At 57.4% G+C, this 52,404-nt stretch carries 62 protein-coding genes, 5 tRNA genes and 1 other RNA gene; 11 read left to right on the top strand and 57 right to left on the bottom strand.

Going from position 1 to position 52,404, the window contains the following annotated elements; translation table 11 throughout:
* Positions 1–205: ZrgA family zinc uptake protein (locus MLD24_RS17180; protein ID WP_248168305.1), on the top strand; the 205-nt coding region annotated here is incomplete at its 5' end.
* Between the two features lie 18 nt (positions 206–223).
* Here MLD24_RS17180 and MLD24_RS17185 read toward each other — a convergent pair.
* Positions 224–727 (bottom strand): DUF3299 domain-containing protein, encoded by a 504-nt coding sequence (locus tag MLD24_RS17185; protein WP_227172499.1) that lies wholly within the window; start codon positions 725–727, stop codon positions 224–226.
* Between the two features lie 86 nt (positions 728–813).
* On the opposite strand from MLD24_RS17185, the gene MLD24_RS17190 reads away from it, so the two are divergent.
* From MLD24_RS17190 to MLD24_RS17220, 7 genes are all read left to right on the top strand, one after another.
* Entirely contained in the window at positions 814–1,512 is a 699-nt protein-coding gene (locus MLD24_RS17190) for an ABC transporter ATP-binding protein (RefSeq protein WP_227172500.1), read from the top strand.
* On the top strand, positions 1,509–2,789 hold the full coding sequence (locus MLD24_RS17195; RefSeq protein WP_248168307.1) for an ABC transporter permease: 1,281 nt from the start codon (positions 1,509–1,511) through the stop codon (positions 2,787–2,789). The genes MLD24_RS17190 and MLD24_RS17195 overlap by 4 nt, the downstream gene beginning before the upstream one ends.
* 158 nt (positions 2,790–2,947) lie before the next feature.
* Positions 2,948–3,154 (top strand): TIGR02449 family protein, encoded by a 207-nt coding sequence (locus tag MLD24_RS17200; RefSeq protein WP_227172502.1) that lies wholly within the window; start codon positions 2,948–2,950, stop codon positions 3,152–3,154.
* A complete protein-coding gene (locus MLD24_RS17205) occupies positions 3,154–3,444 on the top strand; it encodes a cell division protein ZapA (RefSeq protein ID WP_227172503.1) in 291 nt (96 codons plus the stop codon). Before MLD24_RS17200 ends, MLD24_RS17205 begins: the two co-directional genes overlap by 1 nt.
* A 65-nt stretch (positions 3,445–3,509) precedes the next feature.
* Positions 3,510–3,689, top strand: a non-coding RNA gene (gene ssrS / locus MLD24_RS17210) — 6S RNA.
* A gap of 292 nt (positions 3,690–3,981) precedes the next feature.
* Entirely contained in the window at positions 3,982–4,671 is a 690-nt protein-coding gene (locus tag MLD24_RS17215) for a PEP-CTERM sorting domain-containing protein (RefSeq protein WP_248168309.1), read from the top strand.
* Between the two features lie 138 nt (positions 4,672–4,809).
* Positions 4,810–5,436 carry a 5-formyltetrahydrofolate cyclo-ligase gene (locus tag MLD24_RS17220; protein ID WP_248168311.1) on the top strand — a complete coding sequence of 209 codons (627 nt, stop codon included), beginning with the start codon at positions 4,810–4,812 and terminating at the stop codon, positions 5,434–5,436.
* On the opposite strand, the gene MLD24_RS17225 is transcribed toward MLD24_RS17220, so the two are convergent.
* On the bottom strand, positions 5,424–5,570 hold the full coding sequence (locus tag MLD24_RS17225) for a hypothetical protein (protein ID WP_227172506.1): 147 nt from the start codon (positions 5,568–5,570) through the stop codon (positions 5,424–5,426). The genes MLD24_RS17220 and MLD24_RS17225 overlap by 13 nt on opposite strands.
* A gap of 241 nt (positions 5,571–5,811) precedes the next feature.
* On the bottom strand, positions 5,812–7,344 hold the full coding sequence (gene ilvA / locus MLD24_RS17230) for a threonine ammonia-lyase, biosynthetic (protein WP_248168313.1): 1,533 nt from the start codon (positions 7,342–7,344) through the stop codon (positions 5,812–5,814).
* Between the two features lie 179 nt (positions 7,345–7,523).
* Here ilvA and rpiA point away from each other — a divergent pair, with 179 nt between their 5' ends.
* The 3 genes from rpiA (at position 7,524) to ppa (ending at position 10,228) form a co-directional block, all read left to right on the top strand.
* Positions 7,524–8,207: a ribose-5-phosphate isomerase RpiA gene (gene rpiA, locus MLD24_RS17235; protein ID WP_248168315.1), complete on the top strand. Its 684-nt coding sequence runs from the start codon at positions 7,524–7,526 to the stop codon at positions 8,205–8,207.
* A 183-nt stretch (positions 8,208–8,390) separates the two neighbouring features.
* Complete coding sequence (locus tag MLD24_RS17240; RefSeq protein ID WP_248168317.1) at positions 8,391–9,548, top strand: acyl-CoA dehydrogenase family protein; 1,158 nt, start codon at positions 8,391–8,393, stop codon at positions 9,546–9,548.
* Positions 9,549–9,700: 152 nt separating this feature from the next.
* Entirely contained in the window at positions 9,701–10,228 is a 528-nt protein-coding gene (ppa, locus tag MLD24_RS17245) for an inorganic diphosphatase (protein WP_227172510.1), read from the top strand.
* A gap of 108 nt (positions 10,229–10,336) precedes the next feature.
* On the opposite strand, the gene rplQ is transcribed toward ppa, so the two are convergent.
* The 54 genes from rplQ to MLD24_RS17515 form a co-directional block, all read right to left on the bottom strand.
* Positions 10,337–10,735, bottom strand: a complete 399-nt coding sequence (rplQ, locus tag MLD24_RS17250) for a 50S ribosomal protein L17 (RefSeq protein WP_227172511.1) — start codon at positions 10,733–10,735, stop codon at positions 10,337–10,339.
* Between the two features lie 37 nt (positions 10,736–10,772).
* The gene (locus MLD24_RS17255; protein ID WP_227172512.1) at positions 10,773–11,777 is read right to left on the bottom strand and encodes a DNA-directed RNA polymerase subunit alpha; all 1,005 of its coding nucleotides are present in this window, start codon (positions 11,775–11,777) and stop codon (positions 10,773–10,775) included.
* A 35-nt stretch (positions 11,778–11,812) separates the two neighbouring features.
* A complete protein-coding gene (gene rpsD / locus MLD24_RS17260; protein WP_248168320.1) occupies positions 11,813–12,433 on the bottom strand; it encodes a 30S ribosomal protein S4 in 621 nt (206 codons plus the stop codon).
* 18 nt (positions 12,434–12,451) lie between these two features.
* On the bottom strand, positions 12,452–12,841 hold the full coding sequence (gene rpsK, locus MLD24_RS17265; protein ID WP_007153992.1) for a 30S ribosomal protein S11: 390 nt from the start codon (positions 12,839–12,841) through the stop codon (positions 12,452–12,454).
* A 13-nt stretch (positions 12,842–12,854) separates the two neighbouring features.
* Entirely contained in the window at positions 12,855–13,211 is a 357-nt protein-coding gene (rpsM, locus tag MLD24_RS17270; protein WP_227172514.1) for a 30S ribosomal protein S13, read from the bottom strand.
* A 139-nt stretch (positions 13,212–13,350) separates the two neighbouring features.
* Positions 13,351–13,464, bottom strand: a complete 114-nt coding sequence (gene rpmJ / locus MLD24_RS17275; protein WP_004580765.1) for a 50S ribosomal protein L36 — start codon at positions 13,462–13,464, stop codon at positions 13,351–13,353.
* Between the two features lie 29 nt (positions 13,465–13,493).
* Entirely contained in the window at positions 13,494–14,816 is a 1,323-nt protein-coding gene (secY, locus tag MLD24_RS17280; RefSeq protein WP_227172515.1) for a preprotein translocase subunit SecY, read from the bottom strand.
* Between the two features lie 17 nt (positions 14,817–14,833).
* On the bottom strand, positions 14,834–15,268 hold the full coding sequence (rplO, locus tag MLD24_RS17285; RefSeq protein ID WP_227172516.1) for a 50S ribosomal protein L15: 435 nt from the start codon (positions 15,266–15,268) through the stop codon (positions 14,834–14,836).
* A gap of 1 nt (position 15,269) precedes the next feature.
* Positions 15,270–15,458, bottom strand: coding sequence for a 50S ribosomal protein L30 (gene rpmD, locus MLD24_RS17290; RefSeq protein ID WP_227172517.1), 189 nt, complete (start codon positions 15,456–15,458; stop codon positions 15,270–15,272).
* A 4-nt stretch (positions 15,459–15,462) separates the two neighbouring features.
* Positions 15,463–15,963: a 30S ribosomal protein S5 gene (rpsE, locus tag MLD24_RS17295; protein ID WP_227172518.1), complete on the bottom strand. Its 501-nt coding sequence runs from the start codon at positions 15,961–15,963 to the stop codon at positions 15,463–15,465.
* A gap of 12 nt (positions 15,964–15,975) precedes the next feature.
* Positions 15,976–16,323: a 50S ribosomal protein L18 gene (gene rplR, locus MLD24_RS17300; RefSeq protein ID WP_227172519.1), complete on the bottom strand. Its 348-nt coding sequence runs from the start codon at positions 16,321–16,323 to the stop codon at positions 15,976–15,978.
* 9 nt (positions 16,324–16,332) lie between these two features.
* A complete protein-coding gene (rplF, locus tag MLD24_RS17305) occupies positions 16,333–16,866 on the bottom strand; it encodes a 50S ribosomal protein L6 (RefSeq protein WP_227172520.1) in 534 nt (177 codons plus the stop codon).
* Positions 16,867–16,878: 12 nt separating this feature from the next.
* Positions 16,879–17,271, bottom strand: coding sequence for a 30S ribosomal protein S8 (rpsH, locus tag MLD24_RS17310; RefSeq protein WP_227172521.1), 393 nt, complete (start codon positions 17,269–17,271; stop codon positions 16,879–16,881).
* A gap of 90 nt (positions 17,272–17,361) precedes the next feature.
* A complete protein-coding gene (gene rpsN, locus MLD24_RS17315; RefSeq protein ID WP_227172522.1) occupies positions 17,362–17,667 on the bottom strand; it encodes a 30S ribosomal protein S14 in 306 nt (101 codons plus the stop codon).
* A 12-nt stretch (positions 17,668–17,679) separates the two neighbouring features.
* On the bottom strand, positions 17,680–18,219 hold the full coding sequence (rplE, locus tag MLD24_RS17320; RefSeq protein ID WP_227172523.1) for a 50S ribosomal protein L5: 540 nt from the start codon (positions 18,217–18,219) through the stop codon (positions 17,680–17,682).
* 15 nt (positions 18,220–18,234) lie between these two features.
* A complete protein-coding gene (gene rplX / locus MLD24_RS17325; RefSeq protein WP_227172524.1) occupies positions 18,235–18,555 on the bottom strand; it encodes a 50S ribosomal protein L24 in 321 nt (106 codons plus the stop codon).
* A 16-nt stretch (positions 18,556–18,571) separates the two neighbouring features.
* Positions 18,572–18,940, bottom strand: coding sequence for a 50S ribosomal protein L14 (gene rplN / locus MLD24_RS17330; protein ID WP_091814959.1), 369 nt, complete (start codon positions 18,938–18,940; stop codon positions 18,572–18,574).
* A gap of 58 nt (positions 18,941–18,998) precedes the next feature.
* A complete protein-coding gene (gene rpsQ, locus MLD24_RS17335) occupies positions 18,999–19,265 on the bottom strand; it encodes a 30S ribosomal protein S17 (RefSeq protein WP_227172525.1) in 267 nt (88 codons plus the stop codon).
* Between the two features lies 1 nt (position 19,266).
* Positions 19,267–19,458 (bottom strand): 50S ribosomal protein L29, encoded by a 192-nt coding sequence (gene rpmC / locus MLD24_RS17340; protein ID WP_227172526.1) that lies wholly within the window; start codon positions 19,456–19,458, stop codon positions 19,267–19,269.
* Positions 19,458–19,871 carry a 50S ribosomal protein L16 gene (gene rplP / locus MLD24_RS17345; protein ID WP_131481880.1) on the bottom strand — a complete coding sequence of 138 codons (414 nt, stop codon included), beginning with the start codon at positions 19,869–19,871 and terminating at the stop codon, positions 19,458–19,460. Before rplP ends, rpmC begins: the two co-directional genes overlap by 1 nt.
* A gap of 12 nt (positions 19,872–19,883) precedes the next feature.
* The gene (gene rpsC / locus MLD24_RS17350; RefSeq protein WP_227172527.1) at positions 19,884–20,567 is read right to left on the bottom strand and encodes a 30S ribosomal protein S3; all 684 of its coding nucleotides are present in this window, start codon (positions 20,565–20,567) and stop codon (positions 19,884–19,886) included.
* Between the two features lie 11 nt (positions 20,568–20,578).
* A complete protein-coding gene (rplV, locus tag MLD24_RS17355; RefSeq protein ID WP_227172528.1) occupies positions 20,579–20,911 on the bottom strand; it encodes a 50S ribosomal protein L22 in 333 nt (110 codons plus the stop codon).
* Positions 20,912–20,928: 17 nt separating this feature from the next.
* The gene (gene rpsS, locus MLD24_RS17360) at positions 20,929–21,204 is read right to left on the bottom strand and encodes a 30S ribosomal protein S19 (RefSeq protein ID WP_106763876.1); all 276 of its coding nucleotides are present in this window, start codon (positions 21,202–21,204) and stop codon (positions 20,929–20,931) included.
* A 23-nt stretch (positions 21,205–21,227) separates the two neighbouring features.
* Positions 21,228–22,055 carry a 50S ribosomal protein L2 gene (gene rplB, locus MLD24_RS17365; protein ID WP_227172529.1) on the bottom strand — a complete coding sequence of 276 codons (828 nt, stop codon included), beginning with the start codon at positions 22,053–22,055 and terminating at the stop codon, positions 21,228–21,230.
* Between the two features lie 17 nt (positions 22,056–22,072).
* Positions 22,073–22,366 carry a 50S ribosomal protein L23 gene (rplW, locus tag MLD24_RS17370; protein WP_227172530.1) on the bottom strand — a complete coding sequence of 98 codons (294 nt, stop codon included), beginning with the start codon at positions 22,364–22,366 and terminating at the stop codon, positions 22,073–22,075.
* Positions 22,363–22,968: a 50S ribosomal protein L4 gene (rplD, locus tag MLD24_RS17375; protein WP_227172531.1), complete on the bottom strand. Its 606-nt coding sequence runs from the start codon at positions 22,966–22,968 to the stop codon at positions 22,363–22,365. The genes rplW and rplD overlap by 4 nt, the downstream gene beginning before the upstream one ends.
* 11 nt (positions 22,969–22,979) lie before the next feature.
* Positions 22,980–23,618 (bottom strand): 50S ribosomal protein L3, encoded by a 639-nt coding sequence (rplC, locus tag MLD24_RS17380; protein ID WP_227172532.1) that lies wholly within the window; start codon positions 23,616–23,618, stop codon positions 22,980–22,982.
* Positions 23,619–23,694: 76 nt separating this feature from the next.
* A complete protein-coding gene (rpsJ, locus tag MLD24_RS17385) occupies positions 23,695–24,006 on the bottom strand; it encodes a 30S ribosomal protein S10 (RefSeq protein ID WP_004580743.1) in 312 nt (103 codons plus the stop codon).
* Positions 24,007–24,199: 193 nt separating this feature from the next.
* Positions 24,200–25,396: an elongation factor Tu gene (gene tuf / locus MLD24_RS17390; protein ID WP_227172533.1), complete on the bottom strand. Its 1,197-nt coding sequence runs from the start codon at positions 25,394–25,396 to the stop codon at positions 24,200–24,202.
* Positions 25,397–25,430: 34 nt separating this feature from the next.
* A complete protein-coding gene (fusA, locus tag MLD24_RS17395) occupies positions 25,431–27,533 on the bottom strand; it encodes an elongation factor G (protein WP_248168321.1) in 2,103 nt (700 codons plus the stop codon).
* An 18-nt stretch (positions 27,534–27,551) separates the two neighbouring features.
* Positions 27,552–28,022, bottom strand: coding sequence for a 30S ribosomal protein S7 (gene rpsG, locus MLD24_RS17400; protein ID WP_227172535.1), 471 nt, complete (start codon positions 28,020–28,022; stop codon positions 27,552–27,554).
* Between the two features lie 128 nt (positions 28,023–28,150).
* Positions 28,151–28,525 (bottom strand): 30S ribosomal protein S12, encoded by a 375-nt coding sequence (gene rpsL / locus MLD24_RS17405; protein ID WP_008174844.1) that lies wholly within the window; start codon positions 28,523–28,525, stop codon positions 28,151–28,153.
* Positions 28,526–28,675: 150 nt separating this feature from the next.
* A complete protein-coding gene (gene rpoC, locus MLD24_RS17410) occupies positions 28,676–32,884 on the bottom strand; it encodes a DNA-directed RNA polymerase subunit beta' (RefSeq protein WP_248168323.1) in 4,209 nt (1,402 codons plus the stop codon).
* A gap of 75 nt (positions 32,885–32,959) precedes the next feature.
* Positions 32,960–37,036 carry a DNA-directed RNA polymerase subunit beta gene (gene rpoB, locus MLD24_RS17415; protein WP_227172537.1) on the bottom strand — a complete coding sequence of 1,359 codons (4,077 nt, stop codon included), beginning with the start codon at positions 37,034–37,036 and terminating at the stop codon, positions 32,960–32,962.
* A 247-nt stretch (positions 37,037–37,283) separates the two neighbouring features.
* Positions 37,284–37,661: a 50S ribosomal protein L7/L12 gene (gene rplL, locus MLD24_RS17420; protein WP_227172538.1), complete on the bottom strand. Its 378-nt coding sequence runs from the start codon at positions 37,659–37,661 to the stop codon at positions 37,284–37,286.
* Between the two features lie 40 nt (positions 37,662–37,701).
* The gene (gene rplJ / locus MLD24_RS17425; protein WP_227172539.1) at positions 37,702–38,232 is read right to left on the bottom strand and encodes a 50S ribosomal protein L10; all 531 of its coding nucleotides are present in this window, start codon (positions 38,230–38,232) and stop codon (positions 37,702–37,704) included.
* A gap of 217 nt (positions 38,233–38,449) precedes the next feature.
* A complete protein-coding gene (rplA, locus tag MLD24_RS17430; RefSeq protein WP_227172540.1) occupies positions 38,450–39,148 on the bottom strand; it encodes a 50S ribosomal protein L1 in 699 nt (232 codons plus the stop codon).
* Position 39,149: 1 nt separating this feature from the next.
* Positions 39,150–39,581 (bottom strand): 50S ribosomal protein L11, encoded by a 432-nt coding sequence (gene rplK / locus MLD24_RS17435; protein WP_227172541.1) that lies wholly within the window; start codon positions 39,579–39,581, stop codon positions 39,150–39,152.
* Between the two features lie 118 nt (positions 39,582–39,699).
* On the bottom strand, positions 39,700–40,233 hold the full coding sequence (nusG, locus tag MLD24_RS17440; RefSeq protein ID WP_248168325.1) for a transcription termination/antitermination protein NusG: 534 nt from the start codon (positions 40,231–40,233) through the stop codon (positions 39,700–39,702).
* Between the two features lie 12 nt (positions 40,234–40,245).
* Positions 40,246–40,614, bottom strand: coding sequence for a preprotein translocase subunit SecE (gene secE, locus MLD24_RS17445; protein ID WP_227172543.1), 369 nt, complete (start codon positions 40,612–40,614; stop codon positions 40,246–40,248).
* A gap of 33 nt (positions 40,615–40,647) precedes the next feature.
* Positions 40,648–40,723, bottom strand: a tRNA-Trp gene (locus MLD24_RS17450).
* Positions 40,724–40,787: 64 nt separating this feature from the next.
* Complete coding sequence (gene tuf, locus MLD24_RS17455; RefSeq protein WP_227172533.1) at positions 40,788–41,984, bottom strand: elongation factor Tu; 1,197 nt, start codon at positions 41,982–41,984, stop codon at positions 40,788–40,790.
* 51 nt (positions 41,985–42,035) lie between these two features.
* Positions 42,036–42,111 (bottom strand) — tRNA-Thr (locus MLD24_RS17460).
* Between the two features lie 18 nt (positions 42,112–42,129).
* Positions 42,130–42,204, bottom strand: a tRNA-Gly gene (locus tag MLD24_RS17465).
* Between the two features lie 10 nt (positions 42,205–42,214).
* Positions 42,215–42,299 (bottom strand) — tRNA-Tyr (locus MLD24_RS17470).
* A gap of 42 nt (positions 42,300–42,341) precedes the next feature.
* Positions 42,342–42,417: transfer RNA gene (locus tag MLD24_RS17475), tRNA-Thr, on the bottom strand.
* A 31-nt stretch (positions 42,418–42,448) separates the two neighbouring features.
* Complete coding sequence (locus MLD24_RS17480) at positions 42,449–43,264, bottom strand: SPOR domain-containing protein (protein WP_248168328.1); 816 nt, start codon at positions 43,262–43,264, stop codon at positions 42,449–42,451.
* Between the two features lie 2 nt (positions 43,265–43,266).
* On the bottom strand, positions 43,267–43,998 hold the full coding sequence (locus tag MLD24_RS17485; protein ID WP_248168330.1) for a type III pantothenate kinase: 732 nt from the start codon (positions 43,996–43,998) through the stop codon (positions 43,267–43,269).
* Positions 43,995–44,969, bottom strand: coding sequence for a biotin--[acetyl-CoA-carboxylase] ligase (locus MLD24_RS17490; protein WP_248168332.1), 975 nt, complete (start codon positions 44,967–44,969; stop codon positions 43,995–43,997). The genes MLD24_RS17485 and MLD24_RS17490 overlap by 4 nt, the downstream gene beginning before the upstream one ends.
* Positions 44,970–45,083: 114 nt before the next feature.
* Positions 45,084–47,495, bottom strand: coding sequence for a DUF6160 family protein (locus MLD24_RS17495; RefSeq protein ID WP_248168334.1), 2,412 nt, complete (start codon positions 47,493–47,495; stop codon positions 45,084–45,086).
* A gap of 12 nt (positions 47,496–47,507) precedes the next feature.
* Positions 47,508–48,068 carry a DUF6160 family protein gene (locus tag MLD24_RS17500; protein WP_248168335.1) on the bottom strand — a complete coding sequence of 187 codons (561 nt, stop codon included), beginning with the start codon at positions 48,066–48,068 and terminating at the stop codon, positions 47,508–47,510.
* A complete protein-coding gene (locus MLD24_RS17505; protein ID WP_227172549.1) occupies positions 48,065–49,135 on the bottom strand; it encodes a hypothetical protein in 1,071 nt (356 codons plus the stop codon). Before MLD24_RS17505 ends, MLD24_RS17500 begins: the two co-directional genes overlap by 4 nt.
* Positions 49,136–49,144: 9 nt before the next feature.
* The gene (locus MLD24_RS17510) at positions 49,145–50,347 is read right to left on the bottom strand and encodes a DUF6160 family protein (protein ID WP_248168337.1); all 1,203 of its coding nucleotides are present in this window, start codon (positions 50,345–50,347) and stop codon (positions 49,145–49,147) included.
* A 418-nt stretch (positions 50,348–50,765) separates the two neighbouring features.
* On the bottom strand, positions 50,766–51,938 hold the full coding sequence (locus MLD24_RS17515) for a DUF6160 family protein (protein ID WP_248168339.1): 1,173 nt from the start codon (positions 51,936–51,938) through the stop codon (positions 50,766–50,768).
* Between the last annotated feature and the right edge of the window lie 466 nt (positions 51,939–52,404).

The raw sequence follows: 52,404 nt of genomic DNA on the forward strand, positions 1-52,404 counted from the left end.
CGACGAAGAGCCTGGCAGCGTCCATCGCGATGTCGAGGTCAGTCAGCAGATTGTGTGCGAGGGGCAGGTGGCCGACGTGCGACTGGAATCCACACTGTTCCAACGCTTCCCCAACCTGGAAAGCCTGCGGGTCGAGTGGGTCACCGACCAGGCCCAGGGCAGCCACCGCCTGAGCCTGGATCAGCCGGGCTTCGAGCTGCCCTGAGCAGCGCCGATACCGGTGTCAGTAAAGCTCCACCGACTCGGCCTGGATGGTGTAGGAGGCGGCGGCCACGTCGTTCTCCACCCGCTCAGTACGCAGGGTGCCCTCAACCCACACCGGCTCGTACAACACTTCAAGCTGGATGCCCTGAGGGTATTTGACGTGGATAATCTGGTTCGGCGGCGGTGGCGGCACATGGATACAGGCGCCAAAATACGGCACCAGGAAGAATTCCAGTATGCGCATGTCGCCGGTGGTTTTCAGCGGTACCACAAACCCCGGAATACGGCCTTCGACGCCATTCATCGCCGGTACTACCCGTCCGGTCATGATTTCGTCAGGCAGGCTGGCAGGACCATCGCCTTCGTGCTCCACTTCCGGCAGGTTGTTCAGCAGTGCCAGATCGCTCTCCGGCATCAGTTCCAGCCAGTCGATTTCCCGTGCCGATTCATCGGCCGAGGCCGGAACCAGCCACAGCAACTGAATCAGGCACAGGGCGGCAATGCCAAGCCGTTTTGCCAACATGCAATATGCTCCCAATAAAGTGATGCTCCGATGCTACACCAACTCCACAACACCAGCACAGTGACTCCCGACCAAGCGACGCCGACATGACTTTTTCCCAGACAGACCTTGAGGAGACTCCCGCCCTGCGAACCCGGGACCTCCGTTTCCGCTGGAGCCCTGCCGATCCCTGGCTGGCCTTTCCGGACTTGACCCTGGCGCCCGGCACCAACCTGTTCCTGAAAGGCCCCAGTGGCAGCGGCAAGAGTACCCTGCTGAGCCTGGTGTGCGGGCTCGCCGCGCCGCAACAGGGCCGAATCGAGGTGATGGGCCAGGACCTCGGCCAGCTGTCACGGGGCGAACGGGATGCCCTGCGAGCCAATCACCTAGGGGTGATTTTTCAGCAGTTCAACCTGGTGCCCTATCTCTCGGTAACCGCCAACACCCTGCTGCCCTGCCGGCTCTCCGCAGGCCGTCGCGACCGCACCGAACCCGCGCCGGACGCGGAGGCAAAGCGGCTGCTGAGTGCCCTGGCGGTGCCGTCACGGCTGTGGTCCAAACCCGTCACTCAACTCAGCGTCGGCCAGCAGCAGCGGGTGGCGGCGGCACGGGCACTGATCGGAGCGCCCCGGCTGATCCTGGCGGACGAACCCACCTCGGCACTGGACCGGGAGAACAGAGACCGCTTTCTGGAGTTGCTGCTGACCCTGGCCGGGGAGCGCCGGACCTCGGTACTGTTCGTCAGCCACGATGACACCCTGGCCCGCCACTTTGACCACCTGATCACCCTGGGAGATCCCGCATGAGCCCGCGTCTGCCATTGTCGCTCGCCCTGGCACTGGCCAGCATCTGGCATCGCCGGGGCATACTCAGTCTGGTGACCCTGACACTGACCCTCAGCATCATGCTGTTGCTGGGCATTCAGTACCTGCGCACAGAGGTGCGCCAGTCTTTCACCAGCACCATCGCCGGCACCGACCTGATCGTCGGCGCCCGCAGCGGCCAGCTCAACCTGCTGCTGTACTCGGTGTTCCACATCGGTGATGCCACCAACAACATCCGCTGGTCCAGCTACCAGCAACTCCGGGACGACCCGCGCATCGACTGGCTGGTGCCACTGTCCCTCGGCGACAGCTACCGCGGCTTCCGGGTGGTGGGGACCGATCAGGGCATGCCCGAACACTTCCGCTATGGCGACGACCAGTCACTGGCGCTGGCCCAGGGACGCTGGTTTGACGATCTGTTCGACGTGGTGCTGGGGGCCGAGGTGGCGCGCCGCTTCCAGCACCGGCTGGAAGATGAACTGGTACTGGCCCATGGCGGTGGCAGCACCAGCTTCCTTCGCCATGACCAGACCCCCTTCACCGTCAGCGGCATCCTGGCGCCCACCGGCACGCCGGTGGATCGGGCGGTCTACATCAGCCTGGCCGGACTGGAGGCCATTCATATCGGCTGGGAATCCGGCGTGCCATTGCCTGGGCGCACCGTCAGCGCCGATGTGGCGCGGCAACGGGATCTGTCACCTAAGGCCATTACCGCCGCCCTGGTTGGTATTGAGCGCAAAGTGCTGACTTTTCAGGTACAGCGCCAGATCAACCAGTTCCAGGGGGAACCGCTGACGGCCATTCTGCCCGGCGTGGCCCTGAGCGAACTGTGGCGACTGATGGGCCAGTTCGAGCGCACCCTGCTGGGCATCACCGGTTTTGTGGTGATCACCAGCCTGATCGGGCTGACCGCGGTGCTGCTGACCCTGCAGGTGCATCGCCGCCAGGAGATCGCCATCCTGCGGGCAACCGGCGCGTCACCGCTGCTGATTGCCCGCCTGTACCTGATCGAATGCGGCCTGCTGGCAATGCTGTCCTGTGTGCTTGCGGTGGCTCTGGGCGCCGGTCTGTTGGCCATGCTGGGGCCGTGGCTGCTGGAGCATTACGGCCTGCAGATCCGCCTGCGCGCCCTGGACCGCATGGAATGGCTGATTCTCGCCAGTGTGCCGCTGGCGGCCATGGCGGTGGCACTGATTCCCGCCCTGCGGGGCTGGTGGCAGGGACGCAGGCCACAGTTTGGGACCGCGTCGACGGAATAACATCCCTGTAAATTGACCGGGTTAGAGTCCATACTTATAGTTACTGGGCCCCTGTCAGGTGGCGGGAACAGCCCCACGCTGCCCCGGCCCGGCTGGCCGGGGTTCTCGCACCACCGATCTTTTCAACCCGACCTTTCAACCGGTACCTTGGACACGCCATGGAACAGTCCGAATTGCAGGCATTAGCGGACAAGCTCGACAGGCTGATCGAACGCTGTAACAAACTGGAGCAGGACAACGCCGCAATGCGGGCGCAACAGGAAGACTGGCAGCGGGAACGTGCCCAGCTGATCCAGAAGAACGACCTTGCCAAGAACAAGGTGGAAGCCATGATCGGCCGTCTCAGGGCCCTGGAGCAGCACTGATGTCAGATACCGCCACCACGGTTGAAGTCAAAATTCTCGACAAGGAGTACCTGGTCGCCTGCCCCGAGGAGCAGCGTCAGGCACTGATGGAAGCCGCCGGCCACCTGGATCGCAAGATGCGGGAAATCCGCAGCAGTGGCAAGGTCTTCGGCACCGAGCGCATTGCCGTCATGGCCGCCCTCAACATCACCCACGAGCTGCTGCACCATGACAGCCTGTCCGACGCCTCCAGTCGTATCCTCGAGGCCATGAGCGACAAGCTGGACGAGGCCCTGTCTCCCGCTGAGTAGTTGATTCAGCGGCACCGTTAAAATCCGGTTTGCAATCGCCCCCGGTGATCACTCTATAATAGGCCAACTTCCTGGGTTGTTCGCTGGTCGGATACGTCCTCGAGCCGATGCGCACTACCCAGGCGGCCACTTCAGGGCATTGTGAGCATGTCCCCTGCGGGGGAAAGCCTAATATGTCACAGCGGCCGCCGACCTTGAACCTTGGGTTCAAGGGCCACATCCGATAACGGCAACCCGGGAAGCTTTTCTCCCCTCATCTCGCAGTAACCCTCCTCAACCGCACTCGCCAGCAGCGCCGGCCACCTGGGCCATAGGCAGACAGCCCATCAACTGTTTCCAGTGGATTACAGCGCTCACCCCGAGCTGTCGACATGCTTTACAGATAACGCAGCCTGGCCACCGCCACTTAAACACAACGCAATGATTTAATTGACGTATAGCCATGTAGGTTCGCTTCTTGCCTATTGCACACTGCAATCAATAATGACCAGCCACCCTGACCGGCTGCGATCAAACGACTACATGGAGTGCATCCCAATGACAGTGAAACAGTCCCTGCTCGGCTTCGCCGTTCTCGCCGCCAGTTCCACCGCCCTGGCTGTGCCGGTTACCACCAACTACACCGCCGGCACCGCTTACACCACCACCGGTCTGTCCAGCTTTTCCACCGGTGCTAACGACATGGAAGGCCTGAGCATTACCGCCCAGTTCAGTAATGGCACCACCGATACCGCCGCCCTCAACGGCAGCGGCAGCGCCAACGGCGCGGGCTGGTCGGTCTCTTTCAGCGGCGCCACCACCTTCAACCAACCGTGGACCGTCAACGCCAGCAACACCTCTGGCTCACTGATCGAACAGCTGATTTTCAGCGGCTCCAGCGGCGATACCGTTTTTGACGTACTCGGCGGTGGCGAGTACACCCCGGGCTCAGCCAATGGCCGTGCCATCGACAACGCCAGCTACAGCGGCAGCACCGTCAGCGACGTAGTTGCCACCTACACCAACCAGGTGTCACTGAACGGCACCTTCTTTGGTGACCTGTACGAAACCCTGATCCTCAGCTTCAACCAGGGCCTGGCCAGTAACGACAGCTTCTCCTTCGTGACTGACACCGACAACTCCGCCATCGAAGGCGACATCCGCGTCGACGTTCCGGAGCCCGGCACCCTGGCCCTGCTGGGTCTCGGTCTGGTAGGCCTGACCGCCGCTCGCAAGCGCTCAGCCTGAATCCCCGGCCGGCCACTCACCGTGGCCGGCTTTTTGTTTCTCATCCCACTGGACGCCCAACCTTCCTCATTCGTATCCTGAGCACCCCTGCCGGTCCCGCGCCGAGCCTCCTCCAGCCACAGGATATGCCACCACGTTATGCGTCTTCCGCTTGCTGCCCCGTTTGAACCACACCCGGAACAGTCATCACGTCACCAGATTCGCAAGGCCCTGCGCCGGCGACGCCGCTCCCTGTCCCGGCACCAGCAGCGACAGGCCGCTAGCGCCCTCGCCCAACGCCTGATGGCCAGTCCGGCGCTGTACCGGGCCAGGCACATCGGCATCTACCTCGCCAATGACGGTGAGATCGACCCCGCCCCCTACGTGACCGCCGCCCGGCAAAGGGGGGTTCAGTTCTACCTGCCGGTGCTACACCGCTTTCGCGATGGCCACATGGAATTTGTCCCGTACAACGAAACCACGCCGCTACAGCCGAACCGTTTTGGCATCCCGGAACCGGTGTTTAACGGTGGCCACGGGCGCCCGACCTGGGCGCTGGACGCGGTACTGATGCCGCTGGTGGGGTTCGATCTGGAAGGTGGACGTCTGGGGATGGGAGGAGGTTTCTACGACCGGACGTTTGAGTTTGTCCGCCAGACGCCAAGGCTGGCGCCCAAGTTGATTGGCCTGGCCCATGAGATACAACGGGTGGTGCGGCTGCCGATTGAGCCCTGGGACATCCCGCTTGATGGCATTGTCACGGATCAGTGCCGCTACCGGGTCTGAGCCTCGCTGGCGGGCTCCCCGGCGTCAGGCCGTTTTCCCTGCTCGGAGGCCTGCAGGGAGGCGAAACCGGTAATGGCGAGCCCGATGGCGAAGATCAGGACAATGGTCCGGATCATATCTGGCTTGCGATGCATGAGGTGTGCTCTCCGTTCGCGCAGTAGCTTGCGCCAACCACGTCCGGGACCACGCTGCCCCGGACGTCTGATGTGTCGTCACCGCTTGCAACCAGAGTTGAATGAGCCGAAACAGCCCTTGGATAAAGCGTGAAAATCAAGCGGTAAAACGAACTTTGCAGAATCTACCGGAAGATTATCACGCATCTGACAACTTACAATTTATTACGAATTAACATTTATTAATGTACTACCGGTTAGCTCAGGAGGAGCCGTTACCGGCGCCCAGAAACAGCCGATAGGCCTCATTATCGGTCATGTCCTGAAAGCGGAAGCCGACCTTGTCGAGCATGGCCTGAAACGCCTCGGTATCGCCCTCATCCACCTGCGCCCCCATGAGCACACGGCTGTACGCGGCGCCATGATTGCGGTAGTGGAACATGGAGATGTTCCAGCGGGTGCCCAGTGACATCAGGAACTTCAGCAGCGCCCCCGGACGCTCAGGAAACTCGAACTGGTAGACACGCTCGTTGCTGACACTGGGAGCATGGCCGCCAACCATGTGGCGGATGTGCTGCTTGGCCAGATCGGAATCGGTCAGGTCCACCACACCGTAGCCGTTCTCCCGCAGCTCCTGCACCAGCTCATCCCGGCCCAGGCCGCCTTGCTGGATCTGGATGCCGACAAAAATACAGGCCTCGTCGGCATTGGCGTAGCGGTAGTTGAACTCGGTGATGCTGCGCTTGTGCAACGCCTTGATAAAACTCTTGAAAGCTCCCGGGCGTTCGGGAATGGTGACCGCCAGGATGGCCTCCCGCTTTTCACCAATCTCCGTGCGCTCAGACACATAGCGCAAGCGATCAAAGTTCATGTTGGCGCCACTGAGGACCCCCGCCAGGTTTTCACCCTCAATCTGCTCCCGCTCGATGTACTTCTTGATACCGGCCACCGCCAGCGCCCCAGCAGGCTCGGTGATGGAACGGGTATCGTCAAAGACGTCCTTGATGGCGGCACAGATTTCGTCGGTGGAGACGGTGATGACCTCATCCACGGTGTCCTTGCAGATCTCCCAGGGGTGCTTGCCGATGCGCTTGACCGCCACCCCATCGGCGAAGATTCCCACCTCATCCAGAGTCACCCGCTCGCCGGCCGCCAACGCCGCCTGAAGGCAGTTGGAATCCTCCGGCTCGACACCGATCACCCGGATTTCCGGGCGCAGGTACTTGATGTAGGCAGCCATCCCGGCAACCAGACCGCCACCCCCGACCGGGATGAACACCGCATGCAGGGGCTGGGAGAACTGCCACATCAGCTCCATCGCCACGGTCCCCTGGCCGGCAATCACGTCGGGATCATCAAACGGCGGAATGTAAGTCAGCCCCTGCTTCTCCACCAGTTCCGCAGCGTGGGCCGCGGCTTCATCGTAGGCGTCGCCACGCAGCACCACTTTGGCGCCGTGATTGCGTACCGACCGCACCTTGATCTCCGGCGTGGTCTGGGGCATCACGATCACCGCCTTGATGCCCAACTGCTTGGCCGCCAGCGCGACACCCTGGGCGTGGTTGCCCGCTGACGCGCAGATCACGCCCTTGGCTTTCTGCTCTTCGGAGAGTTGGGCAATGCGGTTATAGGCCCCCCGAATCTTGAAAGAGAATACCGGCTGCAGATCTTCACGCTTGAGAATAATCCGGTTTTCGAAACGACGGGACAGGTTGCGGGCTTCGGTCAGGGGCGTTTCGATCGCCACGTCATAGACGCGGGCATCCAGGATTTTTTTGATGTAGCGTTGCGGCATAATCTCTGATTCCGTAAATAAGGCCAAAACCGGCGCTGTCGACGGACGGCGGCAAGCGACTGTTTCGCGCAAGGAAAAACCCACAGTGTAGAAAGTTTCCCGGGGCCACGTCTATAACCCCTCCAGGCTGGCGGCTATAATAGCGGCAATTTTCGCCACCGACGTACCCGGAGCCCAGCATGAACCAGGACCAACTGAAGCAGGCCGTGGCCAAGGCCGCCCTCGACTACATCGCCCCTCGCCTCGACAGCGACAGCATCATCGGGGTCGGCACCGGCAGTACCGCCAACTTCTTCATCGACCTGCTGGCCGACCTCCGCACCGAATTTGACGGCGCCGTCGCCAGCTCCGAGTCCACCGCAGAGCGCCTCCGCGGCCATGGCATTCCGGTGTACGACCTCAACAGTGCCGGCACTCTGGAGTTCTATGTCGATGGAGCCGATGAAACCAATGAACGGCTGGAACTGATCAAAGGCGGCGGCGCGGCCCTGACCCGTGAGAAGATTGTTGCCGCGGTCGCCAAGACCTTTATCTGCATTGCCGATGACAGCAAGAAAGTCGACATTCTGGGGGCGTTTCCGCTGCCGGTCGAAGTCATCCCCATGGCCCGCAGCCATGTCGGCCGAGAAATCGTCAAATTGGGCGGTGACCCGGTCTACCGTGAGGGCGTCACCACCGACAACGGCAACATCATCATCGATGTCCACAACCTGGACATCAGCCGCCCGATCCATGTGGAAGAGCAGCTCAACCAGATCGTGGGCGTGGTGACCAACGGGCTGTTTGCCCGACGCCCCGCTGACCTGCTGCTGCTCGGCACCGCTGACGGTGTCCAGAGCATCGCCCGCCCCAGCGCACACTGAAGCCAGCCCCTTCCACCCACCTTCTCACTCGTGAAAGCCCCCCATCAAGGGGCTTTCAGGTATTCAGAATCCCCACCCGGCTTCCAGGTCTGCCCCAGAGAGCCAAACGGCACCAACGGACAATACCAAGCGCTTGCTTGGTACCTCGTTATCGGTGACACTGCCAAAAACACCAACAATTCGATGGCCGGGGAGATCACCGTGACCGAGTACTTCAACGAGACCCACCAGCAGGTCCGTCAGACCGTGCGCAAGTTCATCAGCAGCCATGTCCTGCCCCACATTCAGGACTGGGAAGAAGCCGGGGAGTTTCCCCGTGAGCTATACCGACTGGCAGGCGATGCCGGTTTGCTGGGGATCGGCTTCCCGGAGAACCTGGGCGGTACCGGCGAAGGCGATGTGTTCCTGAAGGTGGCCGTCTCCGAGGAACTGATGCGCTCCACATCGGGTGGCCTGGTGGCTAGCCTGGGGTCGCTCGATATTGGTCTACCGCCAGTGGCCAAGTGGGCCAGACCCGAGGTCCGCGACCAGATCGTGCCCCCGGTGCTTCGCGGCGAGAAGATCGCCGCCCTCGCCATCACCGAGCCTGGCGGCGGCTCCGATGTCGCCAGTCTGCGCACCCGGGCCGTCCGGGATGGCGATCACTATGTGGTGAATGGCAGCAAGACTTTCATTACCAGCGGTCACCGGGCCGATCACTATACCGTTGCGGTTCGAACCGGTGGCGAGGGCCATGGCGGCATCAGCCTACTGCTGATCGACCGGGACACCCCGGGCTTCAGCACCGGCGGCAAATTGAAGAAGATGGGTTGGTGGGCCAGCGACACCGCGGAACTGTTCTTTGAAGACTGCCGGGTACCGGCAGACCGATTGATTGGGGCGGAGAACGCCGGCTTCATCGCCATCATGAGCAATTTCCTGCAGGAACGGCTGATGCTGACCATCATGGCCTACATGACCGCACAGATCGCCCTGGAGGAGAGCCTGCAGTACAGCCAGCAACGCCAGGCGTTCGGCCGCTCCATTGATCGCTTCCAGGTCAACCGTCACAAGCTGGTGGACATGGCGACCCAGATCGACGTCGCCCGCGAATACGCCTACCGCTGTGCCGCTCTGATGCAGGCGGGCAAGAACCCGATCAAGGAAGTGGCAATGGCCAAGAACTTCGCCGTTCAGGTGTGCGAGTCGGTCACCCGGGAGGCCGTACAGCTGCACGGCGGCATGGGATACATGCGTGAGTCGGTGGTCGAGCGGCTGTATCGGGACGCCAAGATCCTGTCCATCGGCGGCGGCACCGATGAGATCATGAAAGAACTGATCGCCAAACAGATGAAGCTCTGACCGTTTCGCGGACCGACTTTGCCTTTGAAGGGCTTCGCCGGATGATGGCAAGCCCGAACCTACCATGGTTGAGTTTCGGACAGCGGCGGATCGACGTATAATTGCGGCCACTTTTCAGCCCCGTTTAACCGACCCCTGAGAAAGGACCGATTATGAACTTCGATCACATTCCCGCCGGCAAAAACCCGCCCGAAGACATCTACGTGGCTATTGAGATTCCAGCCAACAGCTCGCCAGTCAAATACGAGCTGGACAAGGACATGGGCGCACTGATGGTGGATCGCTTCATGGCCACTCCGATGTTCTACCCGGCCAACTACGGTTTCATCCCTCACACCCTGGCCGACGATGGCGACCCGCTGGACGTTTTGGTGGTGACCCCATACCCGGTACAGGCCGGTTCGGTGATTCGCTGTCGCCCGGTTGGCGTGCTGAACATGGAAGATGAAGCTGGCGGCGACGCCAAGCTGGTTGCCGTGCCACACGACAAGCTGACCACGGCCTACAGCAACATCAAGGACATCGAAGACCTGCCGCAACTGCTGCGCGACCAGATCCAGCACTTCTTCGAGAACTACAAGACCCTCGAAGCTGGCAAGTGGGTCAAAGTCCAGGGCTGGGCGAATGCCGAAGAAGCCCGCAAGGCCGTGGAAGCGTCCGTAGCCGCTTACAAGGGCTGATCCCAAGGGGATGGCGTCACGGAGTCATGGCTTGCCAGGCTCCGTGATTCAGACACAAAAAAACCGGCACCCGAAGGCGCCGGTTTTTTTATGGCCCGAAGGCGAGGATTAATCCTCGTCTTCGTCCACTTCTTCCGCTTCGATATCCAGAGGACGACCGACCAGCTCAACATAAGCCATAGGCGCGTTGTCACCGGCACGGAAACCACACTTCAGAATACGAAGGTAGCCACCCGGACGCTCGGAGTAACGCGGTCCCAGCTCTTCGAACAGCTTCGCTACCGCTGCGTCGTTGCGCAGACGGGAGAAAGCCAGACGACGGTTGGCAACCGAGTCGGTTTTGGACAGTGTGATCAACGGCTCTGCTACCCGACGAAGCTCTTTCGCTTTCGGGAGCGTCGTTTTGATCAGCTCGTGCTCAACCAGCGACGCTGCCATGTTACGAAACATGGCTTTGCGATGCGCACTGGTCCTGTTGAACTTACGACCACTCTTACGATGACGCATTGCTCTGATTCCTTAACTTAAACTACCAATTCGGCGATTAACCGCCCAGAACCCGGTCGTCGCCACGAAGGCTCGCCGGCGGCCAGTTATCAAGACGCATACCCAAGGACAGACCACGCGAGGCCAGTACGTCCTTGATCTCGGTAAGCGACTTCTTACCCAGGTTAGGCGTCTTCAGCAGCTCCACTTCGGTGCGCTGAATCAGATCGCCGATGTAGTAAATGTTTTCTGCCTTCAAGCAGTTGGCTGAACGCACGGTCAGCTCCAGATCATCCACCGGACGCAGCAGAATCGGATCAATTTCTTCCTCTTCCTCTACGCGCTCCGGCTCTTTCTCGTGATCGAAGTCGACAAACACTGCCAGCTGTTGCTGGAGAATGGTCGCGGCCCGACGAATCGCTTCTTCCGGGTCGATGGTACCATTGGTCTCCAGATCAATAACCAGCTTGTCCAGGTCCGTACGCTGCTCAACACGGGCACTTTCAACCGCGTAGGCAACACGACGTACCGGACTGTACGTTGCGTCCAGCTGCAGGCGTCCAATCGCGCGGGTCTCGTCTTCGTCCAGACCACGCTGGTCAGCGGCCTCGTATCCGCGACCACGAACAATCTTGAGACGCATGTTCATGTCACCGTTGTCGCTCAGGTGACAGATCACGTGCTCAGGATTCGCAATCTCGACGTTGTGATCCAGCTTGATATCGCCGGCCGTGACAGGACCCGGACCTTTCTTGCTGAGGGTCAGCTCAGCTTCGTCCCGATCGGCCATCTTGACGGCCACACCCTTGAGATTCAGAAGAATCTCAATGACATCCTCCTGGACACCCTCGATCGCGCTGTACTCATGCAGCACACCGTCAATCTGCGCCTCAGTGATGGCACAGCCCGGCATGGACGACAAGAGTATCCGACGCAGTGCACTGCCGAGGGTATGACCAAAGCCACGCTCAAGCGGCTCCAGAGTTACCTTGGCACGAGTGCTGCTCGATTCCTTTACGTCGATGGTACGAGGTGTCAATAACTCATGTACTGAACGCTGCATAGACGCCCCTATCTGCTCTCGTTGCTAACTGGGCTTTACTTCGAGTAAAGCTCGACGATGAGGTTCTCGTTGATGTCGGCCGGCAGTTCAATGCGCTCAGGCACTGACTTATAAACGCCTGACATCTTGCTGGCGTCGACCTCTACCCAGCTCACAGGAGCGCGACCGGCAGCGATATCCAGAGCGCCTTTGATGCGCAGCTGGTTCTTTGCCTTCTCACGGATGCTCACAACGTCGCCCGGCTTGACCTGGTAGGAAGGAATGTTCACTACCTTGTCGTTCACCAGAATCGCTTTGTGAGAAACGAGCTGACGGGATTCAGCACGGGTCGAACCAAAACCCATGCGGTAAACTACGTTGTCCAGACGACCTTCCAGAAGCTGCAGCAGGTTTTCACCTGTTGCACCCTTCAGGCGGGCAGCCTCGGCGTAATAGTTGCGGAACTGCTTTTCCAGAACGCCGTAGATACGACGAACCTTCTGCTTTTCACGCAGCTGGACACCGTACTCGGACAGGCGGCCACGACGAGCGCCGTGCATGCCTGGCGGAGTTTCGATGTTACACTTTGAATCGAGTGCGCGAGCACCGCTCTTCAGAAAAAGATCTGTCCCTTCGCGACGAGACAGTTTACATTTTGGACCTATGTAACGTGCCATATCTCACTGTCTCCTGTCTTAGACGCGGCGCTTCTTGGGCGGACGACAGCCGTTGTGCGGAATCGGCGTCACATCTGTGATGTTGGTGATCTTGTAGCCGCACGCGTTCAGCGCACGAACTGCAGATTCCCGTCCGGGCCCAGGACCCTTAACCTCTACATCCAGGTTTTTAAGGCCGTATTCAGCAGCCGCGTTACCGGCTCTTTCAGCTGCTACCTGCGCAGCAAAAGGTGTACTCTTACGTGACCCGCGGAACCCGGAACCACCGGAGGTAGCCCAGGACAGGACGTTGCCCTGACGATCAGAAATGGTCACGATGGTGTTGTTGAAGGACGCGTGGATGTGCGCGACGCCATCAACAACCGTCTTTTTCACCTTTTTACGGGTACGTGTACCTGGCTTTGCCATGTTTGCCTACCTGTTACTTGCGAATAGGTTTGCGAGGACCTTTACGGGTGCGAGCGTTGGTCTTCGTGCGCTGGCCACGGACAGGCAGTCCATGACGGTGACGCAGACCACGGAAGCAGCCGAGATCCTTCAAACGCTTAATGTTCATCTGAACTTCACGACGCAGATCGCCTTCGACAGTCAGCTTGCCCACTTCGGTACGAAGTGCTTCAACCTGATCGTCGGAGAGGTCTTTAACCTTGGCGTCCGGCTGTACGCCGGCTGCATCGCAAAGCTTCTGAGCTGCTGTCCGACCAACCCCAAAAATGTAGGTCAGTGAGATAACAGCATGTTTGTTGTCGGGTATATTGACACCGGCTATACGTGCCATTCAGATTACTCCGCATTCAAAGCTTTGCTGTGTGAATTTTCCGCCACAAAAAGGGCGCGAAATAATAGCGCCTGACCAGAAAAAGATCAAGCGCTACTATCCCGTACCCCGGCAATGTCAGAATCCGATTCCTGAGGAATCAGCCCTGGCGCTGCTTGTGACGAGGCTCCGTGCAGATGACTCGAACTGAGCCATTGCGACGAATTACTTTGCAGTTACGGCAAATTTTCTTTACCGAAGCGCGTACTTTCATTGTCCACTCCAGTTTTCAAGGGGAACGGCTTAGCCGTTCCGACCATAGCCCTTGAGATTGGACTTCTTCATCAGCGATTCATACTGATGGGACATCAGGTGAGACTGCACCTGCGCCATGAAATCCATCACCACGACTACAACAATCAACAGCGACGTACCACCCAGATAGAAAGGCACGTTCCCGGCTACCATCAGGAACTGAGGGAACAGGGACACCGCTGCGATATAGATCGCACCGAACAGAGTCAGTCGAGTCAAGACACCGTCGATGTACTTGGCGGTCTGATCACCAGGACGAATCCCGGGGATAAACGCGCCGGACCGCTTGAGGTTGTCGGCCACTTCCTTGGGGTTATACATCAACGCCGTGTAGAAGTAGCAGAAGAATACCACAGCTACCGCGAACAGGATGATATACAACGGCTGACTCGGGGCCAGTGCCTGGGACAGACTGCCCAGCCACTCCATACCTTCGCCCTGCCCAAACCACTGACCCAGCGACGCCGGAAACAGCAGAATGGAGGAAGCGAAGATCGGCGGAATAACGCCGGCCATGTTGACTTTCAACGGCAAGTGGCTGGATTGCTGGGCAAACACCCGGCGCCCCTGCTGCCGCTTGGCATAGTTGATCGTCAATCGACGCTGACCACGCTCCATGAACACCACGAAGCCAACCACAACCACCGCGAGGAGGCCAATTGCCAGCACCACCAGCAGGTTCATCTCGCCGCTGCGGGCCTGCTCCAGGGTCTGACCGATCGCGCCCGGCAAGCCGGCCACGATACCCGCGAAGATCAGCAACGAAATACCGTTACCGATACCGCGCTCAGTGATCTGCTCACCCAGCCACATCATGAAGACAGCGCCACATACAAACGACACCACCGCCACAAAGTGGAAGTTGAAGCTGTCACTGAAGGTGACTCCCTGGGAAGCCAGTCCTACAGAAATGCCAAGACCCTGGACCAGGGCCAGGATCACGGTTCCGTAACGAGTGTACTGACTGATCTTGCGTCGTCCCGCCTCGCCTTCTTTCTTCAGCTGCTCAAGCTGCGGACTGACCGCAGTCATGAGCTGCATGATGATCGAGGCCGAGATGTAGGGCATGATCCCCAACGCGAAGATACTCATCCGCTCAAGCGCACCACCGGAAAACATGTTGAACAGACTCAGGATTGTGCCCTGATTCTGATCAAACAGTGCCGCCAGCCGATCGGGATTGATACCCGGCACCGGGATGTGGGCACCGATCCGGTACACCAACAGTGCCAGCAGTACAAACCAGAGCCGCGAACGCAGCTCTGCCAGTCCTTTTCCCGCGCCAGCAGGCAATGATGCTGTCTTGGCCATTTAGTCCTCGACTCGTCTTAGTCCTCGACTTTTCCGCCCGCGGCTGTAATCGCCTCACGAGCGCCTTTGGTAACCTTCAAGCCCTTGACGGTCACCGCACGGCTCAACTCGCCGGACAGGATAACCTTGGCAGAACGGATCTCCTCACGGATGATGTCCGCTTTTTTCAGGGCTTCCAGATCAACCACGTCGCCTTCCACCTTTGCCAGCTCATTCAGGCGGATTTCCGCCACGTAACGCTGCTGACGGGAAGTAAAGCCGTACTTGGGCAGACGGCGAGCCAGCGGCTGCTGACCACCCTCAAATCCCGGTGCGACGGAGCCGCCAGAACGGGACTTCAGACCTTTGTGACCACGACCACCGGTTTTACCGAGACCGCTACCGATACCGCGACCGACGCGCTTGGCGCTCGGGCGTGAACCGGGTTCCGGACTAAGTTCGTTCAAACGCATCTTAGTTCTCCTCCACCCGTACCAGGTAGTTCACCTTGTTGATCATGCCGCGAACGGAAGGAGTATCCTCCACTTCCACGGTATGACCGATTTTGCGAAGACCCAGGCCCTTCACACACAGTTTGTGGTTGGGCTGACAGCTGATCGGGCTGCGGGTCAGTGTAACCTTGATCTTTTTAGCATTCGCCATGACTTCAACCCAGAATGTCTTCCACGGTCTTGCCGCGCTTAGCTGCGATATCTTCAGGCGACTTCATTGCCTGGAGACCCTTGATAGTGGAACGGACCACGTTGACCGGATTGGTCGAGCCGTAACACTTGGACAGTACGTTCTGAACACCGGCCACTTCCAGTACCGCACGCATCGCACCACCGGCGATGATTCCAGTACCTTCGGACGCAGGCTGCATGTACACCTTGGAACCGCCGTGAACGGCTTTAACCGGGTACTGCAAGGTGGTGCCGTCGAGAGCAACGTCCACCATGTTCTTACGCGCGGCTTCCATAGCCTTCTGGATCGCAACCGGCACTTCACGTGCCTTGCCACGACCAAAGCCTACACGGCCTTTGCCATCACCCACTACGGTCAGTGCGGTGAAAGCGAAAATACGGCCACCTTTTACGACTTTGGCGACCCGGTTTACCTGAACCAGCTTTTCCTGGAGCTCAGGCGCTTTCTGATCGTTAACGCTCATCTTCTCCACCTCTTAGAATTGCAAGCCAGCTTCACGGGCCGCGTCGGCGAGTGCCTGAACACGGCCGTGATAACGGTAACCGGAACGGTCAAAGGCGACCTTTTCAACACCAGCCGCCTTGGCACGTTCAGCGATCAGCTGACCGACCTTCTTGGCGGCTTCCACGTTACCGGTTGCACCCTGGCGCAACTCTTTGTCCAACGTGGAGGCAGAAGCCAGCACTTTGCTGCCATCGGCAGTGGTGACCTGGGCGTACATGTGCCGGGGCGTACGGTGTACGCTCAGACGGTTACTACCCAGTTCACGAATCTTCATGCGCACCTTACGTGCGCGACGCAGTCTTTCGTTATTCGCGCTCATAGTCCCGCCTTATTTCTTCTTGGCTTCTTTGCGTCTGACCTGCTCATCCGCATAACGAACACCTTTACCTTTATAAGGCTCGGGCGGACGGTAAGCGCGGATTTCCGCAGCGACTTGGCCAACCTGTTGCTTGTCGATCCCGCGGATAACAACTTCCGTCTGGGAAGGCGTTTCAGCGGTGATCCCCTCGGGCAGCTCGTGCTCGACCGGGTGAGAGAAACCCAGTGTCAGATTGAGCTTCTTACCCTGCGCCTGGGCACGGTATCCAACGCCCACAAGCTGGAGTTTACGCTCGAAGCCCGCAGACACACCGGTGACCATGTTGTTGACCAGCGCACGGGTGGTACCTGCGAGAGCGCGGGACTGCTTGGCGCCATCACGAGCGGCGAAGCGCAGAACGTTTTCTTCCTGCGTAACTTCGACGGCCTGATGTACGGTGAGTTGAAGCGCTCCTTTAGAGCCCTTCACATTGATTTCCTGTCCGTTCAGCTTAACCTCAACACCGGAAGGCAGAACGACAGGATTATTGGCAACCCTGGACATCGTTATCTCCCTTTAGAATACGGTGCAGATGACTTCGCCACCCACGCCGGCGGAACGCGCGGCACGGTCAGTCATTACGCCCTTGGACGTAGAGACAATGGCGACACCCAAACCACCGGCTACTTTCGGCAGTTCCCCAGCGCCACGGTACTGGCGCAGACTCGGGCGGCTGGCCCGCTGAATGTCTTCGATAACGGGCTTGCCGCCGAAGTATTTCAGGGTAATGGTCAGCTCAGGCTTGGCGTCGGCTGAAACGGAAAAGTCTTCAACGTAACCTTCGTCCTTCAGGACCTGGGCTACGGAGACCTTGATTTTGGAAGACGGCATGGCCACGTCGGCCTTCTGTGCCATCTGTGCATTACGAATACGAGTGATCATATCCGCAAGCGTGTCTTGCATACTCATCGGTATGAGGCTCCTGATCTTTTTAGTTGTGCAGCGGCTTGCCGCACCGCTTACCAACGGGCACCTTCTCCTTGCGGGAAGGCGCCAATCTTACCAGCTAGACTTGGTCAGACCCGGTACGTCGCCACGCATGCCGGCTTCACGCAGTTTAATGCGGGACAGCTGGAACTTGCGCAGGACGCCGTGGGGACGGCCAGTTACCTGACAACGATTACGGAGACGTACCGGGTTCGCATTACGAGGCAGCTTCTGCAGCTTCATCTGCGCATCCCAACGGTCTTCGTCGCTGGAGTTCGGGTTCTTGATGATCGCCTTGAGCTCTGCACGCTTCGCTGCGAATTTCGCAACGGTTTTTTCGCGCTTGAGCTCTCGGTTCTTCATGGAAACCTTTGCCATAACACGGATTCCTTATTTCTTGAACGGAAAGCCGAACGCTTTCAGCAGTTCACGACCTTCGTCATCGGTACCGGCTGAGGTGGTGATGGTGATATCCAGACCACGGATCTTGTCGACTTTGTCGTACTCGATCTCGGGGAAGATAATCTGCTCACGCACACCCATGCTGTAGTTGCCGCGACCGTCGAAAGACTTCGGGTTCAGACCACGGAAGTCACGAACGCGAGGAATCGCGATGTGAACCAGACGGTCGAAGAAGTCCCACATACGCTCGCCGCGCAGGGTTACCTTGCAGCCAATCGGCCAGCCTTCACGGATTTTGAAACCCGCAACAGACTTGCGAGCCTTGGTAACAACAACTTTCTGACCAGCCAGACGCTCCAGATCCGCGACGGCATTCTCGATCAGCTTCTTGTCACCTACAGCTTCGCCGACACCCATGTTCAGGGTGATCTTCTCGATACGCGGCACCTGCATCACGTTCTTGTAGCCGAACTCTTTCTGCAGGGCAGGTACCACTTCCTTACTGTACTGCTCTTTCATGTTAAGCATCGTAACCACCACCGCTTACTGGTTATCGACAGCTTCATTCGTGGACTTGAAGATCCGCACTTTTGCGCCGTCTTCCTTAACCTGGAAGCCTACGCGATCGGCTTTGCCGGTCTGCGGATTAAAAATAGCCACGTTGGAAGCCTGGATAGGTGCTTCTTTCTCGACGATGCCACCGGGGGTGCCGAGCATGGGGTTCGGCTTGGTGTGCTTCTTGATCATATTGATCCCAGAAACCACCAGACGGCCGTCGTCCTGAACTTTCAGGACTTTACCACGTTTGCCCTTGTCTTTTCCCGTGGTGACGATTACTTCGTCATCTCGTTTGATCTTTTTCATAACCGGCCTCTAGTCCTTACAGTACTTCGGGTGCCAGTGAAATAATTTTCATGAACTTTTCATTACGCAGTTCACGGGTAACCGGTCCGAAGATACGGGTACCGATGGGCGCGTCCTGATTGTTCAGAAGTACAGCCGCGTTTCCGTCAAAACGGATCAGCGAACCGTCGGGACGACGTACACCTTTACGGGTACGTACTACGACAGCGTTCAGGACCTGGCCTTTCTTCACTTTACCGCGGGGGATGGCTTCCTTAACGGTTACCTTGATGATATCCCCAACGCTGGCATAACGCCGATGTGAACCGCCCAGGACTTTGATGCACTGAACTTGACGTGCACCGCTGTTGTCCGCGACTTCAAGCATTGTTTGAGTCTGAATCATGGTTGTTCTCCAGCAGAAACCACTTTGCCGTTACGACAAGACTCACCGTCCGGGCGAGTTACACCTTGGATGCTTGCACAGTGACTTCTACCAGGGCCCAGCTCTTGTTCTTCGAGAGCGGACGAGTCTCCTGGATGGTTACGATGTCACCGATGTTGCATTGATTAGTTTCGTCGTGCGCTTGCACTTTGGTTGAACGCTTAACGTACTTGCCGTACAGCGGGTGCTTGACCCGACGCTCAACCATTACAACGATGGACTTGTCCATCTTGTTGCTCACGACCTTGCCGCTCAGGGTTCTGGCAGTTTTGGTAGCTTCGGTCATGTCACTGTCCCGCCTTTTCGTTCAACACTGTTTTAACGCGAGCGATGTCACGCTTAACCTTGGCGAGGAGATGAGACTGATTAAGCTGACCTGTCGCCTTGCGCATGCGCAGGTTGAACTGCTCTTTCAGCAGGTCGATCAGCTCGTTGTTCAGCTCCTCGACTGATTTTTCACGCAGCTCTGTTGCTTTCATCACATCACCGTCCTCGTTACAAAGGTGGTTGACACGGGCAGCTTCGCGGCGGCCAGAGTAAAGGCCTCACGCGCGACGTCCTCGGCAACACCTTCCATCTCGTACAGCATCTTGCCGGGCTGAATTTCAGCCACCCAGTACTCGACGGAACCCTTACCTTTACCCATACGTACTTCCAGCGGCTTGCCGGTGATCGGCTTGTCCGGGAAAACCCGGATCCAGATCTTACCGCCCCGCTTAATCCGACGAGTCATGGTCCGACGTGCCGCCTCAATCTGGCGAGCAGTTATACGGCCACGGCTGGTCGCTTTCAATCCGTACTCACCGAAGCTCACCTTGTTACCGCGCTGAGCGAGACCGGTGTTACGGCCTTTCATTACCTTGCGAAATTTGGTGCGTTTTGGCTGCAGCATACGAGTGCCCCTTTACTTAGAACCTTTCTTGCGAGAGGCATTCTTGTCAGCACGGACCTGCTCCATACCACCAAGAATCTCGCCCTTGAAGATCCATACCTTAACGCCGATAACGCCGTAGGTGGTATGCGCTTCGTAGGTTGCGTAATCAATGTCTGCACGCAGTGTGTGCAGCGGAACGCGACCTTCGCGATACCACTCGGAACGAGCGATTTCAGCACCCCCAAGACGGCCACCGACCTGAATCTTGATACCTTTTGCGCCTTGGCGCATTGCGTTCTGAACCGCACGCTTCATGGCGCGACGGAACATCACACGACGCTCCAGCTGACCAGCTACGTTCTGGGCAACCAGGCGGGCATCCAGATCCGGCTTACGGACCTCTTCGATGTTGATGTGCACGGGCACACCCATCATATCGCTGACTTCGCGACGCAGACGGTCAACATCTTCACCCTTCTTACCGATAACAATACCGGGACGGGCAGTATGGATCGTGATGCGGGCGTTCTGAGCCGGGCGCTCGATCACAATCTTGCTGACAGACGCCTTTACCAGACGCTTGTCGAGGAATTCGCGAACCTCAATGTCGTTCAGGAGGTTCTTTGCGTATTCCTGCTTTTCGGCATACCAGACTGAGTTGTGCTCTTTGATCACACCCAGGCGAATGCCGGTTGGATTTACTTTATGACCCATCTGAGCATCTCCTACTTGTCGGCGACCTTGACGGTGATATGGCAGGTGCGCTTGAAAATCCGGTCAGCGCGCCCCTTGGCTCGAGCTTTGATGCGCTTGAGCGTCGGACCTTCATCCACCATGATGGTGGAGACCCGCAGATCATCTACGTCCAGACCTTCGTTGTGCTCAGCGTTGGCAATCGCGGACTCAAGAGCTTTCTTGATAACCACGGCTGCTTTCTTCGGGCTGAAAGTCAGAATGTTCAGGGCGTCCTCAACAGCCTTGCCGCGTACCTGGTCAGCAACAAGACGAGCTTTCTGAGCAGAGAGGCGAGCGCCCTTGTACTTAGCCGCTACTTCCATTTCTATTCCCCTCACAATCAGCGTTTAGCTTTCTTGTCGGCTGCATGGCCGCGGTAGGTCCGCGTTGCCGCGAACTCACCCAGCTTATGACCGACCATGTCTTCGGTGACATAGACAGGCACGTGTTGCTTGCCGTTATGGACTGCAATGGTCAGGCCTACCATCTCCGGAAAGACTGTGGACCGGCGGGACCAGGTTTTGATCGGCCGCTTGTCGTTGCTTTCCAGAGCTGCCTCAACCTTCTTCAACAGATGCAGGTCTATAAAAGGACCTTTCTTCAAAGAACGTGGCACAGCATTTACCTCTATGTAGTCGTTTACTTGGCCGAACGACGACGTACGATCATCTTGTCAGTACGCTTGTTCTTACGAGTTTTATGCCCTTTGGTCGGAACACCCCAAGGAGTAACAGGGTGACGTCCACCAGAGGTACGCCCTTCACCACCACCATGCGGGTGGTCAACTGGGTTCATAGCAACACCACGTACTGTTGGCCGCTTGCCACGCCAACGTGATGCACCCGCTTTACCAAGCTGCTTGAGACTGTGTTCGCTGTTGGACACTTCACCCAACGTTGCACGACACTCAACAAGCACCTTACGCATTTCACCTGAACGCAGGCGGATGGTGGCGTATGCCCCCTCCCGAGCTACCAGCTGTACGGATGCGCCCGCAGAACGAGCCAGCTGGGCACCTTTGCCAGGCTTGAGTTCGACGCAGTGGATCACGGAACCGACCGGAATGTTCCGGATCGGCAGCGTGGAGCCCACCTTGATCGGCGCGTCGACGCCGGAGCGCACCTGATCGCCAGCTTTAACACCTTTGGGAGCGATGATGTAACGACGCTCGCCATCGGCGTACTTCAGCAGGGCGATGTGCGCGGAGCGGTTCGGATCGTATTCCAGGCGCTCAATAGTCGCCGGAATGCCATCTTTGGCCCGCTTGAAATCGATAACACGGTAGTGCTGCTTGTGACCACCACCAACGTGACGGGTTGTGATGCGACCATTATGGTTACGACCACCCGATTTGCTTTGCGATTCTACCAACGGTGCGTAAGGGCGCCCTTTGTACAGGTCCGGATTAGAGATCTTTACAACGTGGCGGCGGCCGGCAGATGTTGGCTTGGTTTTGACGATCGGCATATTACGACCCCTTTACCTTATTCCACATCCATAAAATCGATGTCCTGACCTTCCGCAAGCTTCACATAAGCCTTGCGAAGATCATTACGCTTGCCGAACCCACGGATAGTACGCTTGAGCTTACCCTTACGGTTCAGAACCTGAACACCTTCTACGGTAACGTTGAACAGCTGCTCAACGGCTTTCTTGATCTCAGGCTTGGTGGCATCAGGGGCAACACGAAATACCACCTGACCACGCTCAGCTGCCATGGAGGCCTTCTCTGATACGTGCGGCCCAAGCAGGACCTTATAAATACGTTCCTGATTCATCCCAGCATCTCCTCGATCTTCTTCAGAGCCGGAACGGTAACCACAACCTTCTCGAAGGCTACCAGGCTGACCGGGTCCAGGCCGGCAACGTCACGCACGTCAACGTGCGGAATGTTGCGGGAAGCCAGATGAAGGTTCTGTTCAACGGTCTCGGCCAGGATCAGGGCACTATCAACACCCAGGTCCTTGAGCTTTGCATTGAAGGCCTTGGTCTTGGGGGACTCGACGACAACGTCGTCGACCACAACCAGACGCTCCTGACGAACCAGCTCAGAGAAAATAGAGCGCAGGGCCGCACGGTACATCTTGCGGTTAACCTTCTGCTCGAAGTTCTGAGGCTTGGCAGCGAAGGTGGTGCCACCGGAGCGCCACAGCGGGCTACGGATGGTACCAGCACGGGCACGACCGGTGCCCTTCTGGCGCCACGGCTTCTTACCGCCACCGGACACTTCAGAGCGGGTCTTCTGGGCACGGGTGCCCTGACGACCGGCCGCCATGAATGCGGTAACGACCTGGTGAACCAGCGCTTCGTTAAAATCTTTGGCGAACGCGGAATCGGAAACCGAGATTCCCTTACCGCTACCTGTAATAGTCAATTCCATCGCACCGCTCCTCAGGCTTTAACTGCAGGCTTGATGACAACATCGCCACCGGTAGCGCCTGGAACAGCACCACGGATCAGCAGCAAGTTGCGCTCGGCATCGACACGGACAACCTGAAGGTTCTGCACAGTAACCTGAGCATTACCCATCTGACCGGCCATCTTCTTGCCCTTGAATACCTTGCCCGGGGTCTGGTTCTGACCAATGGAACCCGGTGCACGGTGAGACAGAGAGTTACCGTGAGTGGCATCCTGCATGGAGAAGTTCCAGCGCTTAACGCCGCCCTGGAAGCCTTTACCCTTGGAACGACCGATGGCGTCAACAACCTGGCCATCTTCAAACTGGGCAGCAGTAATCTCACCACCGGCAGCCAGGTCTTCGCCTTCACCGTCAGCCAGACGGAATTCCCACACGCCACGGCCGGCTTCAACGCCCGCCTTGGCAAAGTGGCCCGCTTCGGCCTTGGTCACACGAGAGGAACGACGCGCACCGACGGTTACCTGAACCGCACGATAGCCATCGCTTTCCAGAGTTTTGAGTTGGGTAATGCGGTTGGGCTCAACCTCAATTACCGTTACGGGCACAGACTGCCCGTCTTCCGTAAAAATACGGGTCATACCGGCCTTGCGACCGACAACACCAATTGCCATGTTTCACCTCTTAAGTGTACGGGGCTCTCACCCTCTATGGCCGTACGACAGTTACACAGACTAATACCGGGCGGTATTAGCCGAGGCTGATCTGAACGTCTACACCTGCTGCCAGGTCCAGTTTCATCAGAGCATCCACTGTCTTCTCCGTCGGCTCAACAATGTCGAGCAGACGCTTGTGGGTACGAATCTCGTACTGATCACGCGCGTCTTTGTTGACGTGCGGGGAGATCAGGACGGTGTACTTTTCCTTCCGCGTCGGCAGAGGAATAGGGCCACGCACTTGAGCGCCGGTCCGCTTGGCGGTATCGACAATCTCCTGCGTGGACTGGTCGATCAGGCGGTAATCAAACGCCTTCAACCGGATTCTGATTTTTTGGCTTTGCATGATGCACCAAACTCCACTCGTAGCAGCTACTTTTAGCCGACCTTCAAAAAAAGGAGCCGCATTGTATGCATATTACCCAGCCATGTCAAGCAAGGAGAATTTCCCCCTGGTCAACTGCCGGGATACGGAATCTCGGGATAGAAAAAGGGGGCTGCATCAGCAGCCCCCTTCCCGAAATCATTCGAGTATCAAATTACTCGACGATTTTGGCAACAACGCCGGCACCAACGGTACGGCCGCCTTCACGGATGGCGAAGCGCAGACCTTCTTCCATCGCGATCGGAGCGATCAGAGTAACGTCCATCTTGACGTTATCACCCGGCATTACCATTTCAACGCCTTCCGGCAGCTCACAGGAACCGGTCACGTCAGTGGTCCGAAAGTAGAACTGCGGACGGTAGCCCTTGAAGAACGGAGTGTGACGACCACCCTCGTCCTTGCTCAGAACGTACACTTCGCACTCGAACTTGGTGTGCGGGTTGATGGAACCCGGCACCGCCAGAACCTGACCACGCTCAACGTCGTCACGCTTGGTACCACGCAGCAGAACACCAACGTTCTCACCGGCACGGCCTTCGTCCAGCAGCTTGCGGAACATCTCAACACCAGTACAGGTGGTCTTGGTGGTCTCGCGGATACCCACGATTTCCACTTCGTCACCAACCTTGATGATGCCACGCTCAACACGACCGGTTACCACAGTACCACGACCGGAGATGGAGAAGACGTCCTCGATCGGCATCAGGAACGGCTGATCGATCGCACGCTCCGGCTCAGGAATGTAGTCATCCAGAGCTTCTACCAGCTTCTTAACAGCGGTAGTACCCATCTCGTTGTCGTCTTTGCCTTCCAGCGCCATCAGCGCGGAACCGGTGATGATCGGAGTGTCGTCACCCGGGAAGTCGTACTGGCTCAGCAGATCACGAACTTCCATCTCAACCAGTTCCAGCAGCTCTTCGTCGTCGACCATGTCGGCCTTGTTCAGGAACACGACGATGTACGGAACACCAACCTGACGGGACAGCAGGATGTGCTCACGAGTCTGCGGCATGGGGCCGTCAGCTGCGGAGCAAACCAGGATCGCACCGTCCATCTGGGCAGCACCGGTGATCATGTTCTTCACATAGTCGGCGTGGCCCGGGCAGTCAACGTGTGCGTAGTGACGGATCGGAGAATCGTACTCAACGTGAGAAGTCGCGATGGTGATACCACGCGCCTTTTCTTCCGGAGCGTTATCGATCTGGTCGAACGCACTGGCAGTACCGGTACCCCAAACTTCGTGACACACACGAGTCAGAGCAGCTGTCAGAGTGGTTTTACCATGGTCAACGTGACCGATAGTGCCGACGTTGACGTGTGGTTTACTACGTTCAAATTTTTCTTTAGACACGGTTACACCTCTTCCTGTTTCTTAAGTCCGGGTATCAACCCTTTTTAATGATTGCGTCGGCAATGTTCGAAGGCGCCTCCGAGTAACCGGAGAACTCCATGGAGTAAGACGCCCGACCCTGCGTTGCGGAACGCAGATCGGTGGCGTAACCGAACATCTCCGCCAGCGGAACCTCAGCCCGGATAAGCTTACCGGAGGGGTTCTCATCCATACCCTGAATCACGCCACGACGACGGTTCAGGTCACCAACGACGTCACCCATATAATCTTCCGGGGTAACGACCTCGACTTTCATGATCGGCTCAAGCAGTGCCGGGCTGGCTTCCAGAGCACCCTGCTTCATGGCCATGGAACCTGCGATCTTGAACGCCATTTCGTTGGAGTCCACATCGTGGTAGGAGCCATCGTACAGAGTGGCCTTGATACCAAGCAGCGGATAGCCGGCCAGACAGCCGTTCTGCATCTGCTCCTCGATACCCTGCTGGACCGCCGGGATGTATTCCTTCGGAACCACACCACCAACGATCTCATTCACGAAGATGAAGTTCTCGGTATCGTCATCCAGCGGCAGCGGCTCAAGCTTGACCTTGACGTGACCGTACTGACCACGACCACCGGACTGACGAACAAACTTACCTTCAACGTCGGCCGGCTTGCGGATGCACTCACGATAGGCCACCTGCGGCTTACCAATATTGGCCTCAACCTTGAACTCACGACGCATACGGTCGACGATAATGTCCAGGTGAAGCTCACCCATACCGGAGATGATGGTCTGACCGGATTCTTCGTCAGTGCGAACACGGAAAGACGGATCTTCCTGAGCCAGCTTGCCAAGCGCAATACCCATCTTCTCCTGATCGGCCTTGGACTTCGGCTCAACTGCCACAGAGATAACCGGCTCGGGAAACTCCATACGCTCAAGAATAATCTTGGCATTTTCGTCGCACAGCGTATCACCGGTGGTGACATTCTTAAGTCCAATTGCGGCAGCGATATCGCCAGCAAGAACTTCTTTGATCTCCTCTCGATCGTTGGCGTGCATTTGCACCATACGACCGATACGCTCTTTTTTACCCTTCACAGAGTTAAAGACCGCGTTACCGGACTCCATCTTGCCGGAGTAAACCCGGAAGAACGTCAGAGTACCCACAAATGGGTCAGTAGCAATTTTGAAGGCCAGAGCTGCAAATGGAGCGTCATCATCAACAGGACGAGTCTCTTCCGTACCGTCCTCATCAACCTCACCGCGAATCGCCTTAACCTCATCAGGAGCCGGCAGAAACTCAACAACTGCATCCAGAACCGCCTGAACGCCCTTGTTCTTGAACGCCGAACCACAGGTTGCCAGAACGATTTCATTGGCCAGGGTACGCTGACGCAGAGCCTGTTTGACCTCGTCGTTGGTGAGCTCACCGCCTTCGAGGTACTTTTCCATCAGCTCTTCGCTGGCTTCGGCTGCTGCCTCAACCATTTGCTCACGGTAGGAGTCGCACTCATCCTGCATTTCGGCAGGAATGTCCTTCTCCTCGTAAGTCATACCGGCGTCATCTTCATTCCAGTAGATGGCCTTCATGCGGATCAGATCCACAACGCCCTGGAACTCGTCTTCGGCACCGATCGGCAACTGAATGGGTACTGGCGTCGCACCCAGACGGTTCTTGATCTGGTCAACAACGCGCAGGAAGTTGGCCCCGGCACGGTCCATCTTGTTGACAAAAACCATCCGCGGGACTTCGTACTTGTTAGCCTGACGCCATACCGTTTCAGACTGCGGCTCAACACCGGAGGATGCGCAGAAGACAACCACAGCGCCATCCAACACCCGCAGAGAGCGCTCAACCTCAATCGTGAAGTCAACGTGCCCAGGGGTGTCGATGATGTTTACCCGGTGCTTCTCGAACTGCTTGTCCATGCCCTGCCAGAACGTAGTCACGGCTGCGGAGGTAATGGTAATACCACGCTCCTGCTCCTGGGCCATCCAGTCAGTTGTTGACGCACCGTCATGGGTTTCACCCATTTTATGGCTACGGCCGGTATAGTACAGAATCCGCTCGGTGGTCGTGGTTTTACCCGCATCTACGTGCGCGCAAATCCCGATATTTCTATAGCGCTTGATAGGAGTCGTACGTGCCACTGTATGAACCTCAAATAATTAGAAACGGAAGTGGGAGAAAGCCTTGTTGGCTTCTGCCATGCGGTGAACGTCTTCACGCTTCTTAACGGCGGCGCCCTTGCTCTCTACGGCGTCCAGGATTTCACCTGCCAGACGCTGAGCCATGGACTTCTCACCACGCTTCCGTGAGAATTCAACGAGCCAGCGCATGGCCAGCGCGTTCTGACGGGAAGGCCGTACTTCTACCGGCACCTGGTAGGTAGCACCACCCACACGACGGGACTTAACCTCAACCATCGGCTGGATGTTTTCCAGGGCCTTCTCGAACATGTCGATCGGCTCTTCCTTGGACTTGTCGGCAACAATATCAAGCGCGCCATAAACAATGCGCTCAGCCACAGACTTCTTGCCAGACTCCATCACGTGGTTGATGAACTTGGCCAGACGCTGGCTACCGAACTTGGGATCCGGGATGATTTCCCGTTTAGCTGCAACTCTTCTTCTAGGCATCGATAAGCCCTCAATAAACAAAAGGTCTTCAGGAACCCCTGAGATAGCAGATGCTACTCAGCCTTACTCTTACCGTTTCACATATCACCATCAGACATGGCAACGATAAAAGACACCCGCGAGGGATATCAGGACTTGGGTCGTTTAGCACCGTACTTGGAGCGGCCCTGCTTACGGTTCTGTACACCCTGGGTGTCCAGTGTTCCGCGAACAGTGTGATAGCGCACACCCGGAAGGTCTTTTACTCGACCGCCACGGATCAGTACAACGCTGTGCTCCTGAAGGTTGTGACCTTCACCACCAATGTAAGAGGAAACCTCGTAGCCGTTGGTCAGACGAACACGGCACACTTTACGGAGTGCTGAGTTCGGCTTCTTTGGCGTGGTGGTGTAGACACGGGTGCATACGCCACGACGCTGCGGGCAAGCCTGCAGGGCCGGAACGTCACTCTTGGCCACCTTGCGTTTACGAGGCTTACGTACCAACTGGTTAATCGTTGCCATGTAAGCAAACTCCAATAAACCTAATCAATGAAACTTACCCCCGAGCGAGCGGGGGTAAAATTAAGGGACGCAAGTGTAAGCCTGCGCCCCAGGTCAGTCAAGAAGACTGATTCCTTTTTGACCAACTACCGGATCCGTAGATTCCGGCAGTTAGCGGTTGAGCTCTGCACTCAGCGCTTCAACCACGTCCTCGGCAGTTACGCCCTGCTCTTCCAGGTCACGCTTGCGACGACGCTCATTGTGGTAGGCCAGGCCAGTACCGGCCGGGATCAGACGACCCACTACCACGTTTTCCTTCAGGCCGCGCAGGTAATCACGCTTGCCAGTCACCGCACCTTCGGTCAGTACCCGGGTGGTTTCCTGGAACGACGCTGCAGAGATAAAGGACTCGGTCGCCAGCGATGCCTTGGTGATACCCAGCAGCAGACGCTCGCACTTCGCCGGTTCCTTGTCCTCAGCCTCGGCCTTGTCATTGGCTTCGATAAACTGGTTGTACTCCACCTGATCGCCGGACAGCAGCTCGGTATCGCCCGGGCTGGTGATCTCGACCTTGCGTAGCATCTGGCGGACGATAACCTCAATGTGTTTATCGTTGATGACAACACCCTGCAGACGGTAAACGTCCTGGATCTCGTTGGTGATGTACTTCGCCAGCTCCACCACACCCAGCAGTCGCAGGATGTCATGGGGGTTGGACGGACCATCAGAGATCACCTCACCCTTCTCAACGGTCTCACCTTCGAACACGTTGAGCTGGCGCCATTTTGGAATCAGCACCTCATACGGGTCGCCATCCTTCGGCGTGATCACCAGACGCTTCTTACCTTTGGTCTCCTTGCCGAATGACACCATACCGGTGATCTCGGCCAGGATGGACGGCTCCTTCGGACGACGAGCCTCGAACAGATCGGCAACCCGTGGCAGACCACCGGTGATGTCCCGGGTCTTCGAGCTTTCCTGCGGAATACGCGCAACCACGTCACCCAGCTCGACCTTACCGCCGTCACTGAGGGTGATCAGGGCGTTGGCCGGCAGGAAGTACTGGGCCGGACTTCCGCCTGGCAGCACCACTTCTTCGCCATTTTCGTCAAGCACCTGCACCATCGGACGAATGTCCTTACCCGCCGCAGGACGCTCCTTCGGATCGATCACCTGAACGGTGGACAGGCCAGTCAGCTCGTCGGTCTGGGTGCGGACAGTAATGCCCTGGTCCATGCCAACAAACTTCGCAGTACCCGCACCCTCGGCGATGATCGGGTGAGTGTGGGGATCCCACTTCGCCACCACGACGCCGGCGTCGACTGCATCGCCATGCTTGACGGACAGCACCGCACCGTACGGAAGCTTGTACCACTCACGCTCACGGCCCTGCTCATCAGCAACCGCCAGCGCGGAGGAACGGGAAACCACAACCAGGCTGCCGTCGTTCTTCTCGATCGACTTCAGGTTATGCAGGCGAACGGTACCACCGTGCTTGACCTGAATGTTGTCTACCGCTGAAGCCCGGCTCGCCGCACCACCGATGTGGAAGGTACGCATGGTGAGCTGGGTACCCGGCTCACCGATGGACTGGGCAGCAATAACACCGACCGCCTCACCAACGTTGACCAAGTGGCCACGGGCCAGATCGCGGCCGTAGCACTGGGAACAGACACCGTGCTTGGTGTCACAGGTGATCGCTGAGCGAACCCAGATCTCATCCACACCCGCGCGCTCGACCATTTCGATGGTCTTCTCATCCAGCAGGGTGCCAGCCGGTACCACCGCGTTCTCTTTGTCGGTTGGCGTGAACACGTCACGCGCAGTAACCCGACCCAGCACCCGGTCGCCCAGAGGCACAACCACGTCGCCGCCTTCAATGTGCGGCGTCATCAGCAGACCTTCTTCGGTACCACAATCGTTCTCGGTAACAACCAAATCCTGGGATACGTCTACCAGACGACGGGTCAGATAACCGGAGTTCGCCGTCTTCAGTGCGGTATCCGCCAGACCCTTACGGGCACCGTGAGTGGAGATGAAGTACTGCAGTACGTTCAGACCTTCACGGAAGTTCGCGGTGATCGGCGTCTCGATGATGGAGCCATCCGGCTTGGCCATCAGGCCCCGCATCCCCGCCAGCTGACGGATCTGCGCCGCAGAGCCCCGGGCGCCGGAGTCGGCCATCATGTAAACCGAGTTGAAGGACTCCTGAGTCACTTCCTCGCCGTTTTCGTCGACAACAACCTCACCATCTGGACCGAACACCGGCTCTTTCGCCAGGCGCTCCATCATTGCCTTCGACACCTTGTCGTTGGCGCGGGACCAGATATCGATCACCTTGTTGTACTTCTCGCCCTGGGTCAGCAGACCGGACGCGTACTGGGACTCGATTTCCTTAACTTCGCCTTCCGCAGCCTCGACCATTTCGTATTTCTCGGGCGGAATTTCGAAGTCGTTAACACCAATGGAGGTGCCGGACACGGTGGCGTAGTGGAAACCGGTGTACATCAGCTGATCCGCAAAGATGACCGATTCCTTCAGACCCACGGTGCGGTAGCAGACGTTGATCAGGTTGGAGATCGCCTTCTTCACCATCGGCTTGTTGACGATCTCAAACGGCATACCGTCAGGCACGATATCAAACAGCAGCGCACGACCAACGGTGGTTTCCACCAGATTGCTGGACTCGGTGCTCTCACCTTCTTCGCTGACGCTGACTTCGCGGATACGAACCTTGATTCTGGCCTGCAGATCGACTTTCTTGGCACCGTAGGCGCGGTGAACTTCCTTGGTGTCGGCAAAGACCATGCCTTCACCCAGAGCGTTCTTGCGCTCACGGGTCATGTAGTACAGCCCCAGAACCACGTCCTGGGAAGGCACGATGATCGGCTCGCCGTTAGCCGGCGACAGCACGTTGTTGGTGGACATCATCAGTGCCCGCGCTTCGAGCTGAGCTTCCAGGGTCAGCGGTACGTGTACCGCCATCTGGTCACCGTCGAAGTCGGCGTTGTAGGCCGCACAGACCAGCGGGTGCAGCTGGATGGCCTTACCTTCGATCAGTACCGGCTCGAACGCCTGGATACCCAGACGGTGCAGGGTCGGCGCCCGGTTCAGCATGATCGGATGCTCGCGGATAACCTCATCGAGGATATCCCAAACCACCGCCTCTTCGCGCTCGACCATCTTCTTGGCCGCCTTGATGGTGGTGGCTAGGCCACGATGCTCAAGCTTGGCAAAGATGAACGGTTTGAACAGCTCCAGCGCCATCTTCTTCGGCAGACCACACTGGTGCAGACGAAGATAAGGACCAACCACGATGACCGAACGGCCAGAGTAATCCACCCGCTTACCCAGCAGGTTCTGACGGAAACGACCCTGTTTACCCTTGATCATGTCAGCCAGGGATTTCAGCGGGCGCTTGTTGGTGCCAGTGATGGCCCGACCGCGACGACCGTTATCCAGCAGGGCGTCGACCGCTTCCTGCAGCATCCGCTTTTCGTTGCGCACGATGATGTCCGGTGCGTTCAGCTCCAGCAGGCGCTTGAGACGGTTGTTCCGGTTGATCACCCGACGATACAGATCGTTCAGGTCGGAGGTGGCGAAGCGGCCACCGTCCAGCGGAACCAGCGGACGCAGATCCGGCGGCAGTACCGGCAGCACGGTCATGATCATGTCGCCAGGGCGGTTGCCGGAGTTGGCAAAGGCCTCGAGGATTTTCAGCCGCTTGCTGAACTTCTTGATCTTGGTCTCAGAATTGGTCTGCGGAATCTCTTCCCGCAGGGTCTCAATTTCGGCGTTCAGATCAATGTCTTCCAGCAGGGCCTTGACGGCCTCGGCACCCATGCGGGCATCGAATTCGTCACCGAACTCTTCCAATGCCTCGAAGTACTGCTCATCGTTCAGCAGCTGGCCACGCTCCAGCGTGGTCATGCCGGGATCGATCACGATGAACGATTCGAAGTACAGGACCCGCTCGATGTCCCGCAGGGTCATGTCCAGCATCAAGCCGATACGGGACGGCAGTGACTTCAGGAACCAGATGTGGGCAACCGGGCTGGCCAGCTCGATGTGGCCCATCCGCTCACGGCGAACATTGGCCAGAGCGACTTCAACGCCGCACTTTTCACAGATCACACCCCGATGCTTCAGGCGCTTGTACTTACCGCACAGGCACTCGTAGTCCTTGATCGGGCCAAAAATCTTGGCGCAGAACAGACCGTCACGCTCCGGCTTGAAGGTACGGTAGTTAATGGTTTCAGGCTTTTTAACCTCACCAAAAGACCAGGAACGGATCATGTCCGGCGATGCCAGGCCAATACGGATGGCATCAAATTCCTGCTTTTGGTTCTGGTTCTTGAGAAGATTCAGCAAATCTTTCATCAGTAACAGCTCCGGATGGCGTTAATCTCGGGCGGGCACCGACGGTGCCCGCTCACGCTGCCAAAACAATTCGGCTCAGTCGGATTCCAACTCGATGTCGATACCCAGCGAGCGGATTTCCTTGACAAGAACATTGAAGGACTCGGGCATGCCCGGTTCCATACGATGGTCGCCATCCACGATGTTCTTGTACATCTTGGTCCGACCGTTCACATCATCAGATTTGACGGTAAGCATTTCCTGCAGGGTGTAGGCGGCACCGTATGCTTCCAGTGCCCACACTTCCATCTCCCCGAAGCGCTGACCACCAAACTGCGCCTTACCACCCAGCGGCTGCTGGGTCACCAGGCTGTAGGAGCCGGTGGAACGGGCGTGCATCTTGTCATCGATGAGGTGGTTGAGCTTGAGCATGTACATGTAGCCAACAGTCACCGGGCGGTCGAACTGATCGCCGGTGCGGCCATCGTACAGCGTTACCTGACCGCTGGTGTCCATGTCCGCCAGCTCAAGCATACGCTTGACCTCAGCTTCCTTGGCACCATCGAACACGGCCGTTGCCATCGGCACACCGCCACGCAGGTTGTCCGCCAGCTCCAGGATCTCGGAATCGCTGAGGCTCTCAAGCTGAACCGCAGACACCTCGTCACTGTGATTATAGATCTCAGCCAGCAGTTCGCGAATTTCGGCGACCTTGCGCTGTGCTTCCAGCATCGCGTTGATCTTGACGCCCAGGCCCTTGGCGGCAGCGCCCAGGTGAGTTTCCAGCACCTGACCAACGTTCATCCGGGAAGGAACACCCAGCGGGTTGAGCACCACATCGACCGGGTTGCCCAGCTCATCGTACGGCATGTCCTCGATCGGCATGACCGCGGAGATAACACCCTTGTTACCGTGACGACCCGCCATCTTGTCACCCGGCTGGATGCGACGCTTGATGGCCAGGTAGACCTTGACGATCTTCAGTACGCCCGGCGCCAGGTCATCGCCCTGCTGGAGCTTGCGCTTCTTGTCTTCAAAACGCTGCTCGTGCTCCTTCTTGCGGTCTTCCAGGCTCTGCTCGGATTTCTCCAGCAGTTCGTTCAGCGGCTCGTCTTTCAGACGCAGCTTGAACCAGTCATCCCGCGGCAGCTCGGCCAGATAGCTCTCTTCCAGCGTGGCGCCTTTCTTCAGGCCCGGACCACTGAGGATCTCCTGACCCTTGAGGGCGTTCATCAGACGCTCGTAAGTGGCACCTTCAACAATGCGGTACTCGTCTTTCAGGTCCTTGCGGTACTTGTCCAGCTGCTCTTTCTCGATGGACTGGGCACGCTGGTCCTTCTCGATACCATCACGGGTAAAGACCTGGACGTCGATGACGGTACCCCGGGTACCGGTCGATACCCGCGCGGAGGTGTCCTTCACATCCGAGGCTTTCTCACCGAAGATCGCACGCAGCAGCTTCTCTTCCGGCGTCAGCTGGGTCTCACCCTTCGGCGTCACTTTACCCACCAGGATGTCACCCGGGCCGACTTCGGCGCCGATGTAGACAATGCCGGATTCATCCAGCTTGGACAGGGCACTCTCACCCACGTTCGGAATATCAGCGGTGATTTCCTCACTGCCCAGCTTGGTGTCACGGGCCACACAGGTCAGTTCCTGAATGTGGATCGTGGTAAAGCGGTCTTCCTGCACAACTTTCTCGGAGACCAGGATGGAATCCTCAAAGTTGTAACCGTTCCAAGGCATGAACGCGATGCGCATGTTCTGACCCAGGGCCAGTTCGCCCAGATCCACAGACGGACCGTCGGCGAGCACGTCACCGCGGGCAATCTCATCGCCCTGCTTCACGATGGAACGCTGGTTGATGCAGGTGTTCTGGTTGGAGCGGGTGTACTTGGTGAGGTTGTAAATATCCACACCAGCGTCACCGGCTTCGGTCTCGGCGTCATTGACACGCACCACGATACGAGCCGCATCAACGCTCTCGATCACACCGCCACGACGGGCGGTCACACAGACACCGGAGTCCTGCGCCACAATACGCTCAATGCCGGTACCAACCAGCGGCTTGTCGGCGCGCAGGGTGGGCACAGCCTGACGCTGCATGTTCGCACCCATCAGGGCGCGGTTGGCATCATCGTGCTCCAGGAACGGAATCAGTGAGGCCGCAACCGAAACAACCTGACGCGGAGAAACGTCCATGAAGGTAACGTTTTCCGGCGGCGTCACGGTGAATTCGTTGAGGTGACGAACCGTAACCAGCTCATCCGCCAGGCGACCATTCTCATCCACCGCGGCACTGGCCTGGGCGATGACGTAGTTGCTTTCCTCAATGGCCGACAGATAGGCGATCTCATCGGTTACCTGGCCATCAACCACTTTGCGGTACGGACTCTCCAGGAAACCGTAGGAGTTGGTCCGGGAGTAGGTTGCCAGCGAGTTGATCAGACCGATGTTCGGCCCTTCCGGCGTCTCGATTGGACAGACCCGACCGTAATGGGTCGGATGCACGTCCCGCACCTCAAAGCCGGCACGCTCACGAGTCAGACCACCCGGCCCAAGAGCAGACACACGACGCTTGTGAGTAACCTCGGACAGCGGGTTGTTCTGGTCCATGAACTGGGACAGCTGACTGGAGCCGAAGAACTCTTTAACGGCAGCCGCAACCGGCTTGGCGTTGATCAGGTCCTGCGGCATCAGGCCTTCGCTTTCGGCCAGGCTCAGACGCTCACGTACTGCACGCTCAACCCGTACCAGGCCAACACGGAACTGGTTTTCGGCCATCTCGCCCACAGAGCGGATACGGCGGTTGCCCAGGTTATCGATATCGTCGACGTTACCCTGACCGTTACGGATGTTGATCAGAGTCTTGAGGACATCGATGATGTCTTCGTTGGTCAGCGTGCCCGGACCGGTGCTCTCCTCACGACCCAGACGACGGTTGAGCTTCATGCGGCCCACACCAGACAGGTCGTAACGCTCGTCGGAGAAGAACAGATTGGTAAACAGATTTTCAGCCGACTCTTTGGTAGGCGGCTCACCCGGGCGCATCATGCGATAGATTTCTACCAGCGCCTCAAGCGGCGAGCGGGTAGGATCAATGCGCAGGGTGTCAGACATGAACGGACCGCAGTCCAGATCATTGGTGTACAGGGTCTCAAGCTCGGTGATACCGGCGTCCAGCAGCTTGGTGAGGACGTCTTCAGTAATTTCGGTATTGCACTCAACCAGAACCTCACCGCTCTTGGTATCGACCATGTCACGCGCGATGACGCGACCATAGAGATACTCGGACGGCACTTCCAGTTCAGTGATGCCGGCTTTCTCGAGCTGACGGATATGCCGCGCGGTAACCCGGCGGCCTTCCTCAACAATGACTTCACCTTCATTGTCTTTGATGTCAAAGGTGGCGATGTCACCACGCAGACGGCTCGGCACCAGCTCCAGCTTGCTGACGGTTTCGCCAATCGTAAACTTGGACGTCTCGAAGAACATCTCCAGCATCTGCTCTGACGTGTAACCGATGGCACGCAGCAGAATGGAGGCAGGCAGCTTCCGGCGACGGTCGATCCGTACGAACACGGAATCCTTGGGATCGAACTCGAAGTCCAACCAGGAACCACGGTAAGGAATCACCCGCGCGGAGTAGAGCAGCTTGCCGGAAGAGTGGGTCTTACCCTTGTCATGATCAAAGAACACACCCGGGGAACGGTGCAGCTGGGAGACAATCACCCGCTCGGTACCGTTGACAATAAAGGTACCGTTCTCTGTCATCAGGGGCATTTCGCCCATGTAGACTTCCTGTTCCTTGATGTCCTTGATCGCCTTGTTGGACGATTCCTTGTCATAAATGATCAAGCGGACTTTCACCCGCAACGGCGCTGCGTAGGTCACACCCCGAAGCTGGCATTCCTTGACGTCGAACACCGGCTCGCCAATGCGATAACTCACGTATTCGAGCGCCGCGTTGCCAGAATAACTGGCAATCGGGAATACGGATTTGAACGCTGCGTGCAGGCCAGTTTCCTGGCGCGCTTCCGCAGCCGCTTCCATTTGCAGGAAGTCCCGATATGAATCCAGCTGAATAGACAGCAAATAGGGGACATCCATCACGGAAGGCAATTTACTAAAGTCTTTGCGAATCCGCTTTTTCTCAGTGTAGGAGTAAGTCATCTGCATTCCCCAGCTTTAGACCTGATACCTGGTATCAAGAAGCAACCATTGTTTTGCTTCGGGGCCGAGTTGCTCGGCATACTGCGCCGTCTTGAACAAGACTCTGGCTGTAGGTTGTTAGGGACACGAGGGCCCTCAAACCAATTCCGCTGCAACGCTGTATAGCATATACAACAGAAAAAGGCCGGCGGCCCAGGGCCGCCAGCCCGTCCATGCTTATCGCACGGTAGCGTTCAGAAACCCGCTATTACTTGAGCTCAACGGAAGCGCCTGCTTCCTCAAGCTTCTTCTTGGCTTCTTCAGCTTCGTCTTTAGCAGCAGCTTCCTTGATGGTGGAAGGTGCGCCGTCGACCATTTCCTTAGCTTCTTTCAGACCCAGACCGGTCAGCTCACGAACGGCCTTGATGACGTTTACTTTCTTCTCACCAGCACCGGTCAGAACCACGTCGAACTCGGTCTTTTCTTCAGCGGCAGCAGCATCGCCACCGGCAGCAGCCGGAGCAGCGGCAACAGCAGCTTCAGCGGAAACGCCGAACTTCTCTTCCATTGCTTCAACGAGTTCAACAACGTCCATTACGCTCATTTCAGCAATTGCATTCAGAATATCGTCTTTTGACAGAGCCATGACTTTCTCCAATGTAAAATGTGTAGGGTGTTCAACAGAATCAAGCTGCGTCGCGCTTCTCGTCGCGGACTGCAGCGATCACACGCGTAATCCTGCCCGGAATATCGTTCAGGCTGCGTGCGAGCTTGGTAATCGGTGCCTGTGTAACCACGGCCAGCTTGGTCAACGCCTCGTGGAGGGTTGGCAGCTTCGCTAGGCGATCGATCTGCTCCGCGCCCATCAGCTCACCGCCGACGGCCAGGGCCTTGATCTCAAACGCCTCGTTTTCTTTGGCAAAATCCTTCAACAGGCGCGCTGCGGCACCCGGATCTTCCATAGAAAACGCCAGAATAGTCGGACCTACCAGAGCTTCGTCGATGCACTCGAACTCAGTGCCGCGAATCGCAATCTTCGCCAGGTTGTTACGAACAACCTTCAGATTGACGTTTTCGGCACGAGCCTTGGCACGAAGCGCCGTCATGTCACCGGAAGTGACACCACGGTAGTCGGCCAGAACCACAGACAGAGCATTACCAGCAGTCTCGTTGACTTCAGCGACGATCGCCTTCTTGTCTTCGAGTCTAATTGCCACTGGATTTCTCCTTGATTTCGCCAGTCGGAACGACCGGCAAACCCATCATTGCCCTTGCGGGCCCCTAACGGTGTATGGGTTCAGAGAACGTCATCACACCGTCTGCGCAGGCGTTGCTTTAACCCTTGTGGCCACCGTTGCCGGTGACCTCGGGGGCCTGCGGTCTTTGACAGCCTTGGCTTCCGCCAAAACTACAAAGTGCCTACCGAATCAGGGATCAGATGTTCAGACCGCTCTGATCGATAGCCAGGCCAGGTCCCATTGTGGTCGACAGGGTTACCTTCTTCAGGTAAACGCCTTTCGACGACGCAGGCTTGGCCTTTTTCAGGTCTGCCAGCAGCGCTTCAAGGTTCTGCTTGATCGCATCGGCAGAGAATTCAACGTTACCCAGCGGAGCGTGGATAATGCCGTTCTTGTCAGTCCGGTAACGAACCTGACCAGCCTTGGCATTCTTGACCGCAGTCTCAACGTCCGGGGTTACGGTGCCAACTTTCGGGTTCGGCATCAGGCCACGCGGGCCCAGGATCTGACCCAGCTGACCAACAACACGCATGGCGTCCGGAGTGGCGATGACCACGTCAAAGTCCATGTTGCCTTTCTTAACTTCTTCAGCCAGATCGTCCATGCCAACCACGTCCGCGCCAGCGGCGGTGGCTTTCTCGGCATTGGCACCCTGGGTGAATACCGCTACGCGAACGGTCTTGCCAGTGCCGTTCGGCAGAACGGTGCTGCTACGAACAACCTGGTCTGATTTACGCGCGTCAACACCGAGGTTAACGGCAACGTCCAGAGACTCCTGAAAGTTAACGCTCTGGCCCAGCTCAACCAGCACAGCAACCGCATCTTCCACGGAGTAAACACGACCGGCTTCGACTTTTTCACGGATCAGCTTTTGACGCTTGCTCAGCTTTGCCATGTTACAGGCCCTCCACGTTCAGGCCCATGCTGCGGGCAGTTCCGGCGATGGTACGAACCGCTGCGTCCATATCGGCAGCAGTCAGGTCCGGCTCTTTGGTGGTGGCAATTTCTTCCAGCTGAGCGCGGGTCACGGTACCAACTTTGTCGGTGTTCGGACGGGCAGAACCACTCTTCAGACCGGCAGCCTTCTTCAGCAGAACGGCGGCAGGCGGAGTCTTGGTGATAAAGGTGAAGCTGCGATCGCTGTATACGGTGATCACCGTCGGAATCGGCAGGCCCGGCTCCATGCCCTGAGTCTGGGCATTGAACGCCTTACAGAATTCCATGATGTTTACACCGTGCTGACCCAGCGCAGGACCAACGGGGGGACTCGGGTTGGCCTGACCGGCAGCAACCTGAAGCTTGATGTACGCTTCAATCTTCTTTGCCATGATTCACTCCTTTGGGTTCGAACGCCTCTCGGCTCCCCATGGGTTTAATAACATAAGGACCAGACACAAAAAGCCCGCGTCACCATGGTGCGCGAGCTTTTGCCTGATCCGCTACGGCTCAGTCTTTTTCGACCTGCCCGAACTCCAGCTCAACCGGAGTGGAACGACCGAAAATCAGAACCGCAACCTTGACCCGACTCTTGTCGTAGTCAACTTCCTCCACAACGCCATTGAAGTCTGCAAAGGGACCTTCAATAACGCGTACAATCTCGCCCGGCTCGAACAACGTTTTCGGCTTGGGCTTATCGACACCACTCTCAACCCGATTCAGAATAGCCTCAGCCTCTTTCTCGGTAATCGGAGCCGGCTTCTCCTTGGTGCCACCAATAAAACCAAGCACCTTAGGCGTATCTTTCACCAAGTGCCAGGTGGCGTCCTCCATCTCCATCTGGACGAGAACATAACCAGGATAGAATTTGCGCTCACTCTTGCGCTTTTTACCGTCGCGCATTTCCACCACTTCTTCGGTGGGCACGAGAATATCGCCGAACAGGTCTTCCATGCCGTTCAGGGCAACCCGCTCTTTCAGAGTGCGCATTACATGCTTTTCGAAACCCGAATACGCATGAACAACGTACCAGCGCTTAGCCATTGCACACCCCTGTTAACCAATAAAACCGGAAACCAGAAAACTGATAAACGAGTCCATACCCCAAAGCAGCAGCGCCACCACCAGCACAAACACAACTACGATCGCCGTAGTTTGAATGAGCTCTGGCCGGGTCGGCCAAACCACCTTCCGAATCTCGACGCGAGCTTCTTTCAGCAGGGTAGCAAAACGGCGCCCGCGATCGGTCTGCAAAGCCACAAAGGCCGCAACCATCGCAAGAACAACAAGGGCGAGAACACGATACAGCAATGACTCGGCGTTGAAATACTGATTACCCACTACACCAACGGCAATCAGAACGAAAACAACCAGCCACTTCATCGCATCGAAGCGACCGGTTGAGCTATCAGCTTTTGACTCCATAGGAATCAGCTTATGTATCCGGATGTTGTGAAATGGCAGGCCAGGAGGGAATCGAACCCCCAACCTGCGGTTTTGGAGACCGCTGCTCTGCCAATTGAGCTACTGGCCTGCACCGAAAACTCAGTGCACTCACTACAAAGAAGAGCAGCCCGAAAGGGCCGCTCACTCTATTCTTACTCTACAATCTTAGCAACAACGCCGGCACCAACGGTACGGCCGCCTTCACGGATGGCGAAGCGCAGACCTTCTTCCATCGCGATCGGAGCGATCAGAGTAACGTCCATCTTGACGTTATCACCCGGCATTACCATTTCAACGCCTTCCGGCAGCTCACAGGAACCGGTCACGTCAGTGGTCCGAAAGTAGAACTGCGGACGGTAGCCCTTGAAGAACGGAGTGTGACGACCACCCTCGTCCTTGCTCAGAACGTACACTTCGCACTCGAACTTGGTGTGCGGGTTGATGGAACCCGGCACCGCCAGAACCTGACCACGCTCAACGTCGTCACGCTTGGTACCACGCAGCAGAACACCAACGTTCTCACCGGCACGGCCTTCGTCCAGCAGCTTGCGGAACATCTCAACACCAGTACAGGTGGTCTTGGTGGTCTCGCGGATACCCACGATTTCCACTTCGTCACCAACCTTGATGATGCCACGCTCAACACGACCGGTTACCACAGTACCACGACCGGAGATGGAGAAGACGTCCTCGATCGGCATCAGGAACGGCTGATCGATCGCACGCTCCGGCTCAGGAATGTAGTCATCCAGAGCTTCTACCAGCTTCTTAACAGCGGTAGTACCCATCTCGTTGTCGTCTTTGCCTTCCAGCGCCATCAGCGCGGAACCGGTGATGATCGGAGTGTCGTCACCCGGGAAGTCGTACTGGCTCAGCAGATCACGAACTTCCATCTCAACCAGTTCCAGCAGCTCTTCGTCGTCGACCATGTCGGCCTTGTTCAGGAACACGACGATGTACGGAACACCAACCTGACGGGACAGCAGGATGTGCTCACGAGTCTGCGGCATGGGGCCGTCAGCTGCGGAGCAAACCAGGATCGCACCGTCCATCTGGGCAGCACCGGTGATCATGTTCTTCACATAGTCGGCGTGGCCCGGGCAGTCAACGTGTGCGTAGTGACGGATCGGAGAATCGTACTCAACGTGAGAAGTCGCGATGGTGATACCACGCGCCTTTTCTTCCGGAGCGTTATCGATCTGGTCGAACGCACTGGCAGTACCGGTACCCCAAACTTCGTGACACACACGAGTCAGAGCAGCTGTCAGAGTGGTTTTACCATGGTCAACGTGACCAATGGTGCCCACGTTGACGTGCGGCTTACTACGCTCAAACTTTTCTTTGGACATTCGACCTATCTCCCTAATCAACCATGACCGAAACGTTGACCGGACAAATAATGGAGCTCATGACCGGAATTGAACCGGTGACCTCATCCTTACCAAGGATGTGCTCTACCGACTGAGCTACATGAGCATTAAAACTTCATCAAATTGGAGCGGGCAGCGGGAATCGAACCCGCGTCATCAGCTTGGAAGGCTGAGGTAATAGCCACTATACGATGCCCGCAAGCAATAAGTGGTGGAGGGGGCAGGATTCGAACCTGCGAAGGCGAAGCCGTCAGATTTACAGTCTGATCCCTTTGGCCACTCGGGAACCCCTCCCAATACAACCTCGTTTTCGCGAAGCTGCGCAAAACCTTAAAGTGGAGCTGGCGGACGGAATCGAACCCCCGACCTGCTGATTACAAGTCAGCTGCTCTACCAACTGAGCTACGCCAGCTCACATTCGCCTCATCAGCGAGGGCAGCATACTACGGACTTTTTTTCGTGGTTGCAACACCTTCACAACCATTTATTTCAACCAATTCAAATTGGTGCCCATAGTTCGCCCGAGCCTGATCCAGTTCCTGGGAACCTGATGAATAGGCCGCCTCAAAAGCGAGCGCGTATCGTATCTGATTTCGGGGGAATAATTCCAGTACTGCCGGAAGATTTTCTGAAATTCTTTTCTCAAGGACCCGCTCAGCGGATTCCCGGGATTCAAACAGCCCCAACGAGATCGCGTTTTCCATCTCGCCACGGGTCACCAGGTACGAATCAACGCCTCGACGCTGCACATCGCGGAACAGTTCCAACGCTGCGTCCCGGCTCGACCGGGGTGGGATGATGACCCAATGTAGAGGCGGCTGCTCAAACTCCTGTGCCTCAACCTCCGGCTCGCTGATGGCAACAGTGCTCAGATCGCCCGCCAGGGCAAGCGCGGCTTCCTCGCTGTCGAACCATCCCAGACGGAAGCAGTAGCGCTGGACCGGCTTCGGCTCGGGGATCGGAATCTCCGCCAGCGCCGGATCAGCCTCCGTTACAGGCCCACTCTCCTGCCGCCTTTCGCCAGGGACATCGCCGACCGCAACCTCCGACGCCTCATTCGCGGTACCGGTGCCACTGTGCGCAGGTTCCGGCGCTTCGACGTCACTCTCACCGGCCGACGGCGGCGGCACGGTTTGCAGCTCGGACACCCGGGGCAACCGCCCGCTCGCATCCGAATCACGCTCAACGTCGTCCGGCCCCGAGAACAACCACCAGAGCCCCAGATTGCCCAGCACCAACATCAACACCAGCCAGCGCATAATCAATCTTCCCGGACGTCAGCGGCCACAATCTCCAGCCCATCGAGTACCAGACCGGGCACAGACTCTCCCTGCAAGCCACAGCCGATCAGCCGATCCGAGTCACCACCGGTAATAAACACCTTTTCTAGTCCCAAGGTCCTCACATCCTCCCTGAGTTGTTGAACCATCCCCCGCCACAGCCACTCAACCCCGTGATGCACACATTCTGCGGTGGACGTCCCTGGTGCCGAGCCCCCCTGGACCCGGCCCTCGAAATGAATACGGGCGGCATCCTGGCTGAGGGCGCGGTACATCATATTCTGTCCAGCCAGAATGTAGCCACCGAGATGACGGCCATCCGCAGCCACGTAGTCCACCGTGACCGCGCTACCAGCATCAACAACCGCAATCCCACCGCTCACTCGGCTACGGGCAGCAACCATCGCATGCCAACGATCGGCACCCATGGTTTCCGGCCTATCATAGGCACAGACCAATCCCTGCCGCCGTGACTCAGTCCAGAAATACTCCGGTGGCACCGGAGTGATCCGTCGCAACCGCTCCTCCAGCTGCCGCCGGCCCTGGTCAGAAGCCACCGTGCTGACGGCAACCTGATTGATACCCTTACCATTCACTGGCAGATCAGCGAACAGCAAGTCCGAACCGATCGTCCCCTCTCCTTCAAAAACCGTGTTCCGGCCCCGCAACCGCCATTTGACCCGGCTATTGCCCATATCGACAAACAGCTTCATGCGTCAATCCGCAAGCTAATCTCCCCGGCTCGTACCGGGGACCGGTTACCGGCATCGTCTTCAACGAGGTAGCTGCCGTCCTGGTCAATGCCACAGCCAGTACCGACCAGTTGGCCCTGGGTGGTCACCAAAGACCGCCCCCGAAACAGATCCCGGTCAGACCAACGCTCGTGGAAACGGCCAAAGCCCTCCGTCTGGAAGGCCTCACTGGCAGCCAACACCCGAGTCACCAGCTCCGCTGCCAGAGCATTGCGGTTCCACTCCTGCTCAGGGGCGACACGAGCAAGACTGGTCCAGGCCTGATCAACATCGGACGCTTCGTGCATATGGACATTGACGCCAATGCCAATCACCACCTGGATAAAGCCCTCCTCCAGCTCCCCAAGCAGCTCGATCAGAATGCCTCCCAGCTTGCTGCCGTTGTGATAGACGTCGTTGGGCCACTTCAATTGCACGGGCCCGGTGCCGAAACTCTCAATCGCCTCCGCCAGCGCAACACCGAACACCAGACTCAGACCGTCCAACTCGGAGAACCCGCCCCGAATGCCCAACCCGAAGCTGATGTAGAGGTTCTCGCCCTTCGGGCTTTGCCAGGCCCTGCCACGTCGTCCACGGCCAGCGGTCTGACAATCCGCCAGACACACCAGAGTGCCCGTCGCCTGCCCGGGTAAGCGCCGCTGGCGCATAATTTCGGCGTTGGTGGAGTCAACCTCGTCCAGCACCATCAGCCGCAGCTGTTGCGCCAGACCATCGCCAAGCCCAGCACAGATGCGATCGTGATCCAGTAGATCGACGGGGGATTGCAGGCGATAGCCCTTACCACGAATGGTCTCAATCTCCACCCCCTGCTCCTGGGCCTTGCGAAGCTGCTTCCAGATCGCGGTTCGGCTGATACCCAGACGTTGGGCCAGGGATTCGCCGGAATGGACCTGCCCATCCGACAGCAATTCGACAAGTACTTTTAGATTCATGGGACAGAGGGTCCGGAAAACAAGCGAGTGATAGTGCCGGATTAAACACCAGGCAGCAGGAAAAAACAAAGAAGGGAAGGACCAGACGCTCGGGGCGAGCGTCTGGTCAACACACTACTGGATGGGCGTGGCGGTCAGGTTGGCCTTGATGTCGAAGTTTTGCATTTTGACACCATAGACCGCGGTTTGGGCACCCCCGATCGGATGCACCAGGTCGATGTTGTTGATGGAGAGTTCCTTGAAGCGGGCCTCGGCCTGCACCGCAAAGCCCAGAGGACGGTTCTGCATGTCCGCTGCGGTCGGGTTGGCCACATAGCGATAGCCTTCCGGCGCACCCGCATCCATGATCCGCTCGTCTCCACGGTTACCCACAACCCCGCGGGAGTCGGCACCGTCCTCCTTCTTAACCACCCGTGTCTGATAGACATCCACTGCGATGTCGCTCTGGATGCCGTAGGTGTTGTCTTCCACCCCATCGCCATCAAAATCGCCGCCATCGCTGGTGTAGATGTCATTCAACACCAGCTTCATGCCGGAATCGTTGATGGGGTTGCCGCTGCCGTCCAGCTGACGGTTGGATTCCCAGGTGAAGGCATTTTTGCGGGTATCGCTCACAGCCCGCGCCAACACATGCTTCATGCGAACGGTGACACCTTCCTCACCCCGGGTTTCCCAGACGCCACCGGAGGCCTCGCAGCTGGCCGCGTCAGACCCCATACCACCAGCGCAGACATCGCCCGCGCCACCGGGCAGGATAGTCATCGAACTGCCCTTTTCATATTTCTGCACCACAAAGCGACCAAAACTGGCGCCACTGGACTTGTCACCGACCCGGAGGTTGCCCACATCCATGGTACTCCAGGCCTCGCCCTTGATGATCGCCAGACCTTCGTCGGTCACATCAACGGTCATGTCACGGATGTGCATGTCGTAGTTCAGGTCGCTGACCCAGAGACCGGTCTGTGCGATCTCGCCGGCACCTTCGTCGTAGGGATTGGCGATCAGGGCGGCACTGCCGTTCCGGATCTGCACATCGGAATTGATGGTCAGCCCCTCGCCGCTGGCACCGCCGGCGCCCAGGGTCAGATGGCCATCGAGTTCAAAGTCGTAGGCCGGGTAAAAACCCAGCGCCAGCAGCAATTCGGTACCACCCTGCAGCGGCGCGTTCTCATCGCCAACCCGCAGACCATTGATACGATAGCCACCTTTGATACCCTCAAAGCCAACCCGCAAACCGTCAAAGAAACGGGTACCGTTCTGGACTTCATCACGGGTCACATTGACGGTCACATCACCCTGCCCCCAGGATTGCAAACCGCTGAAGATCACCCGGTTGTTGTCCTCGGTGTAACTGAAGTCCGCGAGCTGAAGGCTCCACTGGGCCCCCAGCCTCAGCCCCTGAGGACCCGCGTCAGCATGGCCTCCGCCCATCAGGTAAAGTGCGTTGGTGTAGCTCTGACCGCGAATGACCTGATCCTGGAACAGGAAGCTGACATTCAGCCGCCCCAGACTCTTGTTCTGATTACCCAGCTCAATGCGGCCGATGTTGAAGGCCCCGGACAGCCCGCCGACGGAGAGTGCCAGCGCCTCACGGCCGTTCCAGTCCTTGTCGACATCAATCCGCAGGTCGGTAAGGTTGTAGTGACCGGTGATGTCCCTCAGCCCCAGGGTATTGCCATCATCCAGGTAGATGAAGTTGGCACTGTTGATCTGGGTGTTGGAGTCGATGCGGATACCTTCCTGGCCAACCCGGCCACCGCCACCGATGTAGGTTTCACCGGAGAGGTTGAAATCCCCCTTGAAGCCGCCGTAGGAGGGCAATTCCAGGCCCGTGGAGGCATCGGTGGACGAGCCGTGATTGAGCGGATTGTCGGAATAGCGAATTGCCCCAACCTCGTAACTGCCAATCAGCTCCGGGGTGGTGAACAGCAGCTGGTCCCCCACCACGTCCATGGTCACGCCCATGGCCTGGACGTCCATGGTGATGTCGTCCAGAAATACTTCGTTACCATTGGTGCGATAACCGATCCGCCCCCCGGTCATGGTGTAGGCACTGTCGAAGGTGTAACCATCCGGGCTAAGGGTGCTACCGGGTGAGAGGCGGAAGGTGCCCTGGAGGTTGTGATCAAAGAACAACCCGCCCATCCCCACGCCGGGCGCGCCTGGCAGGGTGACGTCCTCAAATTCGATGCGACGGTCTTCAACCAGATAACCGAGGTTCAGGCTGCCGTCGGCCTCAATGTCCAGATCGATCTTGTGGAACGCACCGCCATTGGGATCGGTCGCAGAACCAATGCGCACGTTCTCCAGGTGGATACCGTTGCCATCATCAAAATAGGAAAGCCGATCGACGGTGGTCTGCAGATCCAGCTCCAGGGTTACCCCGGCCTGGCCACTGATGGAAGACATCATCGAGTCATCCAGGCTCTGCAGCTCGCCGACGGCCGGCATGGCAGCAAGCCCCAACCAGCCACCGAGCACTGGCGTCAGACAGGCGATCCGGGTCTGAGTCATTGGTCGTGCCATAGCGCCCTCTCCTTAAGGGTTACCGGTTGGAAAGACCAGCAGGTTGCCTTCCAGCGTGACGTCACCCTGCATTTCAATCGAGAAGATGTCAGTCTGCTGGAAACCGGGATCGGTTGGACGGGCAGTGCTGCTGCCAGCCAACTTGAACTGGACGTCGTTGTAACGCACCACATTGGGCAGCCCCAGCTCCACCACTTCCCGGTTGAACAGCTGACCATCCCCGGCAAAGCCGTCGTTGATTTCGCGAACCTTGAGGGTCAGGCCCTCGAAAGCGAAGCTACCGCGGATGTCATCCAACACAAACCAGCCGCCGTCCTCTTTCAGCCGGTAAGCAACGCGGGCGCCACATTTCTTACCCACTTCCTCACAGCCACCGAAGTAGCCATTACGAATCGGACCGCCGAGTTCGTTGATGCTGACATCCCCCGAAAGGTAGATGCCTCCCTGCCCGGACACATCCGACAAAGCGCCATCGTCGAGCTTGGCCAACTCGGCAGAGCCAAACTGGGGCGCCAGGGCCAGCCCCAACGCCAGCGGTATTGAGCGTGCGTACTTGAGAGTCCGTCCAGTCATGGCGCCAGATCCTTGGTTTGGATTTTAAGGTGCTGGATCAACATACCTTCAACTCTTGCAGAGCCGAAATCCCGGTTACCGACAGAGAAGTTACCGATTGTGAGATTGCTGCGGTATTCCGGATTGGTGTAGTAGTCGTTATAGAAGTCCCAGGTCGCCGGGTCGCTGCTTGAACGCAGACCGTCCGCGCCAATGGTTCCCGGGGCAGGTTTCTGGATCGCCTGTATTTCAGCTACAAAATTGCCGCTGCCATCCACGTCCAGAAACATCGGTTGGAACTCGTTCCCCAAAGCCAGTTCCAGGGCAAAATCTGACATTCGGATGCGGGAGCCACAGTTGGTACCGTCCTGTTCACACGCGTTGATCGACAGCTCCGGGGTGTAGAAATTGAGTTTAAACTGGCCCACCAGCTGGCGCCGGTCATTATCGCCCCACAACCTCAGGTAGCTGCCATCGATCACCGCACTTTGTGCGTGGATATTAAGGTTCGATGACTGATTCGACCCCACGGTCACATTCATCTGTAAACCGATATCCGGGCGTTCGCCAACAAAGGTCGCAGTGGAAGGGCGGCTTGAGCATACGCCACTGCCAGCCCCGCCCCCACCCATGCAGTTATAGCCTTCCGTCGCGGCGACCTTGGTTGGAGCTGCAATGCTGAGTACAGCCTTGTCCTGAACTCCAATGTCGTTGCCATCAACCACATCAATGGTGAAGGGGTTGACCAAACGCCCGAGATTAACGGAGCCGAGGGTCTGGCCGTAATTACTGCCCGACCCTGAGATATAGAGTTTGTTGACAACAATTTCGACGTCTTCGCCTTGGGAACTCTTAATTCCACCAATCTTAAAGACGCGGCCATTCTGAACGTCGGTACCGTGGGCGAATTTGAAATCCTCCAGTACCAGACCAATCCCGGCACCATCAATCTCCGAGAGCTCTGTCTCTGTCAGCCCCTGAAGCTCTGCCTTCGCGGCCGGCCCAGCTGCGACGCACAAGGCAATGATCCCGGCTTTCAGGAAAGGAGACTGGTGTAAGGTTGTAGTGGTCTCGCCGTGACGATGCATAGCTTTCCCCTAAAAGAGTCCACGACCGCGGTCGATGTATTCACTGCGATAACGCTGGGTTCCGTGTAGTGCTTCGCTAAGATTCACTTCTGTGGCGCCGTTGGGAATGTTGAAGAAGGCGCCAGCGGTGGCACGAACGAAGTCCTCTGGCGTGGGGTTTCCCTTGGCCACATCAGACAGCCAGGCAAGATCCTTGGTTTGGAAAGAGATGAACGCGCCATCAACGGGCCCTGTTACGTGGCGCTCACCATCAATTTCTCCCAGCTCGCCTACCGCGAAGCTGTTGTACATATCCAACTCAAAACAGGAGTCAATGCCAAGAACCCTGCAATCTTTTGCGTACACATAGATATCACCGGCCCCACAACTCCAAAACGTACAATCGGGAACAACGATTTCTGAACTCGAACCATCAGCCAAGAGGTTTTTCAATGACCAACGAGTAAACCCACGGGCATTTTCCAGTACAAAACGCTCCCCATCGGGGATACCGATGTGCTCCGCACGAATAGGGTCCAACGAGCCGATGTCAGGGTGCCCCTCTTCGCCGTAGACCAATTGCGCTTTGGTCTCCAACGGGCTTCCGCCTTCAAGCAGCGGTGTCAGCAACACGATAAGCTGATCAAAGAAATTGCCATCAGAGTCTGCATCCCTTAATCCTTCGCCTCGATCCAGAATGTTTACATTCACATTACCGGTCAGAGACTGGATGCGACCAGAAAGAACGCCCATGGACTCTCCAAAACCAAGTCGAAACCCGACGACCTCATCAGAGGTCTCATCATAGGCAAACTCAAGAAATGGGTTCTGGATTCTGAAAGGGACAATCTCACCCTCTCCATAGCGCGAGCCATCGGGCTTACGTTGCCGAGGCGCTTTGGGGTTGTCATCGAAGTAGGCCTGATTGTTGATATAGCCCAGAGCAAAATCCTCGATCAGCACATCTGAGCTGCCGGCCTTTTCGCCATCCCGCTCATAGCGACCCAATTCCAAGACATCAACGTTGGTCTGAATATCGATATCCATACCAAGGTTAACCCTGGTATAGGCCACATTTTCCTGAGGATCGGGATGGTACTGACGGTCGATCGATACGAACGCCTGCCCGGTCACTTCCGACATGGCCTCGTCCGAGATGGCCTGAAGCTCCGCAGATGCCAACAGAGGCATGCTGGCCAGCAGACAGCCGCAGAATGCGATTGGCTTGTTCATCTTTGCCTCACCTGGCCACGCCACCGGCGTGGTTATTGTCATTGTCGTTTGGCAGTGAGTGTCTCTGGTCGACTGGTTTACTATTGTTTTTGCCCAGTTCTTGACCAGATTTTATGGGCATTATGCGCCCAAGGCTGTGCGCGTCGTCATAGATCAGGCAATTTATGACAGTCTTTTACATTGCCCGACCAAAAGTGACAAAGGTTTGTCACTTGGGGCCAGGCAATACCTCAGGTTTCTGCGGGCAAGCAGGGAGGAGCATATCGGACCTCGCCTTTCTTCGTCGGAAGAGTCACCCCCGGAGACCGGTCAGCACGTCTTCGCGAAGGCTTTTGGAGGTTATCACCGACTGCAAACATCCGATCCGACGGCATCCTGCGACGACAGCTTTTCAGCGCTGCCCTGGTTGTTCCTCTCCCTAGAAAAGACCCCGGCCTCGATCGATGTACTCGGTCCGATAGCGGTCGATCCCGCCCAAGGCCTCACCGAGACTGAACTCCACGGCCCCTGAAGGAATGTTGAAGAATCCTCCGGTTCCTGTACGGATAAAATCATCCACGGTCGGATTGGATTTAGAGACATCTTTCAGCCATTCAAGCTGCTGGGTCTGAAATGACAGGAACAGCCCGGATTCCGGAGCAACAACGCGACGCTCTCCATTCACTTCCTCAATCTGACCAATGGCCAGGCTTTCAAAGTTAGTCAGTGGGAAGCAGGCCTCAATGCCTATCACCTTGCAGTCAGAAGCGATGATGTGAACTTGATCACCTATGATTTCAATCTCTGAACTCGCGCCGCCACCTATTGCGCCAAGCGCAAGTCGAATCCAAAACGGCACATCTTCAACAATGAAGCGTTCACCATTGGGCACACCTGCATGTGTCGCACGCACCGGATCGAGTTCGCCCATCTGTGGATGACCCGGCCCATAAACCAACTTTGCCTTGCTTCGCAGTGCATTCTGACGAAGGATAATGGGCCCCAATAATTTGATAACTTGGTCGACCCAATTTCCGTTTGAATCAGCGTCATCCAGATCCGCACCAGTAGCCTGGATGTTGACATTCACGTCACCGGTCAGGTTTTGAATATTTCCGGAAAGAATTCCCTGTGCCTCACCGAAGCCAAGACGCACGCCGACAACTTCGTCGGTTCCCTCGTCGAAAGCGAACTCAAAAAATGGGTTGCTGATTGAGAATGGAACAATCTCGCCCTCGCCATAGGCAGAGCCATCCTCCTTACGCTGTCGAGGTGCGTCAGGGTTTCTGTCGAAGTAGGCCTGGTTGTTGATATAGCCCAGCGCGAAGTCGTTTATCAGCACATCGGACGTGCCCGCCTCCTCTCCATTGCGCTCATAGCGACCTAGCTCCAGCACATCCGCCTCTAGCTGGACGTCGAGATCCAGTCCCAGATTCACACGGGTATAAGCGACGTTCTTCTGGGCATCGGGGTGATACTGACGATCGATAGACACAAACGCCTGTCCGGTGACTTCCGACATGGCCTCATCCGAAATGGCCTGGAGTTGCGCTGATGCCAACAGGGGCATCCCGGCCAGCAGGCCGCCAAAAAGTGAAATTGATCGGTTCATCGTTCCCTCGCCTGTCCACGCCTTCGGCATGGCTATTGTCTTTGTCGTTTGGCAATGAGCGTCTCTGGTCGACCGGCCTGGTATTGTTATTTTTTTCTCTGTTGGTCAGCGCGTTCGGGCAATGGGAGCCCAAACAGTACGCGCTGCCCTGATCAAATGGTTTGTGACAGCTTCCTCACATTGCCTGAGACAACGTCACAACGCCGTGTCAGCTCGGGCCATACAAGGTTTCAGTTTGTTGCCGTTAGAGGAGAAGAGAGGCCGTTCAGGCCAATGCAGGATCAGAGAGAACTCGTTGGCATTTCTGGAAATTCGTGCCTGTTAGGTTTGATTGGTTAAGTGGACTGATAACGGTGGCAGACGGCCTTTTTATCGCACTATGCTTTTTTCAGGCAATAAAAAACCCCAACATCAAAGATGCTGGGGTTTTCGGTATTAAGAGCCTGACGATGACCTACTCTCGCAT

Origin of the sequence: Marinobacter xestospongiae, from assembly GCF_023156385.1 — a bacterium.
Taxonomy (GTDB): domain Bacteria; phylum Pseudomonadota; class Gammaproteobacteria; order Pseudomonadales; family Oleiphilaceae; genus Marinobacter; species Marinobacter xestospongiae.

Bases quoted from the DNA above. Each gene is read 5' to 3' on its own strand.
- MLD24_RS17185 (WP_227172499.1), bottom strand. From the start codon at position 727: ATGTTGGCAAAACGGCTTGGCATTGCCGCCCTGTGCCTGATTCAGTTG.
- MLD24_RS17190 (WP_227172500.1), top strand. From the start codon at position 814: ATGACTTTTTCCCAGACAGACCTTGAGGAGACTCCCGCCCTGCGAACC.
- MLD24_RS17195 (WP_248168307.1), top strand. From the start codon at position 1,509: ATGAGCCCGCGTCTGCCATTGTCGCTCGCCCTGGCACTGGCCAGCATC.
- MLD24_RS17200 (WP_227172502.1), top strand. From the start codon at position 2,948: ATGGAACAGTCCGAATTGCAGGCATTAGCGGACAAGCTCGACAGGCTG.
- MLD24_RS17205 (WP_227172503.1), top strand. From the start codon at position 3,154: ATGTCAGATACCGCCACCACGGTTGAAGTCAAAATTCTCGACAAGGAG.
- MLD24_RS17215 (WP_248168309.1), top strand. From the start codon at position 3,982: ATGACAGTGAAACAGTCCCTGCTCGGCTTCGCCGTTCTCGCCGCCAGT.
- MLD24_RS17220 (WP_248168311.1), top strand. From the start codon at position 4,810: ATGCGTCTTCCGCTTGCTGCCCCGTTTGAACCACACCCGGAACAGTCA.
- MLD24_RS17225 (WP_227172506.1), bottom strand. From the start codon at position 5,570: ATGCATCGCAAGCCAGATATGATCCGGACCATTGTCCTGATCTTCGCC.
- ilvA (WP_248168313.1), bottom strand. From the start codon at position 7,344: ATGCCGCAACGCTACATCAAAAAAATCCTGGATGCCCGCGTCTATGAC.
- rpiA (WP_248168315.1), top strand. From the start codon at position 7,524: ATGAACCAGGACCAACTGAAGCAGGCCGTGGCCAAGGCCGCCCTCGAC.
- MLD24_RS17240 (WP_248168317.1), top strand. From the start codon at position 8,391: ATGGCCGGGGAGATCACCGTGACCGAGTACTTCAACGAGACCCACCAG.
- ppa (WP_227172510.1), top strand. From the start codon at position 9,701: ATGAACTTCGATCACATTCCCGCCGGCAAAAACCCGCCCGAAGACATC.
- rplQ (WP_227172511.1), bottom strand. From the start codon at position 10,735: ATGCGTCATCGTAAGAGTGGTCGTAAGTTCAACAGGACCAGTGCGCAT.
- MLD24_RS17255 (WP_227172512.1), bottom strand. From the start codon at position 11,777: ATGCAGCGTTCAGTACATGAGTTATTGACACCTCGTACCATCGACGTA.
- rpsD (WP_248168320.1), bottom strand. From the start codon at position 12,433: ATGGCACGTTACATAGGTCCAAAATGTAAACTGTCTCGTCGCGAAGGG.
- rpsK (WP_007153992.1), bottom strand. From the start codon at position 12,841: ATGGCAAAGCCAGGTACACGTACCCGTAAAAAGGTGAAAAAGACGGTT.
- rpsM (WP_227172514.1), bottom strand. From the start codon at position 13,211: ATGGCACGTATAGCCGGTGTCAATATACCCGACAACAAACATGCTGTT.
- rpmJ (WP_004580765.1), bottom strand. From the start codon at position 13,464: ATGAAAGTACGCGCTTCGGTAAAGAAAATTTGCCGTAACTGCAAAGTA.
- secY (WP_227172515.1), bottom strand. From the start codon at position 14,816: ATGGCCAAGACAGCATCATTGCCTGCTGGCGCGGGAAAAGGACTGGCA.
- rplO (WP_227172516.1), bottom strand. From the start codon at position 15,268: ATGCGTTTGAACGAACTTAGTCCGGAACCCGGTTCACGCCCGAGCGCC.
- rpmD (WP_227172517.1), bottom strand. From the start codon at position 15,458: ATGGCGAATGCTAAAAAGATCAAGGTTACACTGACCCGCAGCCCGATC.
- rpsE (WP_227172518.1), bottom strand. From the start codon at position 15,963: ATGAGCGTTAACGATCAGAAAGCGCCTGAGCTCCAGGAAAAGCTGGTT.
- rplR (WP_227172519.1), bottom strand. From the start codon at position 16,323: ATGAGCGCGAATAACGAAAGACTGCGTCGCGCACGTAAGGTGCGCATG.
- rplF (WP_227172520.1), bottom strand. From the start codon at position 16,866: ATGTCCAGGGTTGCCAATAATCCTGTCGTTCTGCCTTCCGGTGTTGAG.
- rpsH (WP_227172521.1), bottom strand. From the start codon at position 17,271: ATGAGTATGCAAGACACGCTTGCGGATATGATCACTCGTATTCGTAAT.
- rpsN (WP_227172522.1), bottom strand. From the start codon at position 17,667: ATGGCAAAGGTTTCCATGAAGAACCGAGAGCTCAAGCGCGAAAAAACC.
- rplE (WP_227172523.1), bottom strand. From the start codon at position 18,219: ATGCTTAACATGAAAGAGCAGTACAGTAAGGAAGTGGTACCTGCCCTG.
- rplX (WP_227172524.1), bottom strand. From the start codon at position 18,555: ATGAAAAAGATCAAACGAGATGACGAAGTAATCGTCACCACGGGAAAA.
- rplN (WP_091814959.1), bottom strand. From the start codon at position 18,940: ATGATTCAGACTCAAACAATGCTTGAAGTCGCGGACAACAGCGGTGCA.
- rpsQ (WP_227172525.1), bottom strand. From the start codon at position 19,265: ATGACCGAAGCTACCAAAACTGCCAGAACCCTGAGCGGCAAGGTCGTG.
- rpmC (WP_227172526.1), bottom strand. From the start codon at position 19,458: ATGAAAGCAACAGAGCTGCGTGAAAAATCAGTCGAGGAGCTGAACAAC.
- rplP (WP_131481880.1), bottom strand. From the start codon at position 19,871: ATGCTGCAGCCAAAACGCACCAAATTTCGCAAGGTAATGAAAGGCCGT.
- rpsC (WP_227172527.1), bottom strand. From the start codon at position 20,567: ATGGGTCATAAAGTAAATCCAACCGGCATTCGCCTGGGTGTGATCAAA.
- rplV (WP_227172528.1), bottom strand. From the start codon at position 20,911: ATGGAAGTAGCGGCTAAGTACAAGGGCGCTCGCCTCTCTGCTCAGAAA.
- rplB (WP_227172529.1), bottom strand. From the start codon at position 22,055: ATGCCGATCGTCAAAACCAAGCCAACATCTGCCGGCCGCCGCCACGTT.
- rplW (WP_227172530.1), bottom strand. From the start codon at position 22,366: ATGAATCAGGAACGTATTTATAAGGTCCTGCTTGGGCCGCACGTATCA.
- rplD (WP_227172531.1), bottom strand. From the start codon at position 22,968: ATGGAATTGACTATTACAGGTAGCGGTAAGGGAATCTCGGTTTCCGAT.
- rplC (WP_227172532.1), bottom strand. From the start codon at position 23,618: ATGGCAATTGGTGTTGTCGGTCGCAAGGCCGGTATGACCCGTATTTTT.
- rpsJ (WP_004580743.1), bottom strand. From the start codon at position 24,006: ATGCAAAGCCAAAAAATCAGAATCCGGTTGAAGGCGTTTGATTACCGC.
- rpsG (WP_227172535.1), bottom strand. From the start codon at position 28,022: ATGCCTAGAAGAAGAGTTGCAGCTAAACGGGAAATCATCCCGGATCCC.
- rpsL (WP_008174844.1), bottom strand. From the start codon at position 28,525: ATGGCAACGATTAACCAGTTGGTACGTAAGCCTCGTAAACGCAAGGTG.
- rpoC (WP_248168323.1), bottom strand. From the start codon at position 32,884: ATGAAAGATTTGCTGAATCTTCTCAAGAACCAGAACCAAAAGCAGGAA.
- rpoB (WP_227172537.1), bottom strand. From the start codon at position 37,036: ATGACTTACTCCTACACTGAGAAAAAGCGGATTCGCAAAGACTTTAGT.
- rplL (WP_227172538.1), bottom strand. From the start codon at position 37,661: ATGGCTCTGTCAAAAGACGATATTCTGAATGCAATTGCTGAAATGAGC.
- rplA (WP_227172540.1), bottom strand. From the start codon at position 39,148: ATGGCAAAGCTGAGCAAGCGTCAAAAGCTGATCCGTGAAAAAGTCGAA.
- rplK (WP_227172541.1), bottom strand. From the start codon at position 39,581: ATGGCAAAGAAGATTGAAGCGTACATCAAGCTTCAGGTTGCTGCCGGT.
- nusG (WP_248168325.1), bottom strand. From the start codon at position 40,233: ATGGCTAAGCGCTGGTACGTTGTTCATGCGTATTCGGGTTTCGAAAAG.
- secE (WP_227172543.1), bottom strand. From the start codon at position 40,614: ATGGAGTCAAAAGCTGATAGCTCAACCGGTCGCTTCGATGCGATGAAG.
- tuf (WP_227172533.1), bottom strand. From the start codon at position 41,984: ATGTCCAAAGAAAAGTTTGAGCGTAGTAAGCCGCACGTCAACGTGGGC.
- MLD24_RS17480 (WP_248168328.1), bottom strand. From the start codon at position 43,264: ATGCGCTGGCTGGTGTTGATGTTGGTGCTGGGCAATCTGGGGCTCTGG.
- MLD24_RS17485 (WP_248168330.1), bottom strand. From the start codon at position 43,998: ATGAAGCTGTTTGTCGATATGGGCAATAGCCGGGTCAAATGGCGGTTG.
- MLD24_RS17490 (WP_248168332.1), bottom strand. From the start codon at position 44,969: ATGAATCTAAAAGTACTTGTCGAATTGCTGTCGGATGGGCAGGTCCAT.
- MLD24_RS17495 (WP_248168334.1), bottom strand. From the start codon at position 47,495: ATGGCACGACCAATGACTCAGACCCGGATCGCCTGTCTGACGCCAGTG.
- MLD24_RS17500 (WP_248168335.1), bottom strand. From the start codon at position 48,068: ATGACTGGACGGACTCTCAAGTACGCACGCTCAATACCGCTGGCGTTG.
- MLD24_RS17505 (WP_227172549.1), bottom strand. From the start codon at position 49,135: ATGCATCGTCACGGCGAGACCACTACAACCTTACACCAGTCTCCTTTC.
- MLD24_RS17510 (WP_248168337.1), bottom strand. From the start codon at position 50,347: ATGAACAAGCCAATCGCATTCTGCGGCTGTCTGCTGGCCAGCATGCCT.
- MLD24_RS17515 (WP_248168339.1), bottom strand. From the start codon at position 51,938: ATGAACCGATCAATTTCACTTTTTGGCGGCCTGCTGGCCGGGATGCCC.